Genomic DNA, 55519 nt, shown 5'->3' on the forward strand with positions numbered 1-55519 from the left:
CGATCGCGTACAGCCCGTGCAGTGAGGTTTCGCGATGCTCGTTCACATTCACGCCGCCGCACTCGTCGCAATCGAGGCCGAGCTGCACGGCGAGTTCGGATCGAAAGCGTGCGCCCAGGCTGGGATAGACGATGTCGAAGTGGTGCCGCTCGCCGCCGCAGGTCAGTAGCTCGATGCCGGTCTCGCAAGGGTGCAGGGATTCAACGCGGTCGCCGATCAGCTCAATGGCGTAATGCTCGGCCAATGCAATGGCCTGATCGCAGGCGTCCTGTTCACCATGCACTATTACGGTAACCCTGTCGGTAAAGGTGCGCATGAACACCGCATGGCCGATGGCTGTCTCTGCGTCGCCATAGATCGCGACGTTGTCGCCGTCGACTTCATAGCCGTCGCAGATCGCACAGAGCCTGACCTTGCCCTCGGCAATGGCCTTGTCTATGTCAGGCATATCCGGCAGCGTGTCCTCTATACCTGTGGCGAGAATGATCCGCCGCGCTACGCAGATGTGTTCGCCGTAGCGCACGGCGAAGCCCTCGGCATTGGGTTCGATGTGCTCTACGCGGCCGTGTTCGATTCGAGCGCCATAACCGCTGGCCTGCTCGCGCAACCTGATCAGCAGGTCATTGCCATTGATGCCGGGCGGGAAGCCGGGGTAATTGCGCGAACGCGGTATCCACGATGCCCGGCTCGAGCCGGCGTCCACCACCAGGCAGCTGCGTCGGAAGCGCGCCAGGTACAGTGCTGCGGTAAGGCCGGCTGGCCCTCCACCGACGATCAGGCAATCGGTCACTGTGGGGTGCGGGGTCGCTTGGTCGGTGGTCATCAATAGGTTCCCGGGCGGTGGTAGCCAATAGAAGGTGCTGGCAGCAAGAAAGTTCGGCGCGGCTGCTGGATGCAATGTTCCGTTTTGAGAGCTGGTTGGTCCTTCAGCCCTTGCGCTAGAGCTATTGATGGCCAACACTGCGCGGCTCGGTGACTAGGCGGATCAAATCCGTACTGATCGGTCACTGCCATTCCAATAAAGACCAGCCCGCGACTTCGTTCGACGTGCACTGGTCGCCTCGCTACAAACTGCAGCCATGCCACACCACGTGCCGGCTGAACCAAATCGAATTGCAAATACCACTCCAGCGGTGCTCACGAGGCGCCGTGGCGAGCTTATTTCCCGTGGGGGTAGAAGTGTTCAAGTCTCTGGTTGTTGCGCCCTGTGCGGCGCTGTTTCTGCTGATCTCACCAATGGCTGCACAAGCCTCGGAACCCATCCTCATCAAGTTTGCCCACGTAGTGGGCGACGACACCCCGAAGGGCAAAGGCGCGTTGCTGTTCCAGAAGCTGGTGCGCGAACGTCTGGCCGGCGCCGTAGAGGTCGAGGTCTATCCGAACTCGACGCTGGTGGGTGACGCTGACGAGATGCAGGCGCTGCTCGAGAACAAGGTGCAGATGCTGGCGCCCTCGCTGTCCAAGTTCACCGAGTATTCGCCAAAACTGGAAGTGTTCGACCTGCCGTTCCTGTTCGATGACGAAGCCGCTGTTTCACGCTTCCAGAAGCGTGAAACAAGCCGCGAGCTGCTGCGCTCGATGGCTGGGCGTGGTATCTACGGCCTGGCCTACTGGAATAACGGGCTCAAGCAGCTGTCGGCCAACCAGCCGCTGCGCGACCCGACCGATGCGGCGGGCCTGGCATTTCGCATTCAGCCTTCTTCGGTCCTTGAGGCGCAGTTCGCCGCCGTTGATGCCAAGGCAGTGCGTCTGCCGTTCGCTGATGTGTCCAAAGCCATGCAGGCCGGCACGGTGCAGGGAACCGAAGGCCCCTGGTCGAACATTCGTGGCCAGAATGCTGGAATCAAGCAGAGCTACGTCACCGAAACCAATCATGGCGTACTCAACTATATGTGGGTAACCAACTCCGAGTTCTGGACCAGCATCCCCTTTGCGGTGCGTTCGGAGCTGGACAATATCGTGCTCGAAGTCACCCAGACGGTGAATGCCGAGGCCGCCTCGATGAACCAGCGCGAACGCGAGCAGATCCTCGCTAACGGCAGTACCACGCTGGTCACGCTGACGCCCGAGCAGCGTCAGGCCTGGCGCGCGAAGATGCAGCCAGTATGGAGGTCGTTCGAGGCGCAGATCGGCAGCGATGTGTTACGCGCGGCGATGACCGTCAACCGTCGTTGAGCCCGCAGGCTCCGGCCCCGCTGCCGGAGCCTCCTCCCTGGGCTTGTGCCTCAAGCCCTGCCTCGCTTCGCAGCACGTCTGGCATCTCGTGCCAAAGTCTCGTTTTGAGAGCTGGTTGGACTTTTCGGCCTTGTGCCGCGCTCGGCTATCACGAAGACTTTCCCTTGGCTGGGAATGGCTCTAGGGCCGTATTTAGCGCCAGCCACATTCCTATAAAAGCCAGCCAGCGACTGCCGTGATCGAGCTGATCTGGCTAGCTCAGAAAAAGACCGGCTGCGCTGCTGTGTTAGCCAGGCCTATCAATATTGATTAACCACTCGAACGGTGCTCACGAGGCGCCTTCGGGCTTTTCCCGTTGGGGGTCAGATGTACAAGTCTTGTGTTGCTGCGCTGATCGCAGCCCTGTATTGGTTGAGCGCCCCTGTGATGGCCGCCGATGGTGAGCCGATCGTCATCAAGTTCGCTCACGTTGTGGCGGACGACACGCCCAAGGGCAAGGGCGCGCTGCTACTGAAAAAGCTCGTCGAAGAGCGTATGGCCGGCAAGGTGAAGGTCGAGGTCTATTCGAACTCGGCGCTGGTCGGCGATGCCGAGGAGATGCAGGCCTTGTTCGACAACAAGGTGCAGCTGCTGGCGCCGTCAATGTCGAAGTTCGCGACCTACACCAAGAAGCTCCAGGTCTTTGACCTGCCGTTCCTGTTCGATGATGCCGAGGCATTGCAGCGCTTCCAGAAGCGCGAGACGGCTCGTCAGCTGCTGCGTTCCATGGCCGATCATGGCGTCTACGGGCTTGCTTACTGGAACAACGGCCTGAAACAGCTTTCCGCCACGACGCCGCTACGCAAGCCGAGTGATGCCAATGGCCTGGCGTTCCGCATCCAGCCTTCGCCAGTGCTTGAAGCGCAGTTCGCGGCCGTTGGTGCCAAGTCCGTCGTGCTGCCGTTCGCCAAGGTCTACGAATCGCTCAAGAGCGGCGTGGTTCAGGGCGCCGAGAACCCCTGGTCGAACATCCTCAGCCAGAACATGCACAGCGTTCAGCCATACATCACCGAGACCAATCACGGTGTGCTCGACTACATGCTGATCACCAACAACGAGTTCTGGGTGAGCATGCCGTTCGCCATACGTTCCGAACTGGAAGGCATCATCGTCGAAGTCACTCAGGCAGTTAACCGCGAGGCCGCCGCGGTCAATCAGCGTGACCGTGAGCGTATTCTCGCCAGCGGCAGCAGCCAGCTGATCACCCTCACCCCCGAAGAGCGCCAGGCCTGGCGCGAGCAGATGTTGCCGGTGTGGAAGACCTACGAAGCGGAGATCGGCGCCGATCTTATCCGCGCAGCGATGACCGTCAACCGTCGTCGTTGAGGCCACCCTCCAGCTCGTTGGCGAAACACGCCGACGAGCTGGGCCGATTCAATCGCTCCATCTGTAGCTCCAGCCATTCGGCCAGCACCTGCGCGTTATTCTGCTGCTCTTCGCGCGCCGCGTAGATCAGCGTCAACGCGCCCTGTTCGGCCATCTCCAGCAGCGGCCACCAGTGTTCTGGGTGGCTTGCCAGCTCGCTCCGGTAACGCCAGGCAAACTCTTCGAACATCAACTCGCCGCGCTTGAATGCCTTACGCAATTCGGCCGATGGCGCGAGGCTTGGCAACCATGCGTGCAGCACCAGACCGTCCTTGCTGCATCCGCGCGGCCATAGGCGATCCACCAGGACCCGTCGACCATCAGATGTCGCGGCTACCAAGTAGGCGCGTTTGCACTGAATCATTCGTTGGTCTCCGATCACGTCACATCATTCAAGCGTAGCCATGTCGTGTGATGAGGTAGGGTTAAATTAACTCCATAGATGGTTATAAATACCTTTGAGCGTCAGGTTTAAATTACCCGTTGATTGATATCACATTGATTTCATTGGGCGAAATAAGCGGCACGCTTCCTGAAGAGTCTGTCTGGTGGCAACCCTAACTCGACAGGAGCAATGACATGAAAAACGCAACGGTTCTGATGGCAGCAGCAGTGGTTCTGGCAAGCGGTCTGGCTAGTGCGGGTGAGGTTCTGGAGGTGCACGAGGATCGAGCGGTCGGCGGTGGCTTCGGCGGGCTCAGCGGTTTCATGCTAGGCGCGGCCGCTGGTGGGCCGATCGGTGCATTGGTAGGCGGTGGCCTGGGCTATCTCGCAGGGCAGAGTGCACAGCAGGCGGCCGGTCTGGAGCAGACGCTGTACGTGGTCAAACGCGACGATGGCAGCATCACCCGTATTCGGACCTCCGATGACCGCTTCATGCAAGGCCAGTACATCGAACGCAACGGCGCCCAGATCACCGCGTTGGCCAAATGAGGCTGCGCAGGTAGTACCGCGGCAGGTTGATGGGGGATGATCGCGACTGACTGTCACCAAGGAGGCGCTGATGAGTTATTCCGTTCTGCACGTGGTGCATCTGCTGGCCGCGATCTTCTTTATCGGCACGCTGTTTTTTGAGGTGATGATTCTTGGCCGCGTTCGCCAGCAGATCGGTGAGCAGACGATGCCACTGGTGGAGCGTGCGGTCGGTGCGCGTTCACGAGTGGTGCTGCACTGGGTGGTGCTGTTCGTCTACGGCGCGGGCATCGGTTTGGGGTGGTACCACCGCCAGGCGCTGGCCAATCCGTTCGCCAGCAGTTTCGCCACCTTGCTGTCGTTGAAGGTTGTGCTGGCGATCGGCGTGTTCTTCACCTTCGGCCTGGTGGCGATTCTACTGCGCAAAGGGCGCATGACACCGGTGCGTTACCGGGCCATCCATTGGGCGATTCTGCTGCAGATGATCGGCATCGTGCTGTTGGCCAAGGGCATGTTCTACGTGCATTGGTAGCTCGGCGTTGCGATCACCGTAACGGCGAAAAGCCTGAGCCCTCATAGCAGGTCCGCCGCGCAAGATGATGACTTTGGTCAAGCGGGGTGGCGCTTTTCGTGGTGCTGATGGAGGCTAATTCAGCCGCTGCACGCTCGTTGCTTTCGCCGATACGGGGTCTATGGTGGCTGCATCGTTTCCCGATCAGCAGAGGTTGCACATGGATTTCGCCTACAGCCCACGCGTCGAGGCGCTGCGCGAGCAGCTGCGCGGCTTCATGGATCAGCATATCGTGCCGCGCATCGGTGCCTGGCATTCGGAAGTGACGGCCGGTCAGTATCCGGTGTCGTTCATGGACGACCTCAAGGCGCTGGCGCGTTCGGAAGGGCTGTGGAACCTGTTTCTGCCTTCGCTTCGCGAGGACGAGCCGGGTATGGGCCTGAGCAACCTCGAGTACGCGCCGCTGGCGGAGATCATGGGGCGAGTGCACTGGGCGTCGGAGGTGTTCAATTGCAATGCGCCAGACACCGGCAACATGGAGCTGCTGCACATGTTCGCCACCCCTGAGCAGCGCCAGCGTTGGCTCACACCGCTGCTCGAAGGCGAAATCCGCTCGGCTTTCGCCATGACCGAGCCGGATGTGCCGTCCTCGGACGCTACCAATATCCAGACGCTGATCCGCCGCGACGGCGACGAGTACGTGATCAACGGCCGCAAGTGGTTCATCACCAACGCCTCGCATCCCAACTGCAAACTCCTGATCGTCATGGGCAAGACCGACCCGGACGCCGACGCCCATCACCAGCAGAGCATGATCCTGGTGCCGTTCGACACGCCGGGTGTGGAACTGGTGCGCAACATCCCGGTGATGAACCACATCGCCCCGGAAGGTCACAGCGAGCTGCTATTACGCAATGTGCGAGTGCCAGTGAGCAGCCTGCTAGGCAAAGAGGGCGACGGCTTCCTGATGGCCCAGGCGCGCCTTGGCCCTGGGCGCATTCACCACTGCATGCGCTCCATCGGTATGGCCGAGCTGGCACTGGAGTTAATGGTCGAGCGCTGCCAGGAGCGCAAAGCGTTCGGCAAGTACCTGCAGCAGTATTCCAACGTCGCCGACTGGATCGCCGAGTCGCGCATCGAGATCGAGCAGGCGCGCCTGCTGGTGCTCAAGACCGCCTGGATGATCGATGAAGTCGGCGCCAAGGCAGCGCGCAAGGAGATCTCGATGATCAAGGCGCTGGTGCCGCGCATGCACACCAACGTCGTCGACCGCGCGATCCAGGTCTACGGCGCGATGGGTCTGACGCCAGATACCCCGCTGGCTGACATGTGGACCGGGGGCCGTGCCCTGCGCTTTGCCGATGGCCCGGACCAGGTGCATCTGCGCAGCATTGCGAAGATGGAAATCAAGGCGAGCGAAGCCAGCCGCGGCGCGACGGCGGCCTATCTCACTCCGCCCGGTCGCCACTGAGCGCGACGTCTCCATTGGCTGCTTGATCGAGTAAATCACGCAGCCAATTCGCTTTCTCTTCGGCCGCTTCGCGGCTCCCGCTCGTATTCTCGCGATATTGGCCTAGGCTGGTCATGACGATGTCTTTGTTTCGACGTCATGGTGTTCTTTGACCTGGAACAACGAAAGTGGCCGCCGGGGGCGTCCTTGATTGCAGTCAAGGGGAGTCGCGCCATCGCTCCCCTAACATGCAGGCCACATCATCAGTGCAAAGCAGGTAATTCAATGGCTCCCCGCGAGTTTTGGTCGCCGGCCGGTGCGTTAGGTACCTGGGCCAAGGGCCTTGTCATACTTCTGACCCTGACTTTCTGTGCACTTCCACTACAGGCCAAGGAATATGAAGCCGAGCGCCAGCGCATCGACCAGTTCTTTCCTGATGTGCAAAGCATTTCCGAGCCCGAGGGCGAGTATCAGGTCCGCACGCTGCGTAAGGGCGACGAGATACTGGGCTACGCCTTCCAGAGCATCAACGTCACCAAGATTCCGGCCTATTCTGGCAAACCGATCAACATGCAGGTGCTGCTCGATACACAGGGCGTGATCCGCGACGCCTATGTGCTGGAGCACCATGAGCCGATCCTGCTGATCGGCATCCCCGAAGAGAAACTGCACGATTTCAATGCCAAGTATGAAGGCATCAAGGCCGATCAGCGCGTAGTCGTCGGCCGCTCGAAGGACACTAATGCGGTAACCATTGACGCCGTGACAGGCGCCACCGTTACCGTGATGGTAGTTAACGAAGTGGTCATGCGTGCCACCCACGAGGTGGCCGTGTCATTGGGCTTGATCGAGGCGGGCAGCAGTGCGCGGCCGAAGGTCGCCATCGTTCGGCAGGACGTTTTCCAACCGGCAGACTGGACCGAGTTGACCGGTAGCGGTGCGATTCGCCGGTTGCACCTGACCCGTGACCAGATCGATGAGTCGTTCAAGGGCACCGAAGCCGAAGGCGTCGGGGAGGCCACGCCGGAGACAGCCAACGATACCTTCATCGACCTGTACGTCACCCATCTGAACCCGCCCACCATCGGCCGCAATCTACTGGGTGAAAACCAGTACCGCTTCCTGATGGAAGAACTGAAGCCGGGCGAGCACGCCATCGCCGTGTTGGGTAGTGGAGAGTACTCGTTCAAGGGTTCGGGCTATGTCCGCGGCGGCATCTTCGATCGGATACAGCTGCGCCAGTTCGGCGACATCATCAGCTTCCGCGATCTCGACTTTCAGCGGCTCAATGACATCTTCCTAGACGGTGCGCCGCGTTTCAGCGAAATGGCCATCTTCGTCATCCGTGAACCGGCGCGCTTCGATCCAGGCTCGCCTTGGGTACTGGAGCTGCTGGTGCGCCGCCAGACCGGTCCGGTCAGCGGTATGTTCACCAGCTTCGAGTTGCCCTACCAGATGCTCGACGCCTACATCGAGCGGCCCCTGCCCACCGCGGACGAACTGGCTGCCATCGAGGAAGCCAATCGGCCGGTGTGGGTCAATATCTGGTACCAGAAGACCTTCCAGATCGGCGTGATCCTGGCTGCCCTTGGCCTGCTGACCGTCATCCTCTTCCTGCAGGACAAATTCACCCAGAAGCCGCAGTTCCTGCACTGGTTGCGCCGCGGCTACCTGGTGTTCACCGTTGTATTCATCGGCTGGTATGCGCTGGGCCAGCTGTCGGTGGTCAACGTGCTGACGTTCGTCCATGCGTTGTTCCAGGATTTCCGCTGGGAGCTGTTCCTCTCCGATCCGGTGATTTTCATCATCTGGACCTTCACCGCCGCCAGCATCCTGCTCTGGGGGCGCGGCGTATTCTGCGGTTGGCTGTGCCCGTTCGGCGCCTTGCAGGAGCTGATAAACGAGGCCGCGCGCAAACTGAAGATTCCGCAATACGAGTTGCCTTTCGCCGTGCATGAGCGGCTCTGGGCAATTAAGTACATCGTCCTGCTGGTGCTGTTCGGGCTTTCCCTCGAATCGATGATGATGGCCGAGAAGGCGGCCGAGGTAGAGCCATTCAAGACCGCCATCACCCTCAAGTTCGACCGTCAGTGGTGGTTCGTCGCCTACGCCGTGCTCCTGCTGGTGATCAATATTTTCACCCGCAAGGTTTACTGCCGCTACGTCTGCCCGCTGGGTGCCGCGCTGGCCATTCCGACCAAGCTGCGCCTGTTCGACTGGCTCAAGCGCCGCAAGGAGTGTGGCGATCCCTGCCAGCTGTGTGCCAAGGAGTGCGAGATCCAGGCGATCCATCCGGACGGCCACATCAATGCCAACGAGTGCCACTACTGCCTCGATTGCCAGATGACTTATCACAACGAAAACAAGTGCCCGCCGCTGATTCTGAAAAACAAGCGCGCCAAGCGCGGCAAGAAGGCACCGGCATCCGCCGAGCTGATCCCCGTAGTGCAAGTGGTAGAACCCTGAGCCGTCGCTACTGGCGAGGCGCTCGATCGATGTGTTTGAAGCAGATGTCCCAAAGGAGCAATACCCCATGAGTGACAAGAGCAAGAACAATCCCGAGGTGCTGGAGAAGAGCGGCATCAGTCGTCGCGGCTTCCTCGGTGCCAGCGCAGTTACCGGCGCGGCCGTAGCGGCCACCGCCCTTGGCGGCGCGGTAATGACCCGTGAGTCCTGGGCCGCGGCGGTCAAGGACGCACGGCAGAACATCCATGTCGGTCCAGGCGAGTTGGATGATTACTACGGCTTCTGGAGCGGCGGCCACCAGGGTGAAGTGCGCGTGCTGGGCATCCCGTCGATGCGCGAGCTGATGCGTATCCCGGTGTTCAACGTCGATTCGGCTACCGGCTGGGGCCTGACCAACGAAAGCCGCGCGATCATGGGCGAGAGTGCCAAGTTCCTGAACGGCGACTGCCACCACCCGCATATCTCCATGACCGACGGCAAGTACGACGGCAAGTACCTGTTCATCAACGACAAGGCCAACACCCGTGTCGCACGTATCCGTCTGGATATCATGAAGTGCGACAAGATGATCACCGTGCCGAACTGCCAGGCGATCCACGGTCTGCGTCTGCAGAAAGTGCCGCACACCAAGTACGTGTTCGCCAACGCTGAATTCGTCATCCCGCACCCGAACGACGGCAAGATATTCGATCTGCAGGATGAGAACAGCTACACCATGTACAACGTCATCGACGCCGAGAAGATGGAGATGGCTTTCCAGATCATCGTCGATGGCAATCTGGACAACACCGACGCCGATTACACCGGTCGCTTCGCTGCGGCCACCTGCTACAACTCGGAAAAGGCCTACGACCTCGGCGGCATGATGCGCAACGAGCGCGACTGGGTCGTGGTATTCGACATCGAGGCGGCCGAGAAGGCGGTCAAGGCCGGCAAGTTCATCACCCTGGGCGACTCCAAGTCTCCAGTGCTCGATGGCCGCAAAAAGGCCGAGAAGGACAGCCCGTTCACCCGCTACATCCCGGTGCCGAAGAATCCGCACGGCCTGAACACCTCGTCCGACGGCAAGTACTTCATCGCCAATGGCAAGCTGTCACCGACCGTATCGATGATCGAAATCGCCAAGTTGCCCGACCTGTTCGCCGACAAGCTGAACGATCCGCGCGACACCATCGCCGCCGAAGTGGAGCTGGGCCTTGGCCCGCTGCACACCACCTTCGATGGTCGCGGCAACGCCTACACCACGATGTTCATCGACAGCCAGGTGGTCAAGTGGAACATGGCTGACGCGGTGCGCGCCTACAAGGGTGAAAAGGTCAACTACATCAAGCAGAAGCTGGACGTGCACTACCAGCCGGGGCACATCCATGCGTCCCTTTGCGAAACCAGCGAAGCCGATGGCAAGTGGCTGGTAGCGCTGTGCAAGTTCTCCAAGGATCGCTTCCTGCCGACCGGCCCGCTGCATCCGGAAAACGATCAGCTGATCGACATTTCCGGCGAGGAAATGAAGCTGGTGCACGATGGCCCGACCTACGCCGAGCCCCACGACTGCATCATGGCCCGTCGCGATCAGATCAAGACCAAGAAGATCTGGGACCGCAACGATCCGTTCTTCGCCCCCACCGTGGAAATGGCGAAGAAGGACGGCATCAACCTCGACACTGACAACAAGGTCATTCGCGACGGCAAAAAGGTGCGCGTGTACATGACCTCGATGGCGCCGGCGTTCGGCGTGCAGGAGTTCACCGTCAAGCAGGGCGATGAAGTCACCGTGACCATCACCAACATCGACCAGATCGAAGACGTGTCCCACGGTTTCGTCATGGTCAATCACGGTGCCAGCATGGAGATCAGCCCGCAGCAGACCTCTTCCATCACCTTCGTCGCTGACAAGCCGGGCCTGCACTGGTACTACTGCAGCTGGTTCTGCCATGCACTGCACATGGAAATGGTCGGCCGCATGATGGTCGAGCCCGCCTAAGCTGTTCGAGCCATCGCCAATAAGCCGGTGATGGATCAGCGACTGCGCGAGGAGCCTCGGTCCTGCCGAGGTTGTTCGCGCAGTGTTTACCCGCCTGGAAGCTGAAGAAGGTCAAAACGCAGTGTTCAAAGCTCAGGCTACTTTCTTGCGGTATTCAGCGGCAGTTTCGCTGCTGCTTTTATTCAGTGGTGCGGCCCAGGCGGCACCGCAACCGATCACGACCCTGCCGCTGCAGCCCGACGGTGAGAACCGCTGGCGCTTGCCTGCCGGGGAATACCAGGGCCAATTCACCATCGAGCAGCCGATGCAGCTGCGCTGCGAGCCGGGTGCCATCATTCAGTCGCAAGGGCAGGGCAGCAGCCTGCTTATCAGCGCACCCGACGTCCTCGTCGAAGGTTGCACGCTGCGCGATTGGGGCTCCAACCTCACCGTCATGGATTCGGCAGTGTTCATCCTGCCCGCTGCGGAACGTGCGCAGATCAGCAATAACCGTATGCGCGGCCCAGGGTTCGGTGTGTTCGTCGATGGCACCAGAGACGTGCAGGTGATCGGCAACGAAATAGACGGCGACGCCAGCGTTCGTTCGCAGGACCGTGGCAACGGCATCCACCTGTTTGCCGTCAGTGGCGCACGCGTTCTGCACAATCACGTCCGCAATGCGCGCGACGGCATCTATATCGACACGTCCAACGGCAACCATCTCGAGGGCAACGTGATCGAGGATGTCCGTTACGGCGTGCACTACATGTTCGCCAACGAAAATAGCCTCATCGACAACATCACCCGCCGGACCCGCACCGGTTATGCGCTGATGCAAAGCCGCAAGCTGACGGTGATCGGCAACCGTTCCGAGCAGGATCAGAACTACGGCATCCTGATGAACTACATCACCTACTCGACCATCACCGGCAACTTCGTCAGCGACGTACAGCGTGGCGACACGGGCGGTGACAGCATGATCAGCGGCGGCGAGGGCAAGGCGCTGTTCATCTACAACTCGCTGTTCAATACCATCGAAAACAACCATTTCGAAAAGAGCTCGCTGGGCATCCACCTGACCGCCGGCTCCGAAGACAACCGTATTTCCGGCAACGCATTCGTCGGCAACCAGCAGCAGGTCAAGTACGTTGCCAGCCGCACCCAGGAGTGGTCGGTGGATGGTCGCGGCAACTACTGGAGCGACTACCTGGGCTGGGACCGCAATAACGACGGCTTGGGCGATATCGCCTACGAACCCAACGACAACGTCGATCGACTGCTCTGGCTGTATCCACAGGTGCGCCTGCTGATGAACAGCCCGAGCATCGAGGTGCTGCGCTGGGTGCAGCGGGCATTCCCGGTGATCAAGTCGCCGGGTGTGCAGGACAGCCATCCATTGATGAAGCTGCCCACTGAAAAACTCCTAATCGAAAATCAGGAACCAACGTCATGAACGCCGTCGAGATCCAAGGCGTAAGCCAGCGTTACGGCAGCATGACCGTGCTGCACGATTTGAATCTGAACCTCGGTGAAGGTGAGGTGCTGGGGTTGTTCGGCCATAACGGCGCGGGCAAGACCACCAGTATGAAGCTGATTCTCGGCCTACTCTCACCGAGCGAAGGCCAGGTCAAGGTGCTCGGCCGCGCGCCGAACGATCCCCAGGTGCGCCGTCAGCTCGGCTATCTACCGGAGAACGTGACCTTCTATCCGCAACTGAGCGGCCGCGAAACCCTGCGCCACTTCGCTCGCCTGAAGGGCGCGGCGTTGACCCAGGTGGATGAGTTGCTGGAGCAGGTCGGCCTGGCCCATGCCGCCGACCGCCGGGTGAAGACCTATTCCAAGGGCATGCGCCAGCGCCTCGGTCTGGCCCAGGCACTGCTCGGCGAACCACGACTGCTGCTGCTCGATGAGCCGACTGTGGGTCTCGATCCGATTGCCACCCAGGACCTCTACCTGTTGATCGATCGCCTGCGTCAGCGCGGCACCAGCATCATTCTCTGCTCCCACGTGCTGCCGGGCGTCGAGGCGCACATCAACCGTGCGGCAATCCTCGCCAAGGGCTGCCTGCAGGCGGTCGGCAGTCTGTCGCAGCTGCGTGCCGAGGCCGGCCTGCCAGTGCGCATCCGGGCCAGCGGCATCAGCGAGCGGGACAGCTGGTTGCAGCGCTGGACGGATGCCGGGCACAGCGCTCGTGGACTGAGCGAATCGAGCATTGAGGTGGTCGCCGTCAACGGCCACAAGCTGGTGTTGCTGCGCCAGCTGCTGGGCGAGGGCGAGCCGGAGGACATCGAAATCCACCAGCCGTCGCTGGAAGACCTGTATCGCTATTACATGGAACGCGCCGGCGACGTGCGCTCTCAGGAGGGTCGCGCATGAACCAGGTCTGGAACATCGCTCGCAAGGAATTCAGCGACGGCCTGCGCAATCGCTGGCTGCTCGCCATCAGCCTGCTGTTCGCCGTGCTCGCGGTGGGTATCGCCTGGCTCGGCGCCGCGGCGTCCGGCCAGCTGGGCTTCACTTCCATTCCGGCGACCATCGCCAGCCTGGCCAGCCTTGCCACCTTTCTGATGCCGCTGATCGCGCTGCTATTGGCCTACGACGCCATCGTCGGCGAAGACGAAGGCGGCACGCTGATGCTGCTGCTGACCTATCCGCTGGGGCGCGGGCAAATCCTGCTGGGCAAGTTCGTCGGCCATGGGCTGATTCTCGCCCTGGCTGTGCTGATCGGCTTCGGTTGTGCCGCGCTGGCCATCGCGCTGCTGGTCGAGGGCGTTGAGCTGGGCCTGCTGCTCTGGGCGTTCGGCCGCTTCATGATTTCCTCGACATTGCTTGGCTGGGTGTTTCTCGCCTTCGCCTACGTGCTCAGTGGCAAGGTCAACGAAAAGTCCAGTGCGGCCGGGTTGGCGCTCGGCGTGTGGTTCCTCTTCGTACTGGTCTTTGACTTGGTACTGCTGGCGCTGCTGGTGCTCAGTGAAGGCAAGTTCAATCCTGAACTGCTGCCCTGGTTGCTGCTGCTCAACCCCACCGATATCTACCGGCTGATCAATCTGTCCGGATTCGAAGGCAGTGGGAGCGCCATGGGCGTGCTTTCGCTTGGCGCTGATCTGCCGGTGCCCGCTGCAGTGCTCTGGCTGTGCCTGCTGGCCTGGATCGGGGTGTCGCTGCTACTGGCGTATGCCATCTTCCGCCGGCGCCTGGCCTGACTTTTATGTACCGAAAAGGAAATCCTTCTATGAACGCACTGCATCGTGTTGGCGCCGGAACGTTCCTGGCCGTGTTGCTCGCCTTTGGCCTGACCGGCTGCGGGGAGAAGGAAGAGGTGAAGCAGTCGCTCGAGCCGGTGGCTTTTCACGACTCTGACGAGTGTCACGTGTGCGGCATGATCATCACTGACTTCCCCGGCCCCAAGGGCCAGGCGGTCGAAAAGCGTGGAGTGAAGAAATTCTGCTCCACCGCAGAGATGCTTGGCTGGTGGCTGCAGCCGGAAAATCGCCTGCTCAATGCCAAACTCTACGTCCACGACATGGGGCGCAGCGTCTGGGAAAAGCCGGATGACGGTCATCTGATCGACGCAACCAGCGCCTACTATGTGGTCGGTACGTCACTCAAAGGCGCCATGGGCGCGTCGCTGGCAAGCTTTGCCGAGGAGCAGGACGCCAAGGCGCTTGCCGGCATGCACGGCGGTCGTGTGCTGCGCTTCGAGGAAATCGATCAGGCGCTGCTGCAGGAGGCTGCAAGCATGCAGCACGGCGGCATGCACGACCATGCGCCAAACGATGCACCTAACGCACACACAGGCCACTGAGCAGCAGTGGTCTGAACAGCACACACAAGAAATCGAGGTAAGCACAATGATGGGTATCAGCGTCTGGCAACTCCTGATCATTCTCCTAATCGTCGTCATGCTGTTCGGCACCAAGCGCCTGCGCGGCCTGGGCTCCGACCTGGGCAGCGCGATCAATGGTTTCCGCAAGTCGGTGAGCGACGGCGAAACCACGGCTCAGGCCGAAACCGTCAAGCAGGAGCTGAAGTAACCGCAAAGGGGCTGCTTCCCAGCTCTACAAGACTGCGCGCCCCTGTCCAGATCCGGCGGGGACGTACTGCCGGCAACCCGACCGCTCAGGGGCGGCCCCCCTACAAATCTGCCGTGTCGCACTGCAATGGTGCGTCTTTGAGCGGCTTCTGCACGCCAACCGTCACTTTCCCGCCGCCTCAGCGAAAATCTGATCGCAATCAAGTCTGTTGTTGGCACCTACCCTGTAGAAAGTAATCCTGGCTCCTGCATATGGGAGCGATCATTCGTCCGGTGCGCCTCGTTGGCGCCGCCGGATATAGAAAGTCTGGAGGCCCTTCCGTGCAAGTTATCGATCGGCGAAAAGCCCTGAGTATCGCGCCCATCTGGCGGCTCGCATTTCGCCCGTTTTTTCTCGCCGGCAGCCTGTATGCGCTGCTGGCCATTCCTCTCTGGGTAGCGGCATGGACCGGTCTATGGCCGGGCTTTCAGCCGACCGGTGGCTGGCTGGCATGGCACCGGCACGAGATGCTGTTCGGTTTCGCCATGGCGATCGTCGCCGGCTTTCTGCTCACCGCGGTGCAGACATGGACTGGCCAGACGGCCCCGTCCGGCAATCGCCTGGTAGGTCTGGCGGCGGTCTGGTTGGCGGCGCGCCTGGGCTGGCTGTTCGGCCTGCCGGCGGCGTGGTTGGCGCCGTTGGATCTGTTGTTCCTGGTGGCGCTGGTATGGATGATGGCGCGGATGCTCTGGGCCGTACGGCAGAAGCGCAACTACCCGATTGTCGTGGTGCTTTCCCTGATGCTCGGTGCCGACGTGCTCATCCTGACCGGTCTGTTGCAGGGCAACGATGCGCTGCAACGGCAGGGCGTGCTGGCCGGGCTGTGGCTGGTCGCCGCGTTGATGGCGTTGATCGGCGGTCGGGTGATCCCGTTCTTTACCCAGCGCGGGTTGGGCAAGGTTGACGCGGTCAAGCCCTGGGTCTGGCTGGACGTCGCGTTGTTGGTAGGTACCGGGGTGATCGCCCTGTTGCACGCCTTTGGTGTCGCCATGCGGCCGCAGCCGGTGCTGGGCTTACTGTTCGTTGCGATCGGTATCGGTCATCTGCTGCGCCTGATGCGCTGGTATGACAAAGGCATCTGGAAGGTCGGGCTGCTCTGGTCGCTACATGTCGCGATGCTCTGGCTGGTAGTTGCTGCGTTCGGCCTGGCGCTCTGGCACTTCGGTCTGCTGACTCAATCCAGTCCTTCACTGCATGCGCTTAGCGTGGGTTCGATGAGTGGCCTGATCCTGGCGATGATCGCGCGCGTCACACTGGGCCATACCGGCCGTCCGCTGCAGCTACCGGCAGGCATCATCGGTGCCTTCGTGCTGTTCAATCTGGGCACGGCTGCGCGGGTGTTCCTCTCCGTCGCCTGGCCGGTAGGTGGTCTTTGGCTGGCTGCGCTCTGTTGGACCCTGGCCTTCGCACTGTATGTCTGGCGCTATGCGCCGATGCTGGTCGCAGCCCGTGTGGACGGCCATCCGGGCTGAGCAAGAATCGTCAAACCGGGGCAGGTTGTGCTGTACCTGCCCGATCAATTACCTAGCCTCAAAACCGCTGCCTCACCAAGGCAGCCTGTGACTCGGCGTGCGTCGAGCTCGGAGATGATGATGAAAAGCGAGTTTCAGGATCGCCTGGCTGTTGTCACCGGAGCCAGTTCCGGGATCGGCCTGGCATTGTGTGCGGCTCTGTTGCAGCGAGGCTCACGTGTGCTGGCGATGTCGCGCAGCATCGGCGGCCTCGAACCGTTGCTGGAAACCCATGCCGAACAGCTGCAGTGGTTCAGTGGTGATGTCACCTCGGCTGAAGACCTGGCCCAGCTGACCCGTCGCGCCGCGCAGCTTGGGCCGGTGCATTATCTGGTGCCCAATGCCGGTATCGCCGAACTGGCCGATGGGCTGGACATGGCGGCGTTCGACCGGCAGTGGGCGGTCAACGGGGCGGGCGCGTTGAATACCTTCGCCGCCCTACGTAACGAAATGGCCAAGCCCGCCTCGGTGGTCTTCGTCGGCACTTTTCTGATCCGTTCGACCTTTCCGGGGCTGGCTGCATATATCGCCAGCAAGGCAGCGCTGGCAGCGCAGGCGCGTACGCTGGCGGTTGAGTTCGCGCCGCTGGATGTGCGTATCAACATGGTCTCGCCCGGCCCGACCGCCACTGCCATCTGGGGATCGCTGGGGCTGAACGACGACCAGCTCGAAGCAGTCGCCGATGGCGTTACCAAGCGCTTGTTGCCAGGGCATTTTCTGGAGTCCGCCGCGGTCGCCAACGTCATCCTGTTCCAGCTATCGCAGGGCGCGCGCGGCGTGTTCGGCCAGGATTGGGTGGTGGATAACGGTTACACCGTAAGCTGAAATTTTCTCTGTTCTGCTGTTCTGCTGTTCTGCTGTTCGCGGGCGTCCTCACGGCGCCCGAGTCTCTTGGCAAAGGCGCTTCTCGGCGCCTTGTTGCTGTCTTTCACGGCACGTCAATTAACGCCGTGCCTGCCTATGCATGATTTGAGTGCATTTTTATTGATGTATTTGCTCAAAAGTATTCGTTAGAGATTGATCATCTGCGAGCCGACAATGCCGGCCGCGCCCCACGCTGTGGCATTGCGTCGCAGCGCTCACGTTCATCGCCATCGCTACCGCGCCCGTTGTGCAGCAGCGTCGCGCGCATTGAGCGTATGGAGGCTTTGCCGTGGCGGCGCTTCAAGCGCGCCTTCGTTGTACCGATCCAAGCAGGACACATGCACGACAACCTCATCGACTGGTTCCGCTCCTTCGTTCCCGCTCCCTTCAATGCTCCGCCGAAAGAATGGCTGCGCGCTGCCGGCGGCATCGCCATCGTCATGTTGCTAACCGTGTTCAGCGGCTTCTGGCTGTTCGGCGTGCCGCTGACGCTGCAGCTGGTGGCGCCGGCCGGTGCATCGGCGGTGTTGTTGTTCGCCGCCTCATCGAGCCCTTTCGCTCAGCCCTGGTCGGTGGTCGGCGGCAATCTGCTGGCCACCGTGATCGGTGTCAGCCTGGGGCTGACCAGTTTGCCGTCGATGGCCGCGGCGGCTCTGTGCGTGTGTCTGGTGCTGGTCTGCCTGTTCAGCCTGCGCTGCCTGCATCCGCCGGGGGCTGCGCTGGCGCTGGTCGCGGTAGTCGGCAGTCCGGAAATACATCAGTTGGGCTACGCACTGCTTTATCCAGTGGCGTTCAATTCGTTGCTGCTGTTGGCCGTGGCGCTGCTCTACAACAATCTCACGCGGCATCCGTATCCCAAACCACGCCTGCCGCGCGAAAGCCTGCATCACACCAACGACCCGCAGCCAGGTGAGCGCATGAGCTTCAGCCACGACGACGTGGACCGTGCGCTACGCGAGTTCGGTGAGTATGTCGACGTCACCCGCGATGACCTCGAGCGGCTGATCAAACAGACCGAGAAGCACGCGCTGCGACGCAGCATGGGCGAAGTCACCGCGGCGGACATCATGTCCCGGGATGTCTACTCGCACACACCGGACACGTTCATCGAACAGGCCTGGAGCACCCTGCAGCGTAATCGCTTGCGCTCGCTGCCGGTGGTGAGCGATAGCCGCGAGCTGCTCGGCATTGTCACGCTGGTCGATCTGCTCAAGCATTTTCATCCGCGGCCCGGGCGGCTGAATTTCGGCCAGCTGAAGTTTCTGCGCGGCACGAAGCTGCGCGCCATCATGAGTTCGCCGGTGGTCTCGGTGACGGCTGACACGCATATGGTCGAGTTGGTCTATCTGCTCTCCGACCGTGGCCTGCATTGTCTGCCGGTAGTGGATGCGCAGCGGCGCCTGGTTGGCATGATCACTCAGACCGATCTGATCGCGGCGCTGTACCGCAATTGGCTGCGGCACTTGCCGGACTGAAGCGAAGGCTCAGAGCGGGTAATACCAGCGCGACCAGTCGTACTCATCTCGGGCGACGTCGCGCAGGAGCTCCACCGCCTTGAGCAGCGCCGGTGACTCGCTGGCACGGGCATGCACCAGATATACGGGGTAGCTGAATTCCGGTGCGTTCTCGACCCGTTTGAGCAAGCCTTCGTCCAGATAGCGCTGCACCACCCGGGTACGGAAATACCCGCGTCCGCCACACTGCAGCAGATATTGCAGAGCCAACGGCCCGAGACTGAAGGTGAGCGCCGCACGGGTATGCTCGGGCAGAGCCTGATCGTGTTGCCGGCGAAACGTCGGTCCCCAGTCGATATAGAGGTAGGGCGACGGTTCCCGTACGTGTGCTACCTGAATCAGCTTTTCTTCCAGCAACTGTTCTACCTGCAGGCCAGGGCGGTACTCCGGCTGATGGACCAAGGCCGCATCCAGCGCGCCCAATTCGAGCTTGTGCTGCAGCTCGCTATCGCTGGCCACCTCACTGCGCAGGGCGTGACCGGGCAGCGCCTGACGCAGCCGTTGCACCCAGGCCAGCATCAGCGGATTGCACAGGCTCACCTCGGCGCCGAGCGTGAGCAGCTCGCCGTAGCCGCGTGGCAGCGGGAGATCGCGCCGTGCAGCTTCCCAAGTCTGCACCAGCTGCCGCGCATAGGAGGCAAAGCGTTCGCCATCGGCCGTCAGGCGAGCACCTGCACGGTTGCGCACGAACAGTCGGCAGCTCAGCTGGCTTTCCAGGTTATGGATGCGCGCGGTGACGGCTGTCTGGGTGATATGCAGGCGTTCGGCGGTGGCGATGAAGCTGCCGCTGCGAATGATCTCGAGAAAGGTGCGGGCGAGATCGATGTCCATGGTCGGCCTTTCAAGTGCAAGAAATTTGATAGGAACGACGAGTGTAAGCAGTTGTTGCGCGGTTAGGTCGCCTGTGTTGCGCGATAGGCGACCCGAATGACGCGTTAGTGCGATGTGCCTTCGGCAAAATCGATCTTGTTGCCGACATTGTATTTGCCGGAGGGCTTGTTCATCGGGATGCGCTTGACCTCCTCCAGGGTCTTGGCGTCATAGATGATCAGGGCGCCCTCGGTGTCCCAGACGCTGAGCAGGGCGTAGCGGCCGTCATTGGTGAACTCGACGTGAGCGGCATTCTTGCCCGGCATCGGGCGCAGGGTGTGGGCGACCTCCAGGGTCTGCTTGTCGATCAGGTGCACGGCGTCGTTGTTCGGCCCGAAGAACACGTCGGTCCAGGCATAGGGCGAGTTGGCCTGGCTGCGCATGAAGAAGCCCGGACCTTCGGTGGGTATCTCTTTGATCAGCTTCCAGGTTTCCAAGTCCAGCACCGAGATCAGCCCCTTGCTGACGTTGGGCGTGGCGAATACCCACTTGCCGTCGCGCTTCCAGTAGATGCCTGAGCCCAGGTGCGGCATGCCCGGCAGCGGGATGTCGGTTACGGCCTTGCCGGTGTCCAGGTCGATCACCTGGCCGCCGTGGGCCTTGCGCGAGGTGGCCAGCAGGTAGCGATAGTCAGGGGTGAAGGAGAAGTCGTCGAGATAGTCGGCGGCCTTGATCCGCCGCGGTTCGAAAGTCGGCTCGCCGGCATAGGAAAGCTCCCAGGCCTCCTGTACGTCCTTCAGCGCGACCACGAAGCTGTCGCGTGGCGGCGCGGTATACACGGCGCTGACCCTTGACGGCGTGCCGTCCTGGCCCACCGTCGGGATGTGCTTGATCAGCGACAGGTCGCGGGCATCGAGAAGCACCAGATTGCCCGGCAGGTAGTTGCCTACCAGAACCCAGCGGCCATCGTTGCTTACGGCCAGGTTGCGGGTGTTCAGGCCGGCACGGACCTCGGCGATCATGCTTAGGTTGTGCAGGTCGTAGACGCTGATCCAGCCGTCGCGGGAGGCGAAGTAGACGAAGCGGCCGTCCGGCGAGAACTTCGGCCCGCCGTGCAGGGCGAAGTGCGACTGGAAGTTGGCCAGTTCCTCGAAGCGATCGCCGTCCAGCACCCGCACATGGTGATTGCCGGCTTCCACCACGACGAACAGGTTGCGCGGGTCGGCACCGTGCTGCGGCGTAGTCGGCAGCGTAGCGACGTCCTTGAGGATGCGGTGACTGGCGCGGATGTCGGCGTCGCTCCAGGTCGGCGGTACGGCAGCGGGCTGATAGAGATAGTCCACCAGGCCGGTGATCTGCGCGTCGTTCAGTACGTGGGAATAGGCGGCCATCTGGCTTGCTGGACGGCCGTCGCGAATTACCGAATGTGCTTCTGCCGGCTTGATGCGGCTGAGGCTTTCCGGCAACAGCGCAGGGCCGGCGCCGCCGAGGCGGTTGACGCCGTGACAGCTCTGGCAGTGCTGCTCGTAGAGTGCCTGACTGTCGGCTGGTTGAGTGGCCGCGGCGGCCCGCGGTATGGCCAGGTCGAGGGCGACGAGGGTGGCCGCTGGCAGTGCAGCTGCCAGCAGCAGGGCGGGTATCAGTTGCATAAGGCCTCCGCTTTCGGGGCTGGATCACCATGCAGGCGCGCCGGGTGCTCGACCTGGCGGTCCGCGAACAGGCTGACTACCCGGCCGATGACGGTCAGGGTAGGCGGGGTGAGGTGTTGCTCGTCGGCCATACTCGGCAGCTGACGCAGGGTGCAGCGCACTACTTGCTGATTCTCACGGGTGCCGTTGCCGATCAGCGCAGCGGGGGTATCCACCGGCAGCCCGGCGGAAATCAGGTTGCGTGAAATCTCGCTGAGGCTGGCCAGACCCATGTAGAACACCAGGGTCTGTCCGCCCTGCGCCAGGGCGTCCCATGGCAGGTGCAGCTCGCCGTTGGTCTGTAGGTGGCCGGTAATGAACTGGCAGGAGTGGGCCAGGTCGCGGTGCGTCAGCGGGATGCCGGCGTAGGCGCTGCAGCCGGCGGCAGCTGTGATGCCCGGGACCACCTGGCAATCGATGCCGCGCTGCAGCAGGAACTCCAGCTCTTCAGCGCCGCGGCCGAAAATGAATGGATCGCCCCCCTTCAGGCGCACCACGCGCAGGTTCTGTTGAGCCAGATCGGCCAGCAGCTGATTGATTTCCGGCTGCGGCAGGCTGTGATAGCCGCTGGTTTTGCCTACGTAATGGCGGGTGCAACTGGCCGGCAGCAGCGCCATCAGCCCGTCGCTGACCAGGCGGTCGTAGACCACCGCATCGGCCTGTTGCAGCAGGCTCCAGGCGCGCAGGGTCAGCAGGCCGGGGTCGCCCGGGCCGGCGCCGACCAAAGCGACTTCGCCCGGGGCGAACGTCGCGCTCAGCGAGGCGGGAAATGTGAGTGGCTGGTCCATGCGGTGCTCCTGAATTCTCATCGGGCTTACGGAGTGCTTGCTGCGGCGCTTGATGGCCGCTTTTTGATCAAATGGCGATGCTGGGTATGCACTGGGCTGTAGATCGGCCGATTTCCTCGTCGGAGAGGTAACAGCCTGGGTCTTCGGCCCACAGATCGCCCTGCGCCCAGGCGCGGGTGCGGGTGTTGCCGTTGCAGATCGCCAGCCAGCGGCACTCGGCACAGCGGCCGCCGACCGCCCGCGGATGCTGGCGCAGCTCCTGCAGCAGCGGTACCGGCTCGTTCAGCCAGATATCGCTGAAACGCTGCCGGCGCACATTGCCGACGGTGTGTTGCCACCAATAGGTGTCGGGGTGAACGTCGCCAATGTTGTCGATGTTGGCGATGCCGTTGCCCGATGCGTTGCCGCCCCAGGCGCGCAGCATTTCTTCCAAACGGTCACGATATTCGGGCAGGCGCTCCTCGACCCACTGCAGCAGGAGAACCGCATCGGCGTCATTGTTGCCACTGACGAAGTCGGTATCGCGCCCGTGCTGTACGTCATCCCAGGCCTGATCGAACAGCTGGCGCATGGCATCACGGGTCATCTGGTGATGGGCGTCGGCCTTGCTGCTGCGTTTGCCGCGACCGCTGTAGTTGAGGTGCGAGAGGTAGAACTTCTGCACATCGTGTTCGCGCATCAGTGCCAGCAGGGCCGGCAGCTGTGGGTAGTTGTTCTGCGTCAGCGTGGTGCGCAGACCGACGCGAATGTCGCGCTGGCGGCACAGGTCGATGGCATGCATGGACGCTGCAAAGCTGCCCTTGAGCTGGCGCCATTCGTCGTGCACCGCTTCCAGCCCATCGATGCTGATGCCCACGTAATCGAACTGTGCCGCGGCGACGCGCTCGATGTTGCTCTCGTCGATCAGCGTGCCGTTGGTGGACAGTGCGACGAAGAAGCCTTTTTCACGGGCGTAGTCGGCGAGCTGGAAAATGTCGGCTCGCAGCAGTGGCTCGCCACCTGAGAGGATCAGAACACGTACACCGGCCTCGTACAGGTCGTCGATGACCTTGAGCGCTTCGGTGGTATCCAGCTCGTCGCGAAACTCGCTGTCGGCGGATGTGGCGTAGCAGTGCTTGCAAGTCAGGTTGCAGCGCCGTAGCAGGTTCCAGATCACCACGGGTGGGCGCTTGCCGCTGGCGCTGCGGGCACCGAGCACCGGTGTGGTGGGGCGGGCCAGGGCGCGCAGGTAATGGCTGATTCTCAACATGGGGCGGCTCCGCTTCGGCAGCGTATCTCACCGGGCGCACCGTGTTGGGCGCCCGTTCCTTGAACAGCAGGATCACTGAGCGGGGTAGGGCTGGCCTTGATCGGAAACAATAAAAGTCGCGGGGGTGGCTGACCGATCCGTCAGCTTCTATCGACGGGGTACCGTCGGTCAGAGCAGCGTCAGCAGCACGCCGATCGCCATCAGCAACGGCCAGCCGAGCAACAGCAAGCGCCACGCGGGCGGGGCGTGGCGCAGTTCCATGAAACCGTCGGTGATCAGCCAGGCCTTGCCGAATGCGGCAAGCAGAACGCCTGCGGCCAATGCCAGCGTTGCACCGGCATTGCCCAGCAAAACTGTGGAAACCGACAGCACGGCCAGGCCGAGCCAGCAGCCCACCAGGATCTTGGAAGCAGACATGGCGACCTCGTCAATTCAGGACATAAACCAGCGGGAACAGCAGCACCCAGACCAGATCCACCATGTGCCAGTAGAGCACCCCGGACTCCAGCCCGCTGTAGTCGTCCGGCCGGTAGGCGCCGCGACGGCAGCGTTCGGCCAGCCAAGCGAGAATCACCATGCCCAACAGCACGTGCAGGAAATGAAAGCCGGTGAGAATCCAGTACAGGGTGAAGAAGGTGTTGTGTTCCATTCCCAGGCCGAGCCCAGCCAGATGGCTGTACTCGTTGAGCTTGAGCACCACGTAGACGCAGGACGATGCCAGTGCGGCGAGCAGCAGCAATGCCGCGCGTCCCTGTCGCGCCTGCCGAACCTGCTCCACGGCCAGTGCCGCAAACAGGCCGGAAGTCAGCAGGCTAAGCGTCAGCGCCAGCCCCATGGAGCTGTCCAGTGCCGCCCGGCTTTCGCTGAACTGCTCTGGATAGAGCATCTGCGCGACCGCGAACGCCAGGATCAGAATGGCGAAAACGGTCAGCTCGGCGAGAATGAAGAACCACATCGCCAGGTCGCCCGGCAGATGCCGGGTCGGACGAGCGTTTGTATCAGCCGAAGTGGACATCGACCACATCCATCAGCGCGGCGACAGTCTGCGGATCATCCGACAGCGGCTCGGCCAGGCAAGCCAGGCAGGCCTGACGTGGCGTCATGCCGGAGCGGATCATGCGTGCGGTGAAGATCAGCAGGCGGGTCGAGGCGACTTCTTCCAGATCGTGCTGCTCCAGCCGGCGCAGCGCCTGGCCGAGTTTGACCACCTGGGCGGCGAGCTCGTCGTCCACCTGCGCCTCGTTGACCACTATGCGTTGCTCCTCGGCCGCCGGCGGATAATCGAAGCGCATCGCCACGAAACGCTGGCGGGTGCTCGGCTTCATGCCCTTGAGCAGGTTCTGGTAACCGGGGTTGTAGGACACCACCAGCATGAAGCCCGGCGGCGCCTTGAGCGCCTCGCCGGTGCGCTCGATGAACAGTTCGCGGCGATCATCGGCCAGCGGGTGCAGTACCACGGCGGTGTCCTGCCGTGCTTCCACTACCTCGTCCAGATAGCAGATGCCGCCCTCGCGCACCGCGCGGGTCAGCGGGCCGTCCTGCCACCAGGTGCCCTGTGCGCCGATCAGGTGTCGGCCGACCAAGTCGGCCGCAGACAGGTCGTCATGGCAGGCCACGGTGTACAGCGGCAGATTCAGGCGATGCGCCATGTGCTGTACGAAACGGGTCTTGCCGCAGCCGGTCGGGCCCTTGATCAGCACGGGCATGCCGTGCTGCCAGGCTTGCTGAAATAGCTGCTCTTCATTGCCCAGCGGCTGATAGAAGGGCGCGTCAGGCGTGCCGGCGGCAGTCGGGATTTCAATCGCATTCACAGGCAAGTACCTCACGGCAGCAGTTGGTTATTTCCATCGCCAAGCTACCGGCCCCGCTTTGCCCCCTCAAGCCATCCGCCGGCAAAGCTTGATTGCGATCAAGTCCTGTACCGGATGCCTGCCAATCGAAGCCAATTCCAGACGTTTCGGCGTGTTGCGCCCGCGACAAGGCGTCACGTTCGGGGGGTGCCGGGGGCTCTCTTGATTGCCGTCAAGCGCTTTCGGATTGCCGGTCTCATAGCATCCAAGTCGCAAAAAGAAGAAGTCCCCGGGAACTGCCACACCGCCGTAACTAGCAGGAGTCGCCATTGGCGCTCCCATAGGAGAGAAGGATGAGCAATGTTGGTAAACCTATCCTGGCTGGCCTGATCGCCGGCCTTTCGTTGCTTGGTCTGGCCGTCGCCCAGGCTGCAGCCCCAGAGATGACCGCCGAAGAGAAGGAAGCGTCCAAGCAGATCTATTTCGAGCGCTGTGCCGGTTGCCACGGCGTTCTGCGAAAAGGAGCCACGGGCAAGAATCTAGAGCCGCATTGGAGCAAAACCGAAGCGGATGGCAAGAAGACTGAGGGCGGTACCCTCAATCTGGGCACCAAGCGCCTGGAAAACATCATTGCCTATGGCACCGAAGGCGGGATGGTCAACTACGACGACATCCTGACCAAAGAAGAAATCAACATGATGGCGCGCTACATCCAGAACACCCCGGATGTGCCGCCAGAGTTCTCCTTGCAGGACATGAAGGACAGCTGGAAGCTCATCGTTCCGGTTGACCAGCGTCCGAAGAAGCAGCTGAACAAGGTCAACCTGAAGAATGTCTTCGCCATTACCCTGCGTGACGCAGGCAAGCTGGCGCTGGTAGACGGTGATACCCATACCATCTGGAAGGTGCTCGACACCGGCTACGCGGTACACATCTCGCGCCTGTCGGCTTCCGGCCGCTACGTCTATACCGTTGGCCGTGATGGCCTGACCACCATCATCGACATGTGGTACGAAGAGCCGACCACCGTCGCCACCGTGCGTCTGGGTTCCGATGCCCGTTCCGTGGACACCTCCAAGTTCAAGGGCTACGAGGACAAGTACCTGATCGGTGGCACCTACTGGCCGCCGCAGTACTCGATCATGGACGGCGAGACGCTGGAGCCGATCAAGGTCGTTTCCACCCGCGGTCAGACCGTCGACGGCGAGTACCATCCCGAGCCGCGCGTGGCGTCCATCGTCGCCTCGCACATCAAGCCGGAGTGGGTGGTCAACGTGAAGGAAACCGGGCAGATCATCCTGGTTGACTACACCGACCTGAAGAACCTCAAGACCACCACGATCGAGTCGGCCAAGTTCCTTCATGACGGCGGCTGGGACTACTCCAAGCGCTACTTCATGGTCGCTGCCAACGCCTCCAACAAGGTTGCTGCAGTTGACACCAAGACCGGCAAGCTCGCCGCGCTGGTCGACACCGCGAAAATCCCGCACCCGGGCCGCGGCGCCAACTTCATCCACCCGCAGTTCGGCCCGGTATGGACTACCGGTCACCTGGGTGACGACGTGGTGTCGCTGATCTCCACCGCTTCCGACGATCCGAAGTACGCCAAGTACAAGGAGCACAACTGGAAAGTGGTGCAGGAGCTGAAGATGCCGGGCGCCGGCAACCTGTTCGTCAAGACCCATCCGAAGTCGAAGAACCTCTGGGCCGACGCGCCGATGAACCCTGAGCGGGAAGTCGCCGAGTCCGTCTACGTCTACGACCTGGCCGATCTGAGCAAGGAACCCAAGCGTCTCGACGTCGCCAAGGACTCCGGGCTGCCGGAAAGCAAGGCGATCCGTCGCGCTACCCATCCCGAGTACAACGAGGCGGGTAACGAAGTATGGATCTCCCTGTGGGGCGGCAAGACTGACCAATCCGCGATCGTGATCTACGACGACAAGACGCTGAAGTTGAAGAAGGTGATCACCGACCCGGCAATCGTCACGCCGACCGGCAAGTTCAACGTCTTCAACACCATGTACGACGTCTACTAACTCCGCCCGAGGATTGCCTGTTAACACCCACCGCGCCTGGCGTGGTGGGTCTGGCAAGGGAACTGATTCCATGACAGATAAAGACGGCAACAAGCAACAAAAGGGCGGCATCCTTGCGCTACTTCGGCGGCCGAGCACGCGCTATTCGCTCGGCGGCATTTTGATAGTGGGCATTGTTGCCGGGATCGTCTTCTGGGGCGGCTTCAATACCGCGCTTGAGGCGACCAACACTGAAACCTTCTGCATCTCCTGTCACGAGATGGGCGACAACGTTTACCCCGAATACAAGGAAACCATCCACTACGCCAACCGTACCGGCGTGCGTGCTACCTGCCCGGACTGCCATGTGCCAAGGGACTGGACGCACAAGATGATACGCAAGGTGGAAGCCTCCAAGGAGCTATGGGGCAAGATCGTGGGCACCATCGATACGGCGGAGAAATTCGAAGCCAAGCGCCTGACGTTGGCTCGCCGCGAATGGGCGCGGATGCGCGCATCCGACTCACGTGAGTGCCGTAACTGCCACAGCCTGGAAAGCATGAGCTCCGACATGCAGAAGCAGCGCGCCCGCAAGCAGCATGAGATGGCGCGTGAAGACAACCTGACTTGCATCGCTTGCCACAAGGGCATCGCGCACCACCTGCCCGAAGGCATGACAGAAGAAGACGAAGATTGATCAAGCGGTCCTGGCGGGCCAGCCAACCATCGATGATGAGGAACCGACTATGAAAAAGACTCTGATGGCCAGTGCGGTGGGGGCGGTGATCGCCCTCGGTGCACATAGTGCTATGGCCGCCGCGCCTGCCGACTGGAGTTCGGTGGCAGCGACCGACGTCACGCTGTTCTACCCAGGCGTATCGCCGGTGGAATGGATCACCAAGGGCACCGAGCACGGTGGAGCACGTGCCCTGAAAAAAGGCGAAACCTGTGCCGGCTGCCACTCCGAGGAAGTCGGTGACATGGGCACCAAGATGGCCAGCGGCAAGAAGCTTGAGCCCAGTCCGATCGATGGCAAGGCACCCTTCATCAATGCCAAGGTGCAGGCCGCCAACGATGGGGAAAACCTCTATCTGCGCTTCACCTGGAAGCAGCCGGCTGCCTCCGGCGCGGCTCCGATGGATGCCGACAACCCGGTCAAGATTGCCTACATGCTCGAAGGCGGCTCCAAGGTCGAGCTGGCCGAGGCGGGCGGTTGCTGGGGCAGCTGCCACGGCGATGCGCGCACCATGCCAGGCGCTGCGGACACCAAGACCAAGTACGTCAAGGACGGCTCACTGGCCAACGGCGTCTACTACGACCTGAACCAGTGGCGCAGCGGTGAGAACAAGGCCTTCGACGGCCACGTCGCGACCGAGCGGGTGATGGAAGGTGGTCAGGCGCTGGTCGACGCTCAGGGCCAGCTCGACGGTGATACCTGGACAGTGGTATTCACGCGCAAATTCGCCGGTGGCGAAGGTGACGTGACCCTCGCGCCGGGAAACCTCTACAACTTCGGTTTCGCCATCCACGACGACAGTGCCACCGGACGTTACCACCACGTCTCCCTTGGCTACTCGCTGGGCATCGATGCTCAGGGCGACATTACCGCCGCCAAGCAATAATTTGGTGGCAAGCAACGGGCCGGCGCAATGCCGGCCTTGTGCGTGGGGCATATGACTGAAAATGGCTGGTGCTCCGCTGCAAGATCATTTGATTGCAGTCAAGGAAGCGGCGCATCGGCTCATTCATTCTGAGCCTGCCCGCACCGATCGCGACGCAGCCGCTCTAAGCCTCGGCACCCATAAACAATGACCAAGGACAAAAGGTTGCCTAGCACAAGCGGTAAATTTACCGTGCACTTGCTCAGTGCGTTTTACTGAGCACCCTTTGGGTGGGCGGTAACGTTCACCCTTTAGCCTTGAGGAAGATCTGATGAAAAAAATTCTAATCCCGATGCTCGCCCTCGGCGGCGCGCTGGCCATGCAGCCGGCGCTGGCGCAAGACGGTGAAGCGCTGTTCAAGAGCAAGCCTTGCGCGGCCTGCCACAGCGTCGACACCAAGATGGTTGGCCCGGCCCTGAAAGAAGTTGCTGCCAAGAATGCCGGCGTCGAAGGCGCTGCCGACACCCTGGCCCTGCACATCAAAAACGGCAGCCAGGGCGTTTGGGGTCCGATCCCGATGCCGCCAAACCCAGTCACCGAAGAAGAAGCCAAGATCCTCGCCGAGTGGGTTCTTAGCCTCAAGTAAGCTGCTCCGGAGGACGCCATGACAGTTGCCCGACACGCCGTTTCACGTCTGGGGCTGGCCCTGGCGTCCTTTCTCCTGTTTCCCCTTGCCCTGGCTGCAGCGCCCGCTGCTGATCGTCAGGCAAAGCTCGACCACCTGCTTCTTCAAGACTGTGGCTCCTGCCATGGTCTGCGCATGACCGGCGGCCTTGGCCCCGCGTTGACTCGCGAGGCGCTTGCCGGCAAACCCCGTGACAGTCTGATCGCCACCGTTACCCACGGCCGTCCTGGCACTGCCATGCCCGGCTGGAATGCCCTGCTCGACGAGCAGGACATCGCCTATCTGGTTGACCGTCTTCTCGAAGGATATCCCAAGCCATGATTCGTCCTTTTCTGCTGTTGGCTGCGGTCGGTCTGCTCACTGCCTGCGCGCAACAGCCTTTGCGCGGTACCGGCGACCTCGGTGTAGTGGTGGAGCGTGCCACCGGCAGCCTGCAGATCATCGAGAGTAGCAACCAGAGCCGGATTGCCCGTATCGAAGGCCTGGGTGATCTCTCCCATGCCTCGGTGGTGTTCTCCCGTGATCAGCGTTACGCCTATGTGTTCGGCCGCGATGGCGGGCTGACCAAGGTCGACTTGCTGCGCCAGCGCATCGATCGCCGCGTGATCCAGGGCGGCAACAGCATCGGCGGGGCGATCAGCCAGGACGGCACTCTGATCGCCGTCGGCAACTATGAGCCCGGCGGGGTCAAGGTCTTTGACGCCAAGACGCTGGAGCTGGTGGCCGACATTCCCGCCACGCCGCTGGCCGATGGCAGCCGCAATGCTCGCGTGGTCGGCGTGATCGACGTACCCGGCCGGCGCTTCATCTACAGCCTGTTCGATACCGACGAAACCTGGCTGCTGGATTTCAGCCAGGGCAACGAGCCGCTGATCACCCGTTTCGAGGGCATCGGTCGGCAGCCCTACGACGCGCTGCTGACGCCGGAGGGTCGCTACTACATCGCCGGGCTGTTCGGCGAGGACGGCATGGCCAAGATCGACCTCTGGCACCCCGAGCGTGGCGTCGAGCGCATTCTTGACGGCTACGGTCGGGGCGAGCAGAAACTGCCGGTCTACAAGATGCCCCACCTGGAAGGCTGGACCGTGGCCGGTAACCAGACCTTTGTACCTGCGGTCGGCCAGCACCGCGTGCTGGTGATGGATTCGCAGACCTGGCAACAGACCGCGGCCATCGACGTCGCCGGGCAGCCGATCTTCGTCATGGCGCGGCCGGACGCGCGGCAGATCTGGGTCAACTTCGCCCATCCTGATAATCACCGGGTGCAGGTCATAGACAGCGAGACCCATGAAATCATCGCCGACCTCGAACCCGGCCCTGCCGTGCTGCACATGGAATTCACCGCCCGCGGCGACCAGCTCTGGCTGTCGGTGCGTGATGGCGAGGAAATTCAGGTCTGGGACCCTTACACCCTGAAGCTGCTCAAGCGACTGCCAGCGCACAGTCCGAGCGGTATTTTCTTCAGCAGCCGCGCCTACGAGACGGGGTTGTGACATGCACATTGATGCACTCAGCCGCCGCCTGATCGACCGCTACCAGCACGGCATGCCGCTGTGCGCCGAACCCTACCGCGCCATGGCCGACGAACTCGGCTGCAGTGAAGGCGAGGTGTTGGCCTGTCTCGAGCAACTGCAGGAGGGCGGTGGCCTGTCGCGCATCGGCCCGGTGTTCGAACACAGCCGCGCTGGCGCCAGCACGCTGGTCGCGTTGGCCGTTCCCGAGGAGCGTCTGGAGCAGGTTGCGGCGCGCATCAATGCATTCCCCGAAGTGAACCACAACTACTTGCGCGAGCACCGTTACAACCTCTGGTTCGTGCTGACAGGACCGGATCGAGCGCATATCGACGCTCTGCTTGCCGAGATCGAAGCCGACACCGGGCTGGTGCCCCTCGATTTGCCGATGCTGCACGCATTCCGCATCGACCTGGGCTTTCCGTTGGGAGATCCGTCATGACCAGTTGCCTGAACGAACTGCAGGCGATGCAGTTGCGTCGTCTGCTCGAGACCGGGCTGCCACTGGCCGCGCGCCCTTATCAACGCCTGGCCGAGCAGATAGGGAGCGTCGAGGAGCAGGTGCTCCTGCAGATCCAGCGCTGGCAGGAGGAGGGGCTGTTCCGTCGTGTGGGGCTGGTGCTAAAGCATCGCGCTCTGGGTTTTCGCGCCAACGCCATGCTGGTGATGGACATCCCTGATGCGCAGGTGGACGAAATTGGCCGGCGGCTTGGCCAGGCGGCCGGAGTCAACCTCTGCTATCAGCGTCCGCGGCGTTTGCCGCAGTGGCCGTACAACTTGTTCTGTATGGTTCATGGTCGCGAGCGTGAGCAGGTCTGCCTGTTGATCGAGCAGCTGCTGGCCGATAACGGCCTCAGCGATGTGCCGCACCAGCTGCTGTTCAGCACGCGGGCCTTCAAACAGTGCGGTGGCCGCTTCGCGCCGCCGCTAAGGGAAGTCGTCAATGGATGAGCTAGATCGGCAACTGATCAATCGCCTGCAGCACGGTCTGCCGCTAGTGCGCCATCCCTGGGAGGCTTTGGCTGAAGAATTGGGCAGCACCGCCGAGGTCTTGCGCCTGCGGGTTCAGGCCCTGCTGGACGACGGCACACTGACCCGCTTCGGCCCGATGTTCGACATTGATCGTCTCGGCGGCGCCTTCACCCTGGCGGCGTTGTCGGTGCCCGAGGCGCGCTTCGATGCCGTTGCCGCGCAGCTGGAGGCGATGCCCGAGGTGGCGCACAACTATCGTCGTGAACACCAGTGGAACATGTGGTTCGTGCTTGGTTGCGAGACCCCCCAGGGCATCGCCGAGAGCATCGCACGCATCGAGGCCGATACCGGCCTGGCAGTGCTGAATTTGCCGAAGGAGGAAACCTATCATGTCGGTTTGCACTTCCCCGTTTGACGAAGGCCTGACCCGCCGCCTGATCGAGCTGACCGAGGCAGGCCTGCCTCTGGTGGCCGATCCCTGGGCATGGCTTGCCGAAGGGCTTGGAATCGACGTCGACGACGCGCTGGCCCTGCTGCAGCGGCTACAGGCCGACGGTGCCATCCGCCGGGTCGCGGCGATCCCCAACCACTACCGTCTCGGCTATCGACACAACGGCATGACCGTGTGGGACGTCGACGACGCTGAAATCGCCCGGCTGGGTGCGCTGATCGGTGCGCAGCCCTTCGTCAGCCACTGCTATCGCCGACCACGCCAGGAGGGCTGGCCGTATAACCTGTTTGCCATGGTGCACGGGCGTGACGCCAGTGACATCGAGGCTTATCGCAATCAGATTCGCGCGCTGCTTGGCAATGCCTGTCGGGCGAACGATATGCTGGTGTCCAGCCGTATCCTGAAAAAGACCGGTCTGCGTCTGGCCGGGCAACGCCGCGCCTGACCATCACGCACGATGCCGTGGCGTGCGTTCAGCATCTGCTGAGCGCAGCCCGGCACTGATACGACCCTCGCGATTGCGTGGCAGATAGCCTCAAAAGCAGTGTCCCTGATGCCGCCGTAAAGCTGCAGCCCCCGCCACGTATGGCTTCGCAGCAACCTCCTGAATTCCAAGGAATGCCCTACTGTAACGTTCGGGTTTTTCTTGATTGCCATCAAGCAGGTTTCGATAGCCCCCTTCTTAAACTGGCCACGCCAAGCCATGAGGAGGCGACCATGTCCGAGACCTTCACCAAAGGTATGGCCAGGAATATTTACTTCGGAGGAAGCGTGTTCTTCTTCCTGGTGTTCCTGGGCCTTACTTACCACACAGAGCAGACTTTCCCCGAGCGCACCAACGAATCGGAATTGACCGAAGCGGTAGTACGCGGCAAGGAAGTTTGGGAAAACAACAACTGCATTGGCTGCCACAGCCTGCTCGGCGAGGGCGCCTACTTCGCGCCGGAACTAGGCAACGTGTTTGTCCGCCGTGGCGGCGAGGAGACCTTCAAGCCCTTCCTGCATGCCTGGATGAAGGCTCAGCCACTCGGAGCGCCCGGCCGCCGTGCGATGCCGCAATTCAATCTCAGCGAGCAGCAAGTTGACGATATGGCGGAGTTCCTCAAGTGGACTTCGAAGATCGACACCAATGACTGGCCGCCGAACAAGGAGGGTTGAGTGATGGACGTCTTTGTTTCCGAATCCATAGAGGGGGCCACGAGATGAGCAGTTTCAATCCGCATCTCAAATTCCAATCGCAGGCCGTTGCCAAACCCTACTTCGTGTTTGCGCTCATCCTGTTCGTCGGTCAGGTGTTGTTCGGTCTGATCATGGCATTGCAGTACGTGGTGGGCGATTTCCTGTTCCCACTGCTGCCGTTCAACGTGGCGCGGATGGTTCACACCAACCTGCTGATCGTCTGGCTGTTGTTTGGCTTCATGGGGGCGGCTTACTACCTCATTCCCGAAGAATCGGACTGTGAGCTACATAGTCCGAAACTGGCCATCATTCTGTTCTGGGTGTTCGCCGCCGCCGGTGTGCTGACCATTCTCGGTTATCTGTTCGTGCCCTACGCGGCTCTGGCAGAAATGACCAGAAACGACCTGTTACCGACCATGGGACGAGAGTTCTTGGAACAGCCTACGATCACCAAGATCGGTATCGTGGTGGTCGCCCTGGGCTTCCTCTACAACATCGGCATGACCATGCTCAAGGGTCGCAAGACCGTGGTCAGCACGGTGATGATGACCGGTCTGATCGGCCTCGCAGTGTTCTTCCTGTTCGCTTTCTATAACCCGGAAAACCTTTCGCGCGACAAGTTCTACTGGTGGTTCGTCGTGCACCTGTGGGTAGAAGGTGTTTGGGAACTGATCATGGGTGCGATGCTGGCCTTCGTCCTGATCAAGATCACCGGCGTGGACCGCGAAGTAGTCGAGAAGTGGCTGTACGTGATCATCGCCATGGCCCTGATCACCGGCATCATCGGTACCGGTCACCACTTCTTCTGGATCGGTGCGCCGACTGTGTGGTTGTGGGTGGGATCGATCTTCTCCGCCCTTGAGCCGCTACCGTTCTTCGCCATGGTGCTGTTCGCGCTGAACATGGTGAACCGTCGCCGCCGCGACCATCCGAACAAGGCCGCCGCGCTGTGGGCCATCGGTACTACCGTGACTGCGTTCCTCGGTGCTGGCGTGTGGGGTTTCATGCACACCCTTGCCCCGGTGAACTACTACACCCATGGCTCGCAGCTGACCGCCGCCCACGGCCACCTGGCCTTCTACGGCGCCTATGCAATGATCGTGATGACCATGATCAGCTACGCCATGCCGCGTCTGCGTGGTCTGGGTGAAGCGCCTGATGCTCGTGCACAGCGTATTGAAATCTGGGGCTTCTGGCTGATGACGGTATCGATGATCGCCATCACCCTGTTCCTCACCGCTGCTGGTGTCGTGCAGATCTGGCTGCAACGGATTCCTGCCGATGGTGCCGCCATGTCGTTCATGAACACCGCTGACCAACTGGCCATTTTCTTCTGGCTGCGCTTGATCGCCGGGGTGTTCTTCCTGATCGGCCTGGTCTGCTACCTGTACAGCTTCCGCCAGCGCGGTCGGGTACCGGTTGTAGCAGCAGCCCCTGCTGCGGCCTGAGATAAATTGCAATGAGGATCAACGGCCCGGCTGGTAACAGCGGGCCGTTTTGCTTTTTCAGTGCCAGAACGGAGTAAGCGCCATGGCTTTTACCATCGAAGTGGAAGAGTGGGTCGGCAGTGTCTGGCACCGCTTCATCACCCGTCGCGCCAGCCCGGATTTCCCCGAGGCACGGGTTGATCTGGAGAGCATGCAGCGCTCGCTGTCACTGATGTTCCGCGCTATGGGTGGGGCCAGCGGTGTCGGCGTCGAAGCCGCCAGCGCGCGGGATCTGGTGCTGCGGCGCAACCTGCTGCAACAAGTGGCCGGTACCTGCATGCAACTGCCGGTGGCCTGGTGCGACAGCAGTAACCTACGGCTTCCACAAAGCCTTGCGGTGTACCCGGAAGTCTCGCTCAATCAGGATCTTTATCGCTGGCTGGCGCTGATCGCAGCGCAGGCCAGTCAGATGCGCCACTGGGCACGCGACAATCAGCGCTGGACACAGACGCTGCTCGACCAGTTTCCGGCCATGCGCCCGCGATATCAGCGTCTGGTGGAGGCACACCTTCAGTTGCGCCCGGATCCAAAACAATTGCCCAAGGCTGAGGCTGCGCTGGAAGTAGCGCTTTGTCAGGCCCTGCGCGAGCCTGGCAGCGTCACCCAGTTCCCACGTAGCGAGCGCGCCCCTTGGCCATTGCCGTTGTGGCTCTACCCGGCGGAAAACCTTGGTGAGCCCCAGGCCGTCTATCGAGCCGAGGAGGGCGAAGGGAATCTGGAAACCCCGCCTAGCGGTGAGTCCCGCCAGCGCAAGCGTGCCCGGCGCGTCGACGATAGTTCCAGCAAGGGCGGCCTGTTGCTGTTCCGACTGGAAAACCTGTTCAGCTGGTCCGAGCATGTCGAGCTGGATCGCTGCGAAGACGATACCGAAGATCTGGATGCGGCCCGCGTCGCCGAGGACCTGGATGAACTGGCGTTGTCGCGCCAGCGCATGCGTCAGGGGGGCGGCCTGAAGCTCGATCTGGACCTGCCTGCCGCAGACTTCGACGATGTCCCGTTGGGGGAGGGCATCAAACTGCCCGAATGGGACTATCGCAAACAGTGCTTGCAGAAGGACTTCGTCAATCTGCAGATGATGTTGCCTTGCGGTTCCGAACCCAAGCCGTTGCCGCTGCGCCTGTCGCCGCTGGCAAGGCGTTTGCGCCGTCAGTTCGAGCATTTGCGCAACGACCGCCAGTGGTTGCGTCAGCAACCTCAGGGCTCGGAGCTGGACATGCAGGCCTGGCTGGACTTTTACGTCGAGCGACAGAACGGCCAGTGCGTCGAGCGCGGACTGTTCATGGAGCAGCGGCAGAGCCGCCGTGATCTGGCCTGTCTGCTACTGGCCGATCTATCCATGTCCACCGATGCGCATCTGGATAACGAGCATCGGGTGATCGACGTGGTCATCGACAGCCTGCTGCTATTCGGTGAGGCACTGTCGGCGGTCGGCGATCCGTTCGCGCTTTATGGCTTTTCGTCACTGCGTCGTCAGCAAGTGCGTATGCAGGAACTCAAGAGTTTCCGCCAGCCCTATGGCGATGAGACCCGTGGTCGAATCCAGGCGCTCAAGCCCGGTTACTACACCCGCATGGGCGCTGCCATCCGCCAGGCCACCGAGCTGCTCGGCAACTGCAAGCAGCGGCGCAAGCTGCTGTTGTTGGTGACCGACGGCAAGCCGAACGACCTGGATCTCTACGAAGGCCGTTACGGTGTCGAAGACACCCGTCAGGCTGTCATGGAGGCGCGCAAGCAGGGTCTGCTGCCGTTCTGCATCACTATCGACCGTGAGGCCGGCGATTACCTGCCGTACATGTTCGGCGCCAATGGCTACACCCTGATCAAGGAACCGCAACAGCTCCCATTCCGTCTGCCGCAGCTGTACAAACAGCTGACCCAGCCGTAACGGCGCCCGATGCCTCAACGCATACCGTAGGGCGGGCTTCAGCCCGCCATTTTTGGACGGTACTGGGTTGCGATCTTGCGTTGTAATCGGTCAGGTGGGGGCTTTTCGCTTCGGGGTTCTCTGGGAGAGCTGGCTCGTTTCGGGTTTCTGGTGGGCTGAAGCCCACCCTACGGTCCCGGCGAGCAGATCGCGACGTGGTTGCCTCTTTAGGTTATGCCGCCATGTACCTCGTGTGCGGGGGCTACGGCTCATCGCGAACCTGTAGGGCGGGCTTCAGGCATGTAGGGTGGATGTCGCTTTTCACATCCACCGTGCACACCGTTCGGTGGGTCGATGAAGCGTGATCCACCCTACGGACTGCGGCCTCGTCGGGAAGGCCGTTAAAACAGATAGCGCGGCAACCATACGATCATCACCGCGCAGAAGACTGTGAGGCCGATGCAAAACCACAGGAAGCGCCGCTGCCGGCGTTCCGGAGCGCTGTCGGCGTGTTTCGGTAGCGGCATGCCGCAATTGCTGCACTCGGCTTCCTGTGGAGGGTTGTCCTGCTGGCAATACAGGCATCTGGGCATGGCGGCGCTCCTGTCGGTCGATACAGCCTGACACGGCGGGAAAACCGCGGGCTTTGACGACGATCAACTCACTCGAACTGCTCGAGCCGCTGGCGATCGAGGATGGTGATCTGCCGACCTTCCTGCGTGATGATGGCCTCGTCGATCAGGCGCCGGATGATCCGCGAGAAGGTTTCCGGCTGGATCGACAGGTGCCCGGCTACCAGCTGCTTGGCCATCGGCAGCTCGAAGCTGTTGCTGCCATCCTTTACTCGCGCCAACTGAGTCAGCAGATAACGCACGACACGGTGGGTGGCGTTCTTCAGCGAAAGCGTTTCGATCTCGTTGATGCGTTGGTGCAGGCGCACGCAGAGCTTGCCGAGCAGGGCGAAGGTGAGGCGTTGATTGGCTTCCAGCAGGCGCATGTAGGCGGTATTGGAGAAGCGATAGACCTGCGATGGGCAGACCGCCTGGGCCGAGGCCACGTAATTGGGGGTGTCCATCAGCATCATGGCTTCGGCGAAGGTCTGGCGGTTGCCAATGACCTCGAAGACCTTTTCCTGGCCGTCTGGTGTCAGGCGGTAGACCTTCACTGCGCCGGAGATGACGAAGTAGAAGTGGTGTGCCGGTTCACCCTGATGGAACAGGTTGTCACCCTTGTCCAGGTTGAGCAGTTGGCTGGCATTGAGCAGTTCTTCCATCTGCTCTTCGTTCAGTGGTTCGAACAGGTGATGGCTGCGGAGGATCTGGTGGTGTACGCGGTGAAGCACCATGCAAGGCGTCCTGTTTCAATTGAACAATGACAACAACATCAGGCTTCAGCCTAGCGCATGTAGTGTCGATGAAGCAGGCCAGACCTTGATGATCGTCAAGGTCTGGACAATGTAGGGCTGGAGTCTGACGTGCGATCAGTGCAAATGGGCGACGAAACCGTCACGCCAGACCGGCTCGGCGAACATCTGCGGATAGCGCTCAAGCGTTTCGACGATGCGCTGTAGGCCCTGCTCGCGCTGGTCGAGCTCGGACAGCGCCTCGGCGCCCTTGAGCAGATCGATCAGCAGGCCGTGCAGGGCGTTATCTGCCGCTTTCGGGAGCTGGCAATTGGCGATGAGGTAGCTGGTTGCGCCTTCCACATCGCGCTGCAAGGTGACCGCTGCCTCGTCGCTGAGTGGTTCGGCCGGATTGGCCGGGATGCTCCGTTGTACCGCTTCGTGAATGCGCGTCATGCCCTCGCGCAAGGCCGCATCGGTGGCCCAGCGCTCGCTCGGCACTGCGCTTGCCTCGGTTGCCGGTTGTGCATGGTGGCCATGGTCGTGAGTGGTGGCTGCCTGTGCCGAACTGACGACCATGGTCAGAGCGAAGTTGCTGGCCAGGGCGATGATCGAGGCCATCGCCACGCCCCAGGCTACTGGCTGCAGATACTGTTTCATGGGCGAATCTCCACGTTTGCTTCAATGCCCTGGGTGCTTTGTGCCGGCATAGGCGCCTCGGCATTGCGAAACAGCACGTTGTTTTCCAGATGAATGTGCTGCATCAGATCGCCGCGCATTTCCTCCAGGCCGCGATACAGCGCGCGCCATGTATTGCAGGCGTTGGCCGGCGGGGTGATGTCGTTGGTCAGCGCCGCCAGTTGCTCCAGCGCGTTGCCGTGCTCTTGATGCTCGTAGCGCATCACCGAGATCGGCCCTTGCGCCTGGGGAAAGCGCATGCCGCGTTGCAGCATGGGAAAGAGGATCTGCTCCTCCTTGAGCATGTGGCTCTCCAGTTCCTGTTGCATGTTCCACAGGTGTTCGGCGAGCCCATTGGGACATTCAGGGCGGCTGCCGTGTACATGCTCGACGCGGCTGGCCAGACGAATCAGCTCCGGGAACTGATCGCGGTGCCGCTCATGAAAGCGCGCCAGAATGTAATCGATCAGCTCAGCTGCTGGCGCTGTACGCCAATCCTTCTCCGAATCCTCTGGCTCCAGTGCGAGTAGTGCGCCAGCAATGATCTGCGGGTCGACATCTATCCGCCTTGCAGCCTCGCGCAGCGACAGGTCGCCACCGCAGCAGAAGTCCAGGCGAAACTGACGAAATACGCGTGTGGCACCGGGCACCGAACATGCGAGATTGCCGAGGGTGTGGTCGATAAGGTCGGTAGTCATGGCGGCGGTCCTGTTGGATATGCTCCTGTCCATCGCAACTGCCATGCCAGCCTTCGAGCCCGCGGAAACCGGCGACTGTGACACGCTGCTGGTAGAAATTACCCATCGCGGTTATGGTGTTTAAAACCATGAGGGTATCCATGACCATGATGGCTGATGCGCTGCTTGCCGACTTGACTACCGAATTACCTAACGCCGTGCGTCTGCAGCGCCTGGTGCACACCCTCCACCAGCATTTCCATTGCGGCGCGGTGGTGTTGCTTCGTCTCGATGGGGACAGCCTGCGACCTCTGGCAGCAGTGGGGCTGGTACAGGAGGCGCTTGGTCGGCGTTTCGTGATTGCTCAACATCCGCGGCTGGCGGCGATTCTTTCGCAGCGCGACCCGACCTGGTTCGAGCCGGACAGTCGCTTGCCGGATCCGTATGACGGTCTGCTCGATGCGCATATCGGCGAACCGTTGCCGGTGCATGACTGCATGGGCGTCAGTCTGTACGTCGAGGGCAAGCTATGGGGTGCCTTGACCCTCGATGCCTTGCACGCCGGTACCTTCGATGACGACGCTCGGCTCGACCTGCAGCGCTACACCCTGGTGATCGAAGCAGCAGTGCGGGTGACTCGTCTGGAGCACGAGAACCGCGGCCTGCGTCTGGCGCGCAGCGATGTACTGGAAACCACGCTCGATCATGGTGACGGTGAGATTCTCGGCCAGAGCGACGTGATCCGCGAGCTGTTGCGTGAACTGCAGGTGGTGGCGGACTCCGAGCTGCCTGTGTTGTTGCTTGGAGAGACCGGTGTCGGCAAGGAGTTGTTTGCACGCTGGTTGCATCGGCATTCGCGGCGACGCAATAAGCCGCTGGTGCACGTCAATTGCGCAGCGCTGCCTGAGTCCCTGGCCGAAAGCGAGCTGTTCGGCCACGTCAAGGGCGCCTTCTCCGGGGCTACCACGGACCGACCGGGTCGTTTCGACGCTGCCAATGGCGGCACGCTGCTGCTCGACGAGGTTGGCGAGCTACCGCTGACCGTGCAGGCCAAACTGCTACGCACGCTGCAGAATGGCGAGATCCAGCGCCTGGGAACCGACAAGCCGCGGCAGGTCGACGTGCGCATTATTGCCGCGACCAATCGCAACCTGCGTGAAAGCGTGCGCGACGGACATTTCCGCGCCGATCTCTATCATCGCCTGTCGGTCTATCCTGCACCGATTCCGCCGCTGCGCGAGCGCGGCAATGACGTACTGATCCTCGCCGGCCATTTTCTCGAGCTCAATCGTGCGCGTTTGGGGCTGCGCAGCATGCGTCTGTCACCCGCCTCCGAGCGAGCCCTGCTCGGTTACGCCTGGCCGGGCAACGTGCGTGAACTGGAGCACGTCGTCAGCCGCGCGGCGTTGCGTCTGCTCAGCCGTGGCGCGTCGCGTAGCGAGATTCTCACCCTCGAGCCGGATCTGCTGGATCTGGACAGCCATGCTGCGGGCATGCAGCCGACTCACGTGGTCGAGGAGCCGGTGCCGACCGAGGAAGTAATGCCCCTGAGGCAAAGCGTTGAAGCCGCGCAACGGCGAGCCATCATCCGCGCACTGGAAGCCAGTGGTGAAAACTGGGCACAGGCCGCACGCCTGCTCGATCTCGACTCAAGCAATCTGCACAAGCTGGCGCGGCGACTGAAGCTGAAGTAGCGCCCGTCGGCCGGCGAGAGTCGCGCACGGCCCACGATGGTCTAACCTCAAATCATCAACCGAGGAGAGCCCAATGGCCCTGGATCAGAACGAATTCGAGGCGCTGCTGAGCGAGGCACAAACCTTCGCCGAGCGGGCCGCCAGCGAAAATAATCCGCTGCACTACCGTGATGCCTTTGCTGCCAGCCTCAAGGCCATACGCCTGCTCGGCGAGGAGTCGGGGGCGTGGCGCCAGATGGTCGCCCGCGCCACCGAGGAGTTCCAGGGCGACGAAGGCATTTGAGCTCGCTCTCCCGCTAGCGATCCGATCGTTGGCGGGACCTTTCTGCTGCATTTCGTCGCACTCGTGACCTCCGATCATTCTTGACCCCTATCAATGCTGGCCACTGGTCAGCTGCCTAGACTGCCGGCTGTTTTCCGTTCAGCCGAACGACCGCCACGCCACCGATGCGTGGCGCGCATGTACCCGAATGTCTAGGAGTTGTCATGCACCTGGTCTGCCCGGCAGGAAGCCTGCCCGCGCTCAAAGCTGCCGTCCAGCAGGGCGCCGATGCCATCTACGTCGGTTTTCGCGACGACACCAACGCCCGCCATTTCGCCGGTCTCAATCTCGATGAGAAGCAGCTCGACAAGGGCCTGCAGCTGATTCGCGAAAAGGGCCGCCAGCTGTATATCGCCGTCAATACCTATGCCCAGCCCGATGGTTGGAACCGCTGGCAGCGCGCAGTCGATCAGGCCGCCGACATGGGCGTCGATGCGTTGATCGCGGCCGACCCCGGTGTGCTCGGCTACGCCAGCAAGCGTCATCCCAAACTCAATCTGCATCTGTCGGTACAGGGCTCGGCTACCAATGCCGCGGCGCTGGCGTTCTATCAGGAGCGCTACGGCATCAACCGCGCGGTGCTGCCGCGGGTACTTTCGCTAAAGCAGGTCAAGCAGGTCGCGGCGAGCAGCCCGGTGCCGATCGAGGTGTTCGCCTTCGGCAGCCTGTGCATCATGGCCGAGGGCCGCTGCCATCTGTCGTCCTACCTGACAGGCGAATCGCCGAATCTCTGTGGCGTCTGCTCGCCGGCCAAGGCGGTACGTTGGAGCGAGGAGCCGGAGGGACTCACCTCACGGCTGAACAACGTACTGATCGACCGCTACGCCGAAGGCGAGTCGGCCGGCTACCCGACGCTGTGCAAGGGCCGCTTCATGGTCAATGGCCAACGCTTCCATGCGCTGGAAGAGCCCACCAGCCTTAACACCCTTGACCTGATCCCCGAGCTCGCCGCCATCGGCGTGACCGCCATGAAGATCGAGGGCCGCCAGCGCAGCCCTGCCTACGTCGAGCAGGTCACCCGCGTCTGGCGCGCCGCACTGGACAGCTACCTGAAAGCACCGCAGCGCTATGCGGTCGAACCCGGCTGGCGGCAAGTGCTCGATGGGCTTTCCGAAGGCTCGCAGACCACCCTGGGTGCCTATCACCGGGCCTGGCAATGAATGAGGAGTCACCCATGAAACTTTCTCTGGGTCCGGTGCTGTTCTACTGGGATCGCCAGCAGACGCTGGACTTCTACGCCAACATGGCCAGCCAACCGCTGGACGTGATCTATCTCGGCGAAACCGTCTGCTCCAAGCGCCGCGCACTGATGCTCGACGACTGGCTCGGCCTGGCCCGCGATCTCGCGGAGGCGTCTTCAGCGCAGTTGGTGCTGTCCGGCCTGACTTTGGTCGAGGCGGCCTCCGAGCTGTCCAGCCTGCGTCGCCTGTGCGACAACGGCGAACTGCTGGTTGAAGCCAACGATATGGGCGCCGTGCAGCTGATGTCCGAGCGCAAGCTGCCCTTCGTCGGCGGGCCGGCACTGAATCTGTACAACGGATATGCCCTGGCCGAGCTGGTGACCAGCGGCATGACCCGCTGGGTGCCCCCGGTGGAGGCTTCCGGCGCGCTGATCAAGAGCGCGCGAGCACAGATGCTGGAGCTGAACGTTCCACTGCCGGAAATCGAGATATTCGCCTACGGCCATTTGCCGCTGGCCTATTCGGCACGCTGCTTCACCGCTCGCGCGGAGAACCGGCCCAAGGACGACTGTCAGTTCTGCTGCCAGAACTACCCCGAAGGCATTCCGCTGCTGAGCCAGGAGGGCGAGGCGCTGTTCACCATCAATGGCATCCAGACGATGTCCGCAGCAGTCAGCAATCTGCTTGCAGACTACGCAGGCCTGGTCGATAGCGGTGCCGACCTGCTGCGCCTGAGTCCTCGTGCTGCCGGTATGGAAGAGGTTGTCGGTGCCTTCGATGCGGTGCGTAAAGGCGCATTGCCGCCGCTGGCGGTGGATGGCTGCAATGGCTATTGGCATGGTCAGCCCGGCATGCTGCGTGCTGAGGAGGCAGGGTTATGCTGAATCCGCGTGCTCATCTGGTAAGTCTCGGCGGGCGGCTTTTGCCTCTCGCGGCCAAGACGCCATTCCTGCTGCAGCGCCTGGCACTGGAGCGCAGCCTCAATCAGGTGTTCGCCGAGGCGCTGAGCGACGGTGCCTTCGAGGTGCTCGATGGTCATTGGATGAAACTGGAAGTCGCCGACCTCGGACTCGCCTGGTGTCTGACCTGCGAGCGCGAGCAGCTGCGTATTGCGGCTCAAGCGCCGGTGGAGGTGACCATTCGCGGCAACTGGCGCGAGTTTCTGTTGCTGGCCAGCCGTCAGGAAGATCCGGATACGCTGTTCTTTCGCCGCCGGCTGGTGATCGAGGGTGATACCGAGCTGGGCTTGTCGATCAAGAACCTGATAGACAGCCTCGACCCCGATACCCTGCCGAGTTGGCTGTGGAAACTGCTGCAGGGTGCTGGCGAGGAAGTCGCCGCCGCCGGCCGAGCAAAGACGGCCAGGGCGTAACAGAGCGGCTGACCGCTGCGGATGGGCAGCTCTTCCGTGGTTGACGTGTTGGGTGAAAGTCCTCGGATGGCCTATCCCGGTGGGCTTCAGCCCACCAGAAAAGGCCGCATATGTCTTCGGGCTGGCTGAGCGCATCGAGCCGCCGTTCAACCCGCCGATTAGCTCAGCCCGTGCGCATCTGCATCCGATCACTGGCAATGATGTCCTTCATGTCCTCGAACAGCGCAGCGATCTCTTCTTCGCTGCAGTCTTCGCGGTAGCGCTTGCGCAGGCCGTAGCTGCTGAGGGTGATGTGCACGTCCGGGGTGACGCCATGCTGCGCCAGGCATGCGCGGGCGCAGTGCATCGGGCAACCGTCGATGGCGAGAATGGGGCGGCCGGAATTGGCCTTTTTTACCAGCGCCGCGACTCGCCCGCCGACACCGGCAATGCAGGACATTTCCGCAAGCCCGGCACGGTCGAGCCGAACTGCCAGGGTATTGGCCATCTGCGCGACGTTCGAGCAGCCGGAACATGAATAGACCAAGGGCACGGGCGTGGTGGTGATCATCGTGTTTTCCTGGCGGTGGCGTGGCGCGGGTCATTCTCCAAGGCGGGCAGGCGCCCGGCTTTGATGGCAATCAAGAACACTGGGGCGTTCTGCCGCAGGTTATTCGTCATAAGCCGCCAGTTTGCGGTTATCTAGGATCTCGATACGGCGACGCTGTACCGATATGGTCCCCGCATCGATCAGTCTGTGCAGAATGCGTGAGAAGGTTTCCGGCTGAATGCCCAGCTTCGATGCGATCAACCGTTTCGGTACGTCGAGCACCACGACGCCGCTGTCGTCCTGTTGTGATTGCGCGAGAAAACGCACCACCCGATGGCTGGCGTTTGCCAGCGTGAGTGTATCGATCTCGGTCATGCGCTGATGCAGGCGGATGCTCAGCGTGGCGAGAATGTCCAGGCAGATGTCCGGATGCTGTTCAAGAATGCGCCGATAGTGCGGGCCGTTGAGGCTCGCCACCAGGCTGGCCTTGAGTGCGGTGGCGCTTACCGGATAGCAGGGGGCACCCTTGAACAACAGGGCCTCAGCAAACGACTCGCCCGCACGCATTACCTCCACCAGTTTCTCCTGCCCGTCGCAAACCACGCGGTGCAGCTTGATCTGCCCGCTGAAGAGAAAATAAAAGCGATCGGCTTTGTCGCCCTGGTGAAACAGCGAGGCTCCCGCAGGCAGGCGTTTCAGGTTGGCTGAGGCGCACACCTCCTGTAACGCAGCCTCAGGCAGGCGGCTGAACAGATGATGGCGGCACAACTCAGCCACCAGAGTTTTTTCGGTGAGCATGTTTCCTCCCCCGGGCTGAACCGGGTTTTATCAGGCTGCATCGTAGGAGGCCGGTGTCGGAGGCTTCCTTGACCACGGACAAGTCTGCTCGCCACAGACTCAGGAGACCGTTCGGCAATGACTGGCGCATGCTTGACGACGGTCAATTCGGCAATGGCAATCCACCTCTAAAGTCACACCATATTGTGTTTATCTAAAAAAAATACACTACATATGGTTATGGAGGCGTTGATGCCCAGGCAGGCAGAGTTGGCAAAACCGGTTTCACTGCGTAAGCGTGATGGCCGACTGGCGGCGTTCGAAGTGGACAAGATAGAGCGCGCCATTGCGACGGCAGGAGCGGCGACCGGTGAGTTCGAAACGTCTGTAGCTCGGGCACTGGCCGAGGCTGTTCGCCTGCAGTTGGCCCATCGCTCAGCGGTCGAGGTCGAGCAGGTGCAGGATGGCGTCGAGCGCGCGCTGATGGCTGCGGGTTACTTCGATACCGCCCGTGCCTACATCGTCTATCGCGAACGTCATGCGCGGTTGCGCCGTGATCGCAAGGTGGTGGTCGATGTAGCGGCCTCGATGAATGAGTACCTCTCCCGCGAAGACTGGCGAGTGCGCGCCAACGCCAATCAGGGCTATTCGCTGGGCGGGCTGATCCTCAACGTGTCCGGCAAGGTCACGGCCAACTACTGGCTGGACGAGGTCTACAGCCCGGCAATTGGCACCGCGCATCGCGAGGGCGATTTGCATATCCATGATCTGGACATGCTTGCTGGCTACTGCGCCGGCTGGTCGCTGCGCACGCTGCTCAATGAAGGTTTCAACGGCATTCCTGGGCGGGTCGAGTCCGGCCCGCCCAAACACCTCTCCAGCGCTCTGGGGCAGATGGTCAATTTCCTTGGCACGCTGCAGAACGAGTGGGCCGGCGCCCAGGCTTTCAGTAGCTTCGATACCTACCTCGCGCCGTTCGTGCGCAAGGACAACCTTGGCTATGGCGAGATCCGCCAGGCCATCCAGGAATTCATCTACAACCTCAACGTGCCGTCGCGCTGGGGCACGCAGACACCGTTCACCAACCTGACCTTCGACTGGGTCTGCCCCGAAGACCTGCGTGAGCAGATCCCCTATATCGGCGGTGAGGAGATGCCTTTCGCCTACGGCGATCTGCAGGCCGAGATGGAGCTGATCAACCGCGCCTATATAGAAGTGATGCAGGCTGGCGACGGCCTTGGTCGGGTGTTCACCTTTCCAATTCCTACCTACAACATCACCCACGACTTTCCCTGGGACAGCGAGAACGCCGACCGCCTGTTCGAGATGACCGCACGCTACGGGTTGCCGTACTTCCAGAACTTCCTCAACTCGGACATGCAGCCCAACCAAGTTCGCTCGATGTGCTGCCGCCTGCAGCTGGACGTTCGCGAGCTGCTCAAGCGCGGCGGCGGATTGTTCGGTTCAGCCGAGCAGACCGGCTCGCTCGGCGTGGTGACGGTCAACTGCGCGCGGCTGGGGTATCTCTATCGCGGCGACAAGGGGGCCCTGCTGGAGCAGTTGGATGTGCTGCTGGACATGGCGCGGCAGAGCCTGGAGGTTAAACGCAAGGTCATCCAGCACCATATGGATGCCGGGCTCTACCCCTATACCAAGCGTTACCTCGGCACGCTGCGCAATCACTTCTCTACCATCGGGGTGAACGGCTTGCACGAGATGGTGCGCAACTTCACCGACGATACCGAAGGGTTGCAGACAGCTGCCGGACGGACACTGGCGATAGAGGTGCTCGACCACGTGCGTGCGCGGCTGGTGCAGTTTCAGGAAGACACTGGGCACCTCTACAACCTCGAGGCGACGCCGGCCGAAGGCACTACCTATCGCTTCGCCAAGGAAGACCGCAAGCGCTTCCCCGACATTCTCCAGGCGGGTTCGACCGAGGCGCCGTACTACACCAACTCTTCGCAATTGCCGGTGGGTTACACCGACGACCCCTTCGAGGCCCTGGAGCTGCAGGACGAGCTGCAGTGCAAATACACCGGCGGCACCGTGCTGCACCTGTACATGGCCGAGCAGATTTCCTCCGCCGAGGCGTGCAAGAAGCTGGTGCGCAACGCCCTGTCGCGCTACCGGCTGCCTTACCTGACGGTAACGCCGACCTTCTCGATCTGCCCGGTGCACGGTTATCTCGCCGGCGAGCACGAGTTCTGTCCGAAGTGCGATGAGGCACTGCTACGCAAGCAGCAGGCCGCCCCTGCATTGCCAGCCTGAGCTGCGACCCCATGTCCCGCCGTTCCTTCAGGTGCGGCGCTGCATACTCAACACCTAGTGAAAGGAGAGTCACCATGAACCAAACCAGCCAGCTGCCCCAGGACCAACGCCAACGTTGCGAAGTCTGGACCCGCGTGATGGGCTATCACCGCCCGGTTACCGCGTTCAATCCGGGCAAGCAGTCCGAGCACCGCGAGCGCCTGCATTTCACCGAAGCGGCGGCGCGGTGATACGAGTCGGGGGGCTGGTCCCCCTGACCACGCTGGATTTCCCCGATCATCTAGCCTGCGTGCTGTTCTGCCAGGGTTGCGGCTGGCGCTGTCGCTACTGCCACAACCCGCAGCTGATTCCCGCCTGTGGCAGTGAGGAAAAGCCCTGGTCGGAGATTCTTGCCTTCCTCGAACAGCGCGTCGGCCTGCTCGAGGCAGTGGTGTTCAGCGGTGGCGAGCCGACCCTGCAGACCGCGCTGCCCGAGGCGATCGCCCAGGTGCGGGCGTTGGGCTACAAGGTTGGCGCTGCACAGCGCCGGCATCAAGCCGAAGCTGTTCGCCAACATCCTGCCGCTGGTGGATTGGGTCGGTTTCGACATCAAGGCACTGCCCGAGCACAGCACGGTGATCACCGGTGTGGACGGTAGCGGCAAGGCCAACTGGAAGAGCCTCGAGCACTTGTTGGAAAGTGGCGTCGAGCATGAATGCCGGACCACCGTGCACTGGCAGCTGTTTGACGCCGATACGTTGTGGGACATGGCCCAGCGCCTGCGCCGACTAGGTGTCGAACGCTTCGCCGTGCAGTGCGTACGCACCGCGCGGATGCTCGACGAAAGCCTCGCCGATAGCCGCGCCCCCTACGACCAGCAGCGCTTGTGGGAGCGCATGGATCGGCTGTTTCCTTCATTCGTGTTGCGTGGCTAGCGAGGGTGGCGAGCACCTTTCCACGCGCTGCCTGCGCGCTAGGCTTGGCTCTGTAGGGTGGGCTTTAGCCCACCGTGCAGGGCGTTGAAGGGATTCTGGTGGGCTGAAGCCCACCCTGCGCCTGCCGGTGCTGCAGTCCCATCTGGAATGTGCTCTAGCCCAACATGTTCAGGCGACTCACCAGCCCCAGAACTGCAACCACCAGCCATAGCCCACCAGCGCGCAGCCGGCGTTGACGCAGGCGAACGCCAACAGTCGGCGCAGGCCGTTGCCGCCGTGACGACTGATCACGTTCCAGGCCAGGTACAGGCTCCAGAGCACCGCACCGATCAGCAGCGCGGCGCGTGCCGGCTGTGCCCAGGCCAGCAGGAAGCCTTCGTAGCGCAGCAGCTTCACCGTCGTGGCGGACAGGCCGAGGAACAACCCGGCGCCGCCCAGCGGCACCAGCGCCAGTGCCAGGTGCTGGAACACATTGTCGCCACGGCGCATTACGCGCACGGCGGCGCGTAGCAGTAGCCACAACGCGCCGCCGACGAGCAGCGAGGCGCCAAAGATATAGGTGAGGATCGCCGCGCCATCGAGCCAGGTGAAGGCATCGTTGGCCTGCGGGTAGTGGGTCAGCAGCCACCAGGGCGCATTGGCTTCCAGCGGCCAGAAGATGTCGCGATCCACCAGCCATTCCGCCGCCGCTTGCTTGAGGGCGATAAACCAGGGGCTGACCGTCCACTGGAAGGCGCCCATGGCCAGGCCGATCATGCCGAACAGCAGCAGGGTGCTGTCCCAGTGATCGCCTTGTTGCTGACCGCCGACGATGAGGATTTCCGAGTTCGGCGAGCGGGCGCTCAGTTGCACTGCGCCGCGCTGGCTGCTGCAGCGACCGCAGGCGTGGCAATCGGCGTTGCCCTGCATGCGCCGGATGTCGATCAGTGGCGCGCAGTTGGGCGTTGGCAGGTGCGGTTCGCGGTTCTCCAGCCAGCGCTGTTCGTCGACCTTGTAATGCACCGGTGCCAGCCGGGCGAGCAAGGCGAATACGCCGCTGACCGGGCAAAGATGGCGGCACCAGACGCGTTTACCGCGTCCGTAGAGAAAGCCCGCCAGCATCGCCGCGACGGTGGAGCCACCGAGGATCAGCAGCGCCGCCTGAGCATAGTCATAGACGCTGATCAGCTGGCCGTAGACGGTGGTGAGGATGAAGGCGATGGTCGGCCAGCCGCTCCAGCGGACCCAGCGAGGCGTGCGTTTGTTCAGCCCGCGCCAGCTGATCCATTCGCTGAGCGAGCCTTCGGGGCAGAGCACACCGCACCACAGGCGGCCGAAGAAGATCATCGACAGCAACACGAACGGCCACCACAGGCCCCAGAAGATGAACTGCGCCAGTACTGTCAGGTTGTCGAGCATGCCGGCCTGGGCTGGCGGCAGATCGAGAACGGCGGGGATCACCAGCAACGTCAGGTAGAAGCCCACCACCAGCCACTGCAGCGTGCGAATGGCCTTCGCATGCTGGCGCAACAGGTCACCGAGTCGCGCCAGCCACGGCGCCTGGGTGATCATGCCGGCCTCGCAGTGAGCTGCACCTGCGCCCGGGGTTTGAGCCAGGCCCATGCGGCAAGCCAATACAGTCCCAGAATCACCACGGCTGCCAGCGAGGGCATCGCGCGATAGCCAGTGAGGCCGGCGATGGTGCCGCCCAGGGTGCCGCCGTCATCCAGCAGCGCCGAGGTGTCCCAGAGCGGATCGCCGAACACGGTGTAGAGCACTTCCGGTACGTCCATGCCCATCAGCTGGCCGCTGAAACGGTCCAGCGCGGCCATCAGCAACGCGCCGCCGAGCAGCAGCAACATCACTTCGCTGACCTGGAAGAAGCGGCGCCAGCTGAAGTAGCGACTACCGGCCTGCAGGGCTGCATAACTGAGCAGGGCGAGCACGAAACCGAGCACGCCGCCGATGACGAAGCGGGTGAGGTCCGTACCCGCCTGCTGGTTACCGATGCCGTAGAGGAATACCACCGTCTCGCTGCCTTCGCGGCCGACGGCGAGCATGGCCAGCAAGAGCAGGCCGAAGCCGCTGCCCTGGCTGAGCTTCTCCGCGGCGCTGTTCTGCAGGCTGGTCTTTAGCGTGCGGCCATGCTGATGCATCCAGCCGACCATGTGCAGGATCAGCAGGCTGGCTACCAGCAGCATCGCGCACTGGAACCATTCGCCACCGCTGCCAGCCAGCCAGTCACCGGCCTGCAATACGCCCCAGCCCAGCGCAGCGGCCAGACCGAGACCGGCGGCGACACCGGCCCAGAGCATGCGCAACGCATTGCCTGCGCCTGGTTGCTGGCGCAGCCAGGCATGCAGGATGCCGATGACCAGCAGGGCCTCGACGCTTTCGCGCCAGACGATGAACATGGATTGGCCCATGGGACTCTCCTCAGAAAAGCAACTACTTGGCGATGATCTCGCCTTCGGGAAGATCCATATGGAATTCGTCGAAGAACGGATAGCGACCCGGCTTCAGCGGGTGGATCACGACGAACGAGGTCACGCCGGGCGACAGCACCTTCTCGACGCGCAGCGGCGTGCTTTCGAACTCCGTCGGCCCGCTGCCGGCGTTGTGCACGATGATCTTGAAGCGCTGACGGGCCGGCACCTCAATGGTCGCAGGCTCGAAGTGGCCGTCACGGATGGTCAGCTCGTACGTCGGCAGCGCTGCCTGAGCCGGGCCGGCAAGCCCGACGAGCAGCGGCAGCACGCCGAGCAGTAATTGCCCGGCGCGACGCATCAATAGCCTCCTTTCTTGCCGATGCCGGCGTAGGTGAACTCGTAGTTCAGCTCACAGCCTTCGAACCAGGGCGCGACCCCGGTTTCCTTGTCGGTGTGGCGGCCGAACATGTTGTGTCCGGAGCCTGGCGGCAGGATCTTGAACGTCAGCTGGTACTTGCCGGGGCCGAGCAGCTTGACGTTGTCGCCATAGTGCGGTCCGTCGTTGGCCACCATGGGGTGGAAGTCGCCCTCGACGACTTCGTCGGAGCCCTTCTTGCGTAGCGTGTAATGGATGCTCAGGTAAGGGACGAAGCTGCCTTCCTGCCAGCCGTTGCGGTTGTCTTCGGTGGCGCTTACATCGGCCTCCAGATGCACGTCCGACTCGGCGGCGGCGCGCATCATGCCCGGCGGGTCCATCTCGATCGGCTGCAGATACACCGCGCCGACCTCCATGCCGCCGCACTGCTGCGGTTCGCCAATCGGATATTCCTTCGCCTGGGCGAGTGGGGTGAGCAGCAAAGACGTGATGGCCAGAGCGGCGGGGATGCGCATTGGGGAGCCTCCGGAAAGCAGAAAAAAGGACGGAGCTAAGATTGCACTTGCGCCTCCGAATGATAATGATTCGCGTCAATTTCCCAAGAAATATTTTGTTACCGGTGAGTGTATGCAAGCCTGTATGGCGCTACAGCCGGCTGGTCGCGGGCGCTGGCGCCGAACTGCGACCAGTCGTCACAGCGATCGTCGCTGCCGATGCGTGAGGGGCGTCAAAGCGAACCTGCGGCGAGCGAATCCTCTAACATGGTGCACCTTTTGTATCCGGGGACTTCATGCAACCGCCCGTATCACTCGACGCGCGTACCGCACGCATCCTGCCGTGGCTGGTCGCCATCGCGTTCTTCATGCAGACGCTCGACGGCACCATTCTCAATACCGCGCTGCCGGCAATGGCGCGCGATCTGGCGGAGAATCCACTGCGCATGCAGGGGGTGGTGATCGCGTACATGCTCACGGTGGCGCTGCTGATTCCGGCGTCCGGCTGGATCGCCGATCGCTTCGGCAGCCGGCGTATCTTCGTTACCGCCATCATGCTGTTCTCGGTGGGCTCGTTGTTCTGTGCGCTGTCCACCACGTTCAACCAGCTGGTGGCCTCCCGCGTGCTGCAGGCGCTGGGTGGGGCGCTGATGCTGCCGGTGGGGCGGTTGGTGGTGTTACGCGCGTTTCCGCGCAGTGAGTTCGTGCGGATCATGGCGTTCATCGCACTGCCCGGGCTGGTCGGGCCGTTGCTTGGGCCGACCTTGGGCGGCTGGCTGGTGGAATATGCCTCCTGGCACTGGATCTTCCTGATCAATCTGCCGGTGGGGGTGGTCGGCTGTATAGCCGCGCTGCGCTTCATGCCTGATCTAAAGGGCGCCGAGCGGGTGCGCTTCGATACGCTGGGCTTCGTGCTGTTCGGCGCAGCGATGGTGCTGGTCACCATCGCCCTGGAGGGGCTCGGCCATATGCACATGTCACACGCCCGCGTGATGCTGCTGCTGTTCGCTGGCGCGGCGTGCATGGCGGCTTACTGGTTACGCGCGGGGCGCATCGACGCGCCGCTGTTCAGTCCCAAGCTGTTCCATACGCGCAGCTTTGCCGTTGGTATCTTCGGCAACCTGTTCGCCCGCCTGGGTGGTGGTGCGCTGCCGTTCCTGCTGCCGCTGCTGCTGCAGGTGGCGCTGGGCTATTCGCCGGCGCAGGCCGGAATGAGCATGATTCCGCTGGCCTTGGGTGCGATGGCGGTCAAATTCCTGGCCAAGCCGATCATCGACCGCCTCGGTTATCGCCGTCTGCTGATCGGCAACACCCTTCTGCTTGGCTGCCTGATCGCCAGCCTGGCGACCATCGATACGCAGACGCCGACCTGGCTGCTGCTGGTGCACCTTGGGCTGATTGGCATGGTCAACTCCATGCAGTTCACCGCGATGAACACCGTTACCCTGGTCGGCCTCAGCCATGCCGATGCCAGCAGCGGCAACAGCCTGTTGTCGGTGGTGGTGCAGTTGTCGATGAGCCTTGGTGTCGCCACTGCCGGAGCCCTGCTCGGTGGCTTCACCGTGGATGACGCCCAAGGCAGCGAAGTGCTGCATGCATTCCAGCTGACCTTCCTCTGCGTCGGGGGCATGGCAATGTTGGCCGCCGCGCTGTTCCTGCAACTGGAGCATCGCGACCCTGGCCATGACGATGTGCGGCGACCGGTGGACGTCGGCGAGTAATCCTCTGACGGCCTGTAAGAAATCACGACAGGTCGTTGCAATGGCGCTGCGTCATGCTGGCACATCGCTGGGCGGCGTGCGTGGTACGTGGCCATCCTTTGCGATCTGATGGCGGCAATGACCTGCTGCAATTCTTTACCTGTGCAAGTAAACATTATCGACCTGTCGCCATAAGCTACATATCGTTAGGTCTCTGGAAGCGGCACTGCGCCGCAATCAAAGGAGCGAAACGATGAGTGCAATGAGCCTCGCCTGGCTGTTGATCGGCACCTCGCTGTGCAGCGTGATGGTGCTACTGGTATTGCTCTGGTTGCTATGGATGGGGCGGCAAAGCCAGTGCCGTGAGCTGACGGTATTGCGCGAGCTGTTGGATGGCCTCGGCCAGGTGATCGTGCGCCTGGAGCAGGACAAGGCTGAACTGACTTCGGGGCTACGGGCGGAAAAAGCCCATGTCGCCCAGCTACGCCGTCAGCTGGAACTGTTGCGCAGTTAATTGTTTGTTGTTTAAACAAACATATTTCTTCGAATGTGCCTGATTCACCGTTATGATCCCGACCTATTGTTTATAAAAACTACAAATAGGAGGTTTCATGCATCCCGTAGTCGTCGACGTCACCCAGCGCCTGATCGAGCGCAGTCGCCCGACGCGCGAGGCCTATCTCGCCATGATTCGTGGTGCTGCCAGCGCTGGCCCGGCACGCAACGGTGCGCAATGCGCGAACTTCGCCCACGGTGTTGCTGGCTGCGGCACGCAGGACAAGCAGCGCCTGCGCCTGCCGGATGCGGCCAATATCGCCATCGTCACCGCCTACAACGACATGCTCTCGGCGCATCAGCCTTACGAGGACTACCCCGAGCGCCTGCGCCAGGCGCTGCGCGATATCGGCTCGGTGGGGCAGGTGGCGGGCGGCGTGCCGGCGATGTGTGACGGTGTCACCCAGGGCGAGCCAGGTATGGAGCTGGCCATTGCCAGTCGCGAGGTGATCGCCATGAGCACTGCGGTGGCGCTGTCGCACAACCTGTTCGATGGGGCGCTGCTGCTCGGCATCTGTGACAAGATCGTTCCCGGATTGCTGATCGGTGCGCTGCGTTTCGGGCATCTGCCCGCTGTGTTCGTACCGGCTGGTCCGATGCCATCCGGCCTGGCCAACAAGGACAAGGCGGCGGTGCGCCAGCGCTACGCCGAAGGCAAGGCCGGGCGCGACGAGCTGCTGGCGGCGGAAATGCAGGCCTATCACAGCCCTGGCACCTGTACGTTTTACGGCACCGCCAACACCAATCAGATGCTGATGGAAGTGATGGGCCTGCATCTGCCTGGCTCGTCCTTCGTCAACCCGGGCACGCCATTGCGCGATGCGCTGACCGCCGAGGCCGCGCGCCAGGTTACCCGGCTGACGCCACAGGGCGGCAGCTTCACGCCGCTCGGTGAGCTGGTCGACGAGCGCGTGCTGGTCAACGCCATCGTCGCGCTGCATGCCACCGGCGGTTCGACCAACCACACCCTGCACATGCCGGCCATCGCCCAGGCGGCGGGCATCCAGCTGACTTGGCAGGACATGGCCGACCTTTCCGCCGTGGTGCCGACGCTGGCCCGCGTCTATCCCAATGGCTCGGCGGACATCAATCACTTCCATGCCGCTGGCGGTGTCGCACTGCTGGTACGCGAGCTGCTCGACGCCGGCCTGCTGCACGAGGATGTGCATACCGTCATGGGGCGCGGCCTCACTCGCTACACCCAGGAGCCCTTCCTCGAAGAAGGCCGGCTGACCTGGCGTGAAGGGGCTGCGGCGAGCCTGGACGAAAGCATCCTGCGGCCGGTGGTGCGGCCGTTCT

Annotated in this window: 57 protein-coding genes and 1 pseudogene (2 of these 58 running past the window's edge); 39 read left to right on the forward strand and 19 right to left on the reverse strand. The window is 62.2% G+C overall.

Features of this window, described 5'->3' with window-relative positions; all coding sequences use genetic code 11:
- A protein-coding gene (locus CXK91_RS12220; protein WP_103456325.1) for an NAD(P)/FAD-dependent oxidoreductase crosses the window boundary here: on the reverse strand, positions 1 to 823 show its 5' portion. The gene continues 125 nt to the left of window position 1, outside the view; 823 of the gene's 948 nt are visible here — the first part of the coding sequence; the start codon lies at positions 821 to 823; its stop codon lies beyond the left edge, outside the window.
- Between the two features lie 413 nt (positions 824 to 1236).
- Here CXK91_RS12220 and CXK91_RS12225 point away from each other — a divergent pair, with 413 nt between their 5' ends.
- Both CXK91_RS12225 and CXK91_RS12230 read left to right on the forward strand, forming a co-directional pair.
- A complete protein-coding gene (locus tag CXK91_RS12225) occupies positions 1237 to 2175 on the forward strand; it encodes a TRAP transporter substrate-binding protein (protein ID WP_181003952.1) in 939 nt (312 codons plus the stop codon).
- Between the two features lie 366 nt (positions 2176 to 2541).
- Positions 2542 to 3540, forward strand: coding sequence for a TRAP transporter substrate-binding protein (locus CXK91_RS12230; RefSeq protein WP_219811498.1), 999 nt, complete (start codon positions 2542 to 2544; stop codon positions 3538 to 3540).
- On the opposite strand, the gene CXK91_RS12235 is transcribed toward CXK91_RS12230, so the two are convergent.
- Entirely contained in the window at positions 3524 to 3943 is a 420-nt protein-coding gene (locus CXK91_RS12235) for a DUF488 domain-containing protein (RefSeq protein ID WP_103456326.1), read from the reverse strand. The genes CXK91_RS12230 and CXK91_RS12235 overlap by 17 nt on opposite strands.
- 215 nt (positions 3944 to 4158) lie before the next feature.
- Here CXK91_RS12235 and CXK91_RS12240 point away from each other — a divergent pair, with 215 nt between their 5' ends.
- From CXK91_RS12240 to CXK91_RS12300, 13 genes are all read left to right on the forward strand, one after another.
- A complete protein-coding gene (locus CXK91_RS12240; RefSeq protein ID WP_103456327.1) occupies positions 4159 to 4512 on the forward strand; it encodes a hypothetical protein in 354 nt (117 codons plus the stop codon).
- A 70-nt stretch (positions 4513 to 4582) separates the two neighbouring features.
- Positions 4583 to 5023 (forward strand): CopD family copper resistance protein, encoded by a 441-nt coding sequence (locus tag CXK91_RS12245; RefSeq protein WP_103456328.1) that lies wholly within the window; start codon positions 4583 to 4585, stop codon positions 5021 to 5023.
- 199 nt (positions 5024 to 5222) lie between these two features.
- The gene (locus tag CXK91_RS12250) at positions 5223 to 6473 is read left to right on the forward strand and encodes an acyl-CoA dehydrogenase family protein (protein WP_103456329.1); all 1251 of its coding nucleotides are present in this window, start codon (positions 5223 to 5225) and stop codon (positions 6471 to 6473) included.
- A 264-nt stretch (positions 6474 to 6737) separates the two neighbouring features.
- Positions 6738 to 8918, forward strand: a complete 2181-nt coding sequence (gene nosR / locus CXK91_RS12255) for a transcriptional regulator NosR (RefSeq protein WP_103456330.1) — start codon at positions 6738 to 6740, stop codon at positions 8916 to 8918.
- A 67-nt stretch (positions 8919 to 8985) separates the two neighbouring features.
- Complete coding sequence (nosZ, locus tag CXK91_RS12260; protein ID WP_103456331.1) at positions 8986 to 10899, forward strand: TAT-dependent nitrous-oxide reductase; 1914 nt, start codon at positions 8986 to 8988, stop codon at positions 10897 to 10899.
- A 121-nt stretch (positions 10900 to 11020) separates the two neighbouring features.
- Entirely contained in the window at positions 11021 to 12331 is a 1311-nt protein-coding gene (locus CXK91_RS12265) for a nitrous oxide reductase family maturation protein NosD (protein ID WP_103456489.1), read from the forward strand.
- The gene (locus CXK91_RS12270) at positions 12328 to 13254 is read left to right on the forward strand and encodes an ABC transporter ATP-binding protein (protein WP_103456332.1); all 927 of its coding nucleotides are present in this window, start codon (positions 12328 to 12330) and stop codon (positions 13252 to 13254) included. The genes CXK91_RS12265 and CXK91_RS12270 overlap by 4 nt, the downstream gene beginning before the upstream one ends.
- On the forward strand, positions 13251 to 14081 hold the full coding sequence (locus CXK91_RS12275; protein WP_103456333.1) for an ABC transporter permease: 831 nt from the start codon (positions 13251 to 13253) through the stop codon (positions 14079 to 14081). The genes CXK91_RS12270 and CXK91_RS12275 overlap by 4 nt, the downstream gene beginning before the upstream one ends.
- Before the next feature lie 29 nt (positions 14082 to 14110).
- Positions 14111 to 14683: a nitrous oxide reductase accessory protein NosL gene (locus tag CXK91_RS12280; protein WP_103456334.1), complete on the forward strand. Its 573-nt coding sequence runs from the start codon at positions 14111 to 14113 to the stop codon at positions 14681 to 14683.
- Positions 14684 to 14729: 46 nt separating this feature from the next.
- Positions 14730 to 14912 carry a twin-arginine translocase TatA/TatE family subunit gene (gene tatA / locus CXK91_RS12285; protein ID WP_103456335.1) on the forward strand — a complete coding sequence of 61 codons (183 nt, stop codon included), beginning with the start codon at positions 14730 to 14732 and terminating at the stop codon, positions 14910 to 14912.
- Positions 14913 to 15232: 320 nt separating this feature from the next.
- Positions 15233 to 16423 carry an NnrS family protein gene (locus CXK91_RS12290; protein ID WP_103456336.1) on the forward strand — a complete coding sequence of 397 codons (1191 nt, stop codon included), beginning with the start codon at positions 15233 to 15235 and terminating at the stop codon, positions 16421 to 16423.
- Between the two features lie 120 nt (positions 16424 to 16543).
- Positions 16544 to 17287 (forward strand): SDR family NAD(P)-dependent oxidoreductase, encoded by a 744-nt coding sequence (locus CXK91_RS12295; RefSeq protein WP_103456491.1) that lies wholly within the window; start codon positions 16544 to 16546, stop codon positions 17285 to 17287.
- A 377-nt stretch (positions 17288 to 17664) separates the two neighbouring features.
- On the forward strand, positions 17665 to 18801 hold the full coding sequence (locus CXK91_RS12300; RefSeq protein ID WP_103456493.1) for an HPP family protein: 1137 nt from the start codon (positions 17665 to 17667) through the stop codon (positions 18799 to 18801).
- A 9-nt stretch (positions 18802 to 18810) separates the two neighbouring features.
- Here CXK91_RS12300 and CXK91_RS12305 read toward each other — a convergent pair whose 3' ends face one another.
- From CXK91_RS12305 to CXK91_RS12335, 7 genes are all read right to left on the reverse strand, one after another.
- Positions 18811 to 19671, reverse strand: a complete 861-nt coding sequence (locus CXK91_RS12305) for a LysR family transcriptional regulator (protein ID WP_103456337.1) — start codon at positions 19669 to 19671, stop codon at positions 18811 to 18813.
- A 104-nt stretch (positions 19672 to 19775) separates the two neighbouring features.
- On the reverse strand, positions 19776 to 21299 hold the full coding sequence (locus CXK91_RS12310) for a nitrite reductase (RefSeq protein WP_103456338.1): 1524 nt from the start codon (positions 21297 to 21299) through the stop codon (positions 19776 to 19778).
- The gene (gene cobA, locus CXK91_RS12315) at positions 21290 to 22126 is read right to left on the reverse strand and encodes a uroporphyrinogen-III C-methyltransferase (protein ID WP_103456339.1); all 837 of its coding nucleotides are present in this window, start codon (positions 22124 to 22126) and stop codon (positions 21290 to 21292) included. Before cobA ends, CXK91_RS12310 begins: the two co-directional genes overlap by 10 nt.
- Before the next feature lie 67 nt (positions 22127 to 22193).
- On the reverse strand, positions 22194 to 23375 hold the full coding sequence (gene nirJ / locus CXK91_RS12320; RefSeq protein WP_103456340.1) for a heme d1 biosynthesis radical SAM protein NirJ: 1182 nt from the start codon (positions 23373 to 23375) through the stop codon (positions 22194 to 22196).
- 168 nt (positions 23376 to 23543) lie between these two features.
- Complete coding sequence (locus CXK91_RS12325) at positions 23544 to 23792, reverse strand: cytochrome C oxidase subunit IV family protein (protein ID WP_003279949.1); 249 nt, start codon at positions 23790 to 23792, stop codon at positions 23544 to 23546.
- A gap of 10 nt (positions 23793 to 23802) precedes the next feature.
- A complete protein-coding gene (locus tag CXK91_RS12330) occupies positions 23803 to 24390 on the reverse strand; it encodes a cytochrome c oxidase subunit 3 family protein (protein WP_103456341.1) in 588 nt (195 codons plus the stop codon).
- Positions 24374 to 25186, reverse strand: coding sequence for a CbbQ/NirQ/NorQ/GpvN family protein (locus CXK91_RS12335; RefSeq protein WP_103456342.1), 813 nt, complete (start codon positions 25184 to 25186; stop codon positions 24374 to 24376). Before CXK91_RS12335 ends, CXK91_RS12330 begins: the two co-directional genes overlap by 17 nt.
- A 332-nt stretch (positions 25187 to 25518) precedes the next feature.
- On the opposite strand from CXK91_RS12335, the gene CXK91_RS12340 reads away from it, so the two are divergent.
- The 13 genes from CXK91_RS12340 (at position 25519) to CXK91_RS12400 (ending at position 36951) form a co-directional block, all read left to right on the forward strand.
- Complete coding sequence (locus CXK91_RS12340; protein ID WP_103456343.1) at positions 25519 to 27201, forward strand: nitrite reductase; 1683 nt, start codon at positions 25519 to 25521, stop codon at positions 27199 to 27201.
- Between the two features lie 70 nt (positions 27202 to 27271).
- Positions 27272 to 27877 (forward strand): cytochrome c3 family protein, encoded by a 606-nt coding sequence (locus CXK91_RS12345; RefSeq protein WP_103456344.1) that lies wholly within the window; start codon positions 27272 to 27274, stop codon positions 27875 to 27877.
- Between the two features lie 49 nt (positions 27878 to 27926).
- On the forward strand, positions 27927 to 28802 hold the full coding sequence (locus CXK91_RS12350) for an ethylbenzene dehydrogenase-related protein (RefSeq protein WP_103456345.1): 876 nt from the start codon (positions 27927 to 27929) through the stop codon (positions 28800 to 28802).
- Positions 28803 to 29112: 310 nt separating this feature from the next.
- A complete protein-coding gene (locus CXK91_RS12355) occupies positions 29113 to 29427 on the forward strand; it encodes a c-type cytochrome (protein WP_003279940.1) in 315 nt (104 codons plus the stop codon).
- Between the two features lie 18 nt (positions 29428 to 29445).
- Positions 29446 to 29787 carry a c-type cytochrome gene (locus CXK91_RS12360; RefSeq protein ID WP_103456346.1) on the forward strand — a complete coding sequence of 114 codons (342 nt, stop codon included), beginning with the start codon at positions 29446 to 29448 and terminating at the stop codon, positions 29785 to 29787.
- Positions 29784 to 30959, forward strand: a complete 1176-nt coding sequence (locus CXK91_RS12365) for a cytochrome D1 domain-containing protein (protein ID WP_103456347.1) — start codon at positions 29784 to 29786, stop codon at positions 30957 to 30959. The genes CXK91_RS12360 and CXK91_RS12365 overlap by 4 nt, the downstream gene beginning before the upstream one ends.
- A gap of 1 nt (position 30960) precedes the next feature.
- On the forward strand, positions 30961 to 31419 hold the full coding sequence (locus CXK91_RS12370) for an Lrp/AsnC family transcriptional regulator (RefSeq protein WP_103456348.1): 459 nt from the start codon (positions 30961 to 30963) through the stop codon (positions 31417 to 31419).
- Entirely contained in the window at positions 31416 to 31928 is a 513-nt protein-coding gene (locus tag CXK91_RS12375; protein WP_103456349.1) for an Lrp/AsnC family transcriptional regulator, read from the forward strand. Before CXK91_RS12370 ends, CXK91_RS12375 begins: the two co-directional genes overlap by 4 nt.
- A complete protein-coding gene (locus CXK91_RS12380) occupies positions 31921 to 32364 on the forward strand; it encodes an Lrp/AsnC family transcriptional regulator (RefSeq protein WP_103456350.1) in 444 nt (147 codons plus the stop codon). The genes CXK91_RS12375 and CXK91_RS12380 overlap by 8 nt, the downstream gene beginning before the upstream one ends.
- On the forward strand, positions 32339 to 32845 hold the full coding sequence (locus CXK91_RS12385) for an Lrp/AsnC family transcriptional regulator (RefSeq protein ID WP_103456352.1): 507 nt from the start codon (positions 32339 to 32341) through the stop codon (positions 32843 to 32845). The genes CXK91_RS12380 and CXK91_RS12385 overlap by 26 nt, the downstream gene beginning before the upstream one ends.
- Before the next feature lie 272 nt (positions 32846 to 33117).
- Entirely contained in the window at positions 33118 to 33558 is a 441-nt protein-coding gene (locus CXK91_RS12390) for a c-type cytochrome (protein ID WP_103456354.1), read from the forward strand.
- Positions 33559 to 33602: 44 nt separating this feature from the next.
- On the forward strand, positions 33603 to 35027 hold the full coding sequence (locus tag CXK91_RS12395; protein ID WP_103456356.1) for a cbb3-type cytochrome c oxidase subunit I: 1425 nt from the start codon (positions 33603 to 33605) through the stop codon (positions 35025 to 35027).
- A gap of 82 nt (positions 35028 to 35109) precedes the next feature.
- Entirely contained in the window at positions 35110 to 36951 is a 1842-nt protein-coding gene (locus CXK91_RS12400) for a nitric oxide reductase activation protein NorD (protein WP_103456358.1), read from the forward strand.
- A 380-nt stretch (positions 36952 to 37331) separates the two neighbouring features.
- Here CXK91_RS12400 and CXK91_RS12405 read toward each other — a convergent pair whose 3' ends face one another.
- From CXK91_RS12405 to ytfE, 4 genes are all read right to left on the reverse strand, one after another.
- Positions 37332 to 37523, reverse strand: coding sequence for a DnrP protein (locus tag CXK91_RS12405; RefSeq protein WP_103456360.1), 192 nt, complete (start codon positions 37521 to 37523; stop codon positions 37332 to 37334).
- A 68-nt stretch (positions 37524 to 37591) separates the two neighbouring features.
- Positions 37592 to 38275 carry a Crp/Fnr family transcriptional regulator gene (locus CXK91_RS12410; RefSeq protein WP_103456362.1) on the reverse strand — a complete coding sequence of 228 codons (684 nt, stop codon included), beginning with the start codon at positions 38273 to 38275 and terminating at the stop codon, positions 37592 to 37594.
- A gap of 135 nt (positions 38276 to 38410) precedes the next feature.
- Positions 38411 to 38932 (reverse strand): DnrO protein, encoded by a 522-nt coding sequence (locus CXK91_RS12415; RefSeq protein WP_103456364.1) that lies wholly within the window; start codon positions 38930 to 38932, stop codon positions 38411 to 38413.
- Entirely contained in the window at positions 38929 to 39648 is a 720-nt protein-coding gene (gene ytfE / locus CXK91_RS12420; RefSeq protein WP_103456366.1) for an iron-sulfur cluster repair protein YtfE, read from the reverse strand. Before ytfE ends, CXK91_RS12415 begins: the two co-directional genes overlap by 4 nt.
- 146 nt (positions 39649 to 39794) lie before the next feature.
- Between ytfE and norR the strand changes: the two genes are divergently transcribed.
- The 5 genes from norR to ubiT all read left to right on the forward strand — a co-directional run bounded on the left by norR (position 39795) and on the right by ubiT (position 44196).
- Positions 39795 to 41321 carry a nitric oxide reductase transcriptional regulator NorR gene (gene norR, locus CXK91_RS12425; protein ID WP_103456495.1) on the forward strand — a complete coding sequence of 509 codons (1527 nt, stop codon included), beginning with the start codon at positions 39795 to 39797 and terminating at the stop codon, positions 41319 to 41321.
- Between the two features lie 73 nt (positions 41322 to 41394).
- Positions 41395 to 41604, forward strand: coding sequence for a hypothetical protein (locus CXK91_RS12430; protein ID WP_003279694.1), 210 nt, complete (start codon positions 41395 to 41397; stop codon positions 41602 to 41604).
- A gap of 203 nt (positions 41605 to 41807) precedes the next feature.
- Positions 41808 to 42803, forward strand: a complete 996-nt coding sequence (gene ubiU / locus CXK91_RS12435) for a ubiquinone anaerobic biosynthesis protein UbiU (protein ID WP_103456375.1) — start codon at positions 41808 to 41810, stop codon at positions 42801 to 42803.
- A gap of 14 nt (positions 42804 to 42817) precedes the next feature.
- The gene (locus CXK91_RS12440; RefSeq protein WP_103456377.1) at positions 42818 to 43708 is read left to right on the forward strand and encodes a U32 family peptidase; all 891 of its coding nucleotides are present in this window, start codon (positions 42818 to 42820) and stop codon (positions 43706 to 43708) included.
- Positions 43702 to 44196, forward strand: coding sequence for a ubiquinone anaerobic biosynthesis accessory factor UbiT (gene ubiT / locus CXK91_RS12445; RefSeq protein ID WP_103456379.1), 495 nt, complete (start codon positions 43702 to 43704; stop codon positions 44194 to 44196). The genes CXK91_RS12440 and ubiT overlap by 7 nt, the downstream gene beginning before the upstream one ends.
- A 163-nt stretch (positions 44197 to 44359) precedes the next feature.
- On the opposite strand, the gene CXK91_RS12450 is transcribed toward ubiT, so the two are convergent.
- Entirely contained in the window at positions 44360 to 44746 is a 387-nt protein-coding gene (locus CXK91_RS12450; RefSeq protein ID WP_103456381.1) for a putative zinc-binding protein, read from the reverse strand.
- Between the two features lie 99 nt (positions 44747 to 44845).
- Positions 44846 to 45523: a Crp/Fnr family transcriptional regulator gene (locus CXK91_RS12455; protein ID WP_003279703.1), complete on the reverse strand. Its 678-nt coding sequence runs from the start codon at positions 45521 to 45523 to the stop codon at positions 44846 to 44848.
- 231 nt (positions 45524 to 45754) lie between these two features.
- Here CXK91_RS12455 and CXK91_RS12460 point away from each other — a divergent pair, with 231 nt between their 5' ends.
- The 3 genes and pseudogenes from CXK91_RS12460 to CXK91_RS12470 all read left to right on the forward strand — a co-directional run bounded on the left by CXK91_RS12460 (position 45755) and on the right by CXK91_RS12470 (position 48687).
- Entirely contained in the window at positions 45755 to 47773 is a 2019-nt protein-coding gene (locus CXK91_RS12460) for a ribonucleoside triphosphate reductase (protein ID WP_103456383.1), read from the forward strand.
- A gap of 74 nt (positions 47774 to 47847) precedes the next feature.
- Complete coding sequence (nrdD, locus tag CXK91_RS12465; protein ID WP_103456385.1) at positions 47848 to 48003, forward strand: anaerobic ribonucleoside-triphosphate reductase; 156 nt, start codon at positions 47848 to 47850, stop codon at positions 48001 to 48003.
- Positions 48000 to 48687 (forward strand): annotated as a pseudogene (locus CXK91_RS12470) (anaerobic ribonucleoside-triphosphate reductase activating protein). Before nrdD ends, CXK91_RS12470 begins: the two are co-directional and overlap by 4 nt.
- 177 nt (positions 48688 to 48864) lie before the next feature.
- Here the strand turns inward: CXK91_RS12470 and CXK91_RS12475 are convergent.
- Genes CXK91_RS12475 through CXK91_RS12490 form a run of 4 tightly spaced genes read right to left on the reverse strand, consistent with a single transcriptional unit; the run spans position 48865 to position 51986 of the window.
- Positions 48865 to 50238, reverse strand: coding sequence for a 4Fe-4S binding protein (locus tag CXK91_RS12475; RefSeq protein ID WP_103456387.1), 1374 nt, complete (start codon positions 50236 to 50238; stop codon positions 48865 to 48867).
- Positions 50235 to 51092, reverse strand: coding sequence for an FTR1 family iron permease (locus CXK91_RS12480; RefSeq protein ID WP_103456388.1), 858 nt, complete (start codon positions 51090 to 51092; stop codon positions 50235 to 50237). Before CXK91_RS12480 ends, CXK91_RS12475 begins: the two co-directional genes overlap by 4 nt.
- A 22-nt stretch (positions 51093 to 51114) precedes the next feature.
- Positions 51115 to 51453: a cupredoxin domain-containing protein gene (locus CXK91_RS12485; RefSeq protein WP_003279714.1), complete on the reverse strand. Its 339-nt coding sequence runs from the start codon at positions 51451 to 51453 to the stop codon at positions 51115 to 51117.
- Positions 51453 to 51986, reverse strand: a complete 534-nt coding sequence (locus tag CXK91_RS12490) for an iron transporter (protein WP_103456389.1) — start codon at positions 51984 to 51986, stop codon at positions 51453 to 51455. The genes CXK91_RS12485 and CXK91_RS12490 overlap by 1 nt, the downstream gene beginning before the upstream one ends.
- A gap of 275 nt (positions 51987 to 52261) precedes the next feature.
- On the opposite strand from CXK91_RS12490, the gene mdtD reads away from it, so the two are divergent.
- From mdtD to edd, 3 genes are all read left to right on the forward strand, one after another.
- Positions 52262 to 53686 (forward strand): multidrug transporter subunit MdtD, encoded by a 1425-nt coding sequence (gene mdtD / locus CXK91_RS12495; protein WP_103456391.1) that lies wholly within the window; start codon positions 52262 to 52264, stop codon positions 53684 to 53686.
- A 232-nt stretch (positions 53687 to 53918) separates the two neighbouring features.
- Complete coding sequence (locus tag CXK91_RS12500) at positions 53919 to 54179, forward strand: hypothetical protein (protein WP_103456392.1); 261 nt, start codon at positions 53919 to 53921, stop codon at positions 54177 to 54179.
- Positions 54180 to 54276: 97 nt separating this feature from the next.
- On the forward strand, positions 54277 to 55519 hold the 5' portion of the coding sequence (gene edd, locus CXK91_RS12505) for a phosphogluconate dehydratase (RefSeq protein ID WP_103456394.1). 584 nt of this gene lie beyond the right edge of the window; only the first 1243 of its 1827 coding nucleotides appear in the window; it begins with the start codon at positions 54277 to 54279; the stop codon falls past the right edge of the window.

Origin of the sequence: Stutzerimonas stutzeri, assembly GCF_002909485.1 — a bacterium.
Taxonomy (GTDB): Bacteria; Pseudomonadota; Gammaproteobacteria; order Pseudomonadales; family Pseudomonadaceae; genus Stutzerimonas; species Stutzerimonas stutzeri_AH.

Bases quoted from the DNA above. Each gene is read 5' to 3' on its own strand.
- CXK91_RS12375 (WP_103456349.1), top strand. From the start codon at position 31,416: ATGACCAGTTGCCTGAACGAACTGCAGGCGATGCAGTTGCGTCGTCTG.
- CXK91_RS12365 (WP_103456347.1), top strand. From the start codon at position 29,784: ATGATTCGTCCTTTTCTGCTGTTGGCTGCGGTCGGTCTGCTCACTGCC.
- CXK91_RS12410 (WP_103456362.1), bottom strand. From the start codon at position 38,275: ATGGTGCTTCACCGCGTACACCACCAGATCCTCCGCAGCCATCACCTG.
- CXK91_RS12355 (WP_003279940.1), top strand. From the start codon at position 29,113: ATGAAAAAAATTCTAATCCCGATGCTCGCCCTCGGCGGCGCGCTGGCC.
- CXK91_RS12240 (WP_103456327.1), top strand. From the start codon at position 4,159: ATGAAAAACGCAACGGTTCTGATGGCAGCAGCAGTGGTTCTGGCAAGC.
- CXK91_RS12480 (WP_103456388.1), bottom strand. From the start codon at position 51,092: ATGGGCCAATCCATGTTCATCGTCTGGCGCGAAAGCGTCGAGGCCCTG.
- nosR (WP_103456330.1), top strand. From the start codon at position 6,738: ATGGCTCCCCGCGAGTTTTGGTCGCCGGCCGGTGCGTTAGGTACCTGG.
- CXK91_RS12330 (WP_103456341.1), bottom strand. From the start codon at position 24,390: ATGTCCACTTCGGCTGATACAAACGCTCGTCCGACCCGGCATCTGCCG.
- CXK91_RS12490 (WP_103456389.1), bottom strand. From the start codon at position 51,986: ATGCGCATCCCCGCCGCTCTGGCCATCACGTCTTTGCTGCTCACCCCA.
- CXK91_RS12300 (WP_103456493.1), top strand. From the start codon at position 17,665: ATGCACGACAACCTCATCGACTGGTTCCGCTCCTTCGTTCCCGCTCCC.
- cobA (WP_103456339.1), bottom strand. From the start codon at position 22,126: ATGGACCAGCCACTCACATTTCCCGCCTCGCTGAGCGCGACGTTCGCC.
- CXK91_RS12230 (WP_219811498.1), top strand. From the start codon at position 2,542: ATGTACAAGTCTTGTGTTGCTGCGCTGATCGCAGCCCTGTATTGGTTG.
- CXK91_RS12455 (WP_003279703.1), bottom strand. From the start codon at position 45,523: ATGCTCACCGAAAAAACTCTGGTGGCTGAGTTGTGCCGCCATCATCTG.
- CXK91_RS12275 (WP_103456333.1), top strand. From the start codon at position 13,251: ATGAACCAGGTCTGGAACATCGCTCGCAAGGAATTCAGCGACGGCCTG.
- norR (WP_103456495.1), top strand. From the start codon at position 39,795: ATGATGGCTGATGCGCTGCTTGCCGACTTGACTACCGAATTACCTAAC.
- nosZ (WP_103456331.1), top strand. From the start codon at position 8,986: ATGAGTGACAAGAGCAAGAACAATCCCGAGGTGCTGGAGAAGAGCGGC.
- CXK91_RS12270 (WP_103456332.1), top strand. From the start codon at position 12,328: ATGAACGCCGTCGAGATCCAAGGCGTAAGCCAGCGTTACGGCAGCATG.
- CXK91_RS12415 (WP_103456364.1), bottom strand. From the start codon at position 38,932: ATGAAACAGTATCTGCAGCCAGTAGCCTGGGGCGTGGCGATGGCCTCG.
- CXK91_RS12305 (WP_103456337.1), bottom strand. From the start codon at position 19,671: ATGGACATCGATCTCGCCCGCACCTTTCTCGAGATCATTCGCAGCGGC.
- CXK91_RS12360 (WP_103456346.1), top strand. From the start codon at position 29,446: ATGACAGTTGCCCGACACGCCGTTTCACGTCTGGGGCTGGCCCTGGCG.
- CXK91_RS12400 (WP_103456358.1), top strand. From the start codon at position 35,110: ATGGCTTTTACCATCGAAGTGGAAGAGTGGGTCGGCAGTGTCTGGCAC.
- CXK91_RS12245 (WP_103456328.1), top strand. From the start codon at position 4,583: ATGAGTTATTCCGTTCTGCACGTGGTGCATCTGCTGGCCGCGATCTTC.
- ubiU (WP_103456375.1), top strand. From the start codon at position 41,808: ATGCACCTGGTCTGCCCGGCAGGAAGCCTGCCCGCGCTCAAAGCTGCC.
- CXK91_RS12295 (WP_103456491.1), top strand. From the start codon at position 16,544: ATGAAAAGCGAGTTTCAGGATCGCCTGGCTGTTGTCACCGGAGCCAGT.
- CXK91_RS12325 (WP_003279949.1), bottom strand. From the start codon at position 23,792: ATGTCTGCTTCCAAGATCCTGGTGGGCTGCTGGCTCGGCCTGGCCGTG.
- nirJ (WP_103456340.1), bottom strand. From the start codon at position 23,375: ATGTTGAGAATCAGCCATTACCTGCGCGCCCTGGCCCGCCCCACCACA.
- CXK91_RS12380 (WP_103456350.1), top strand. From the start codon at position 31,921: ATGGATGAGCTAGATCGGCAACTGATCAATCGCCTGCAGCACGGTCTG.
- CXK91_RS12310 (WP_103456338.1), bottom strand. From the start codon at position 21,299: ATGCAACTGATACCCGCCCTGCTGCTGGCAGCTGCACTGCCAGCGGCC.
- CXK91_RS12340 (WP_103456343.1), top strand. From the start codon at position 25,519: ATGAGCAATGTTGGTAAACCTATCCTGGCTGGCCTGATCGCCGGCCTT.
- CXK91_RS12395 (WP_103456356.1), top strand. From the start codon at position 33,603: ATGAGCAGTTTCAATCCGCATCTCAAATTCCAATCGCAGGCCGTTGCC.
- ubiT (WP_103456379.1), top strand. From the start codon at position 43,702: ATGCTGAATCCGCGTGCTCATCTGGTAAGTCTCGGCGGGCGGCTTTTG.
- CXK91_RS12350 (WP_103456345.1), top strand. From the start codon at position 27,927: ATGAAAAAGACTCTGATGGCCAGTGCGGTGGGGGCGGTGATCGCCCTC.
- CXK91_RS12235 (WP_103456326.1), bottom strand. From the start codon at position 3,943: ATGATTCAGTGCAAACGCGCCTACTTGGTAGCCGCGACATCTGATGGT.
- CXK91_RS12390 (WP_103456354.1), top strand. From the start codon at position 33,118: ATGTCCGAGACCTTCACCAAAGGTATGGCCAGGAATATTTACTTCGGA.
- CXK91_RS12500 (WP_103456392.1), top strand. From the start codon at position 53,919: ATGAGTGCAATGAGCCTCGCCTGGCTGTTGATCGGCACCTCGCTGTGC.
- CXK91_RS12370 (WP_103456348.1), top strand. From the start codon at position 30,961: ATGCACATTGATGCACTCAGCCGCCGCCTGATCGACCGCTACCAGCAC.
- CXK91_RS12475 (WP_103456387.1), bottom strand. From the start codon at position 50,238: ATGATCACCCAGGCGCCGTGGCTGGCGCGACTCGGTGACCTGTTGCGC.
- CXK91_RS12405 (WP_103456360.1), bottom strand. From the start codon at position 37,523: ATGCCCAGATGCCTGTATTGCCAGCAGGACAACCCTCCACAGGAAGCC.
- mdtD (WP_103456391.1), top strand. From the start codon at position 52,262: ATGCAACCGCCCGTATCACTCGACGCGCGTACCGCACGCATCCTGCCG.
- CXK91_RS12280 (WP_103456334.1), top strand. From the start codon at position 14,111: ATGAACGCACTGCATCGTGTTGGCGCCGGAACGTTCCTGGCCGTGTTG.
- CXK91_RS12385 (WP_103456352.1), top strand. From the start codon at position 32,339: ATGTCGGTTTGCACTTCCCCGTTTGACGAAGGCCTGACCCGCCGCCTG.
- CXK91_RS12430 (WP_003279694.1), top strand. From the start codon at position 41,395: ATGGCCCTGGATCAGAACGAATTCGAGGCGCTGCTGAGCGAGGCACAA.
- nrdD (WP_103456385.1), top strand. From the start codon at position 47,848: ATGAACCAAACCAGCCAGCTGCCCCAGGACCAACGCCAACGTTGCGAA.
- CXK91_RS12225 (WP_181003952.1), top strand. From the start codon at position 1,237: ATGGCTGCACAAGCCTCGGAACCCATCCTCATCAAGTTTGCCCACGTA.
- CXK91_RS12460 (WP_103456383.1), top strand. From the start codon at position 45,755: ATGCCCAGGCAGGCAGAGTTGGCAAAACCGGTTTCACTGCGTAAGCGT.
- tatA (WP_103456335.1), top strand. From the start codon at position 14,730: ATGATGGGTATCAGCGTCTGGCAACTCCTGATCATTCTCCTAATCGTC.
- CXK91_RS12450 (WP_103456381.1), bottom strand. From the start codon at position 44,746: ATGATCACCACCACGCCCGTGCCCTTGGTCTATTCATGTTCCGGCTGC.
- CXK91_RS12440 (WP_103456377.1), top strand. From the start codon at position 42,818: ATGAAACTTTCTCTGGGTCCGGTGCTGTTCTACTGGGATCGCCAGCAG.
- CXK91_RS12345 (WP_103456344.1), top strand. From the start codon at position 27,272: ATGACAGATAAAGACGGCAACAAGCAACAAAAGGGCGGCATCCTTGCG.
- ytfE (WP_103456366.1), bottom strand. From the start codon at position 39,648: ATGACTACCGACCTTATCGACCACACCCTCGGCAATCTCGCATGTTCG.
- CXK91_RS12250 (WP_103456329.1), top strand. From the start codon at position 5,223: ATGGATTTCGCCTACAGCCCACGCGTCGAGGCGCTGCGCGAGCAGCTG.
- CXK91_RS12485 (WP_003279714.1), bottom strand. From the start codon at position 51,453: ATGCGTCGCGCCGGGCAATTACTGCTCGGCGTGCTGCCGCTGCTCGTC.